We start from the raw sequence: 56245 nt of genomic DNA on the forward strand, positions 1-56245 counted from the left end.
GCCGTGGCGTCGAGGGAGGTGCGCACTTCGGCGACTGTCGTGCCTGCGCGGGTGAGCAGCTCGTCGACCGAGGTGATGACGTCGATGGTGCGGCGCTCGAGCGCGAGGGGCGAGGTCACGCTCGTGTCGAAGGCCGCGCCGATCGCTCCGGACGGACTCGCATCGCTCGTGAGCCCGGGCTGGACCGCGAGGTCGAACGACGGCACGGCGAAGTCGCCGACGTCGGCCACCAGACGGAGCGTCGCGGTGGCGCCCCCTGTCGGTGGCGTGAGCAGGGCGGCCCACTGCACCACAGCGTCGCCCGTGTCGTCGCGGCTGAGCACGCCGTTGGTCGCCGCACCGGTCTCGGCCTGCGTCACGACGTGGCTGGGAGCGACACCGTGCAGAGAGGTCGAGGCGACGATCGTGAGTGGCGCGCCGACCAGGGCGGCCCGACTGGCCGCGCGCCCCGCGACATCGAACGTCAGCTCCTCGGGGTGCACGGTGAGGTTCTCGACCACGATCTCGATTTCGACGCGACCCGAGCGCCCGGCGAGATCGGCGAGGTCGCTCCCGGAGGCGTCGCCCGCGCGGTAGGAGGTGCGCACGCGCACCGGGAGGTCGCCCGCGACCTTGGCCGGGTCGTAGCTCGTGCTCGCCGTGCTGATCTGCGTCGGGTCGGCCCCGACTCCCACGGCCGTGCCGTCGATCCGCACCACGGACCCGTCCGTGCCGGCCACGACCGCCACCGATTGCAGCACTCGGGCGGCGTGGCCGAGGTCGGGAGGCTGGGGCGTGCAGCCCGCGAGAAGGATCGCGGCGACCGCGACTCCGAGTGCCGGTCGGTGGCCGCCACGCCTCTGCGGGCCAGGTGCTGTCGAGCGCTGCATGCCGCTTTCCCCTCTCGTCGCGGCATGCCCCGAAGGCCGCTCTCTCAATATGAGAGATGCTCGCATAAAGCGGGAGGTTGCGACGTCTACTGGCGTAGGACGTCGCCTCGGAGAGGGAGACGAGAAAGGAGGAGCGGGCGCGCGCCCGCACGCTCAGAGCAGCGCGAGCTTCTTGCGGAGCGCCTGCACGTGGCCCGTGGCGCGCACGCCGTATTGCGCGAACTCGAGCACACCCTCCTGCCCGACCACGAAGGTCGAGCGCAGCACGCCCACGACCGCCTTGCCGTAGAGGTTCTTCTCGCCCCACACGCCGTAGGCGCGGTGTGCGGCCATGTCGGGGTCGCTGAGCAGCGGGTAGGCGATGCCCTGCGCATCCGCCCAGCGACGCAGCGCCTCCGGGGTATCGCGCGAAAGACCGAGGATCTCGTAGCCCGAGTCGCGCAGCGACGCGGCATTGTCACGGAAGTCACACGCCTCGGTCGTGCAGCCCGGGGTGTCGGCCTCCGGGTAGAAGAAGAGGATCACGCGCCGCCCGCGGTACTCCTCGAGCGAGACGGGCCGGCCGTCCTGGTCGGGGAGGGTGAACGCGGGGGCGGTGTCGCCCGCGGCGAGCCGCTCGTCGGCGGGGATCGGGGGGAGGGTGCTGCCGGTCATCGTCTGCTTCCGTCGGTCGTGGCGAAGGTGGTCAAGAGTCGCTGGAGGGAGTCGAGCCGCTCGGGGCCGCTCGCGCCGAGGCGCCCCTCCTCGACCGCCTCGACGATGGCGCAGTCGGGGGAGTCGGGGAGGTGCGTGCAGCCGCGGGGGCAGTCCTCGGCGATCTCGGCGAGGGTCGTGAAGGCGCCGAGGATGTTGTCGGTGTTCACGTGGCCGAGCCCGAACGAGCGCACGCCGGGCGTGTCGATCACCCAGCCGTGCCGGTTTCCGCGCTCGACGCGGAGCGAAACGGTGGAGGAGGAGGTGTGGCGACCGCGGCCGGTGACGGTGTTGACGTGTCCGGTGGCGCGATGCGCGTCCGGGACGAGCTTGTTGACCAGCGTCGACTTGCCGACACCCGAGTGCCCGACGACCACGGTCTCGTGGCCGAGCAGCGCCTCGGCGATCTCCTCGACCGGGGGCTCGTCCTGGCTCGAGAGGAACACGCGCAGGTCCAGGCCCTCGAAATTGCGCAGGAACGGGACAGGGTCGGCGAGGTCCGTCTTGGTGATGCAGAGCATCGGTGTGATCCCCGCGTCGAACGCGGCGACGAGGTAGCGGTCGACGAGTCGTGTGCGCGGCTCGGGGTCGGCCGCCGCGACGACGCAGAGCATCTGGTCGGCATTGGCGACGATCACGCGCTCGATCGCGTCGGTGTCGTCGGCGCTCCGGCGGAGGAGGGTCGTGCGCTCGCGGATCCGAACGATCCGCGCAAGCGTGCCGTCGTCGCCGCTGGAGTCTCCGACCACATCGACGCGGTCTCCGGCGACGATCGCCTGGCGACGCAGCTCTCGCGCCCGCGCAGCGGTGAACTCGTGCTCTTCGGGAGTGCCGTCGCCGCTCATCACCGTGTAGCGGCCGCGGTCGACGCCGAGCACCATCGCGATCTCGGCGTCCTCGTAGGCGGGCCGGTTCTTGGTGCGCGGCTTGGTGCCCTTCGGGTTCGGCCGCACGCGCGCATCCGACTCGTCGTAGCCGTCGAAGTCGTCGAGGGCGCCCTCGGCGTCGAGTCCGCTGTCGGTCCACCACGACACGGCTCAGACCGATCCCGCGAGGGTCGTCCAGAGGTCGGGGAACTGCGGGAGGGTCTTAGAGGTCGTGGCGATGTCCTCGATCACGACTCCGGGGACCACGAGGCCGATCAGCGCCCCGGCGTGGGCCATCCGGTGGTCGGAGTAGGTGCGCCACGGTCCGCCGTGGAGCGCGGCCGGCTCGATGCGCAAGCCGTCGTCGAGCTCGGTCACAGCGCCGCCGAGGCCGTTGATCTCGGTCGCGAGCGCGGCGAGGCGATCGGTCTCGTGGTGGCGGATGTGCCCGATCCCCGTGAGGGTGCTCGGCGTGCTCGCGAGGGCGGCGAGGGCGGCGAGGGCCGGCGCGAGCTCGCCTCCCTCCGAGAGGTCGAGCTCGACGCCGAGGATCTCGTCGCCCCCGGTGACGACGAGGGTGTCGCCGTCGTGAGAGACCCGAGCGCCGAACAGCGGCAGGATGCGCTCGAGGTGCGCTCCCACCTGTGTCGTCGCGGCGGGCCAGCGGCGCATGCGCACGGTGCCTCCCGTGACGAGGGCGGCGGCGAGGAACGGCGCCGCGTTGGAGAGGTCGGGCTCGATCAGGACCTCCAGGCCTCGGATGGGCTGCGGCGCGACGGTCCATTCGCCCGCCGCCGGGGTGCCGACCTCCACGCCGCGTGCCGCGAGTGCCGCGGTGGTCATCTCGATGTGCGGCTGGCTCGGCAGCGGCCCGCCCTCGTGCCGCAAGTGCAGGCCCTCGTCGAAGCGGGCGCCCGCGAGCAGCAGCGCCGAGACGAACTGGCTCGACCGCGAGGCGTCGACCACGGCGTCGCCTCCGCGGATCGCACCGGAGCCGTGCACGGTGAAGGGCAGGGAGCCGCGGCCGTCGTCGGCGACGTCGACGCCGAGCGAGCGGAGGGAGGTGATAGTGGCGCCCATCGGGCGCTGGTAGGCGTAGGCGTCGCCGTCGAACGTCGTGGGCCCGAGCGCGAGGCCCGCCAGCGGGGGCACGAAACGCATCACGGTCCCGGCGAGGCCGCAGTCGATCGTGGTCGAGCCCAGCAGCTCTGCCGCGGGCTCGACGACGAGATCGGGTCCGAAGTCGCCTGTGGCGCCCGACTCGCGCACCGTTGTGCCGAGCGATCGCAGTGCCTCGATCATCAGGGCGCTGTCGCGCGAGTGCAGCGGGGCTCGGAGGGTCGAGGGCTCCTCGGCGAGGGCGGCAAGCACGAGCTCGCGATTCGTCAGCGACTTCGAGCCGGGCAGCCCGATCTCGGCGTCGAGGGCTCCGGCGGCGAGGGGTGCGGGCCAGGCGTCGTCGCCGGGGAGCGCACGGGCGTCGCCGTACGGATCGAACTCGGGAGCGGAATACCGTGAGAAGACCATCGGTTGTCAGAATAGTCGGCCCACACGGGGCGGACGGGAGAGAAGGAGACGGAGCATGACGGCAGCCGCCGCGACGATCCCGCGACCGACCCGGCCCGTCTCTCGGAGGCGCCCGCTGACCCCGATGGCGGCGTCCGGCGCCTCCCGCCCGGCCCCCGTGGTGCCCGCCGTCCTAGAATCTCTCGTGATGACTCGCGACGACGTACCCCGCACGACCCCCGCCGCCGAGATGCCGGCGCCCGCCGACGCGGAGCAGACGATCGAGGAGTCGCTCGACGACGTCGCTCCCGCGGCACCCGCCGACCTGCGCTCCCTGTTCGAGCAGCAGGCTCTGCCCTTCATCGACCAGCTGTACGCCGCCGGTCTGCGGATGACGAAGAACCCCTCTGATGCGCAGGATCTCGTGCAGGAGACGTTTGCCAAGGCGTTCGGCGCCTTCCGGCAGTTCGAGCAGGGCACGAACCTCAAGGCGTGGCTCTACCGCATCCTCACGAACACCTTCATCAACTCGTACCGCAAGAAGCAGCGCGAGCCCTACCAGTCCGCGATCGACGAGCTCGAGGACTGGCAGCTGGGCGGAGCCGAGTCGACCACCGCCACCGCGAGCCGCTCGGCCGAGGCCGAGGCCATCGACCACCTCCCCGACACCGCCGTCAAGGAGGCGCTCCAGGCGATTCCGGAGGACTTCCGACTCGCCGTCTATTTCGCCGATGTCGAAGGGTTCTCGTACCAGGAGATCGCCGACATCATGAAGACCCCCGTCGGGACCGTGATGAGCCGGCTGCACCGCGGTCGCCGCATGCTGCGCGAACGACTCACCGACTACGCACGCGAGCGCGGGTTCCGCGTCGCCTCCACCTCCGGGAGTAAGAAATGACCGACTGCGGCTGCACGAAGGCGAAGGCAGAACTCGAGGAATACCTCCACAACGAGCTGTGCAAAGAAGACGCCGCCGACATCCGCGAGCACATGGCCGGCTGCGTCGATTGTGCCGGTGAGGCCAAGGTCGGTGTCATGCTGACGGTCGCCGTGCAGCGTGCCTGCACGGAGACGGCGCCGGAGGATCTCCGCGCACAGGTGCTCGGGATGCTCCGAGACGCGCAGGCCTCGCACACGTCGAGCTCCGCTTCCGTAGGCGCCTAAGGCCCGACGAGAGCGGCCCCGCTCGTCGGCGCCCGCTCCGCGGGACGACCCGCGCGCACACGTTCGGCTCGTCAAGGCCGAGGGCCCTGACGAGCCGAACGCGTGCGCCGCTTAGCGGGTGAGGGCCCGCGCGAGCAGATCCGCCTGCTCGGAGGCGTGGCGCTTGGCGGAGCCGGCGGCCGGTGAGGCCGCGGCCCGGCGCGAGACGACCCGGACGGGGCGGCCGAGCTGCGGAGCCACCTCCAGCGCGATGAACGGCCACGCGCCCTGGTTCTCGGGCTCGTCCTGTACCCAGACGAACTCCGCGTCGGGGTAGCGGTCGGCGATCGAGCGCAGCTCCGACACGGGAGCCGGGTAGTACTGCTCGACCCGGACGAGCGCGATGCCCGCGTCAGGCTTCTTCTCGAGCTCTGCCTTGAGGTCGTAGTGCACCTTGCCGGCGTGCAGCAGCACGCGCTTCACGGCCGACGCATCCTGAATGCGCGCATCGTCGAGCACGGGCTCGAAGCGACCCGAGGTGAAGTCCTCGACGGGGCTCGAGGCGCCTCGGAGGCGCAGCATCGCCTTCGGCGTGAAGACGACGAGCGGGCGGCGCGGCCTCGAGTACGCCTGGCGGCGCAGCAGGTGGAAGTACGACGCCGGGGTGGACGGGCGCGCGACGGTCATGTTGCGCTCAGCGCACAGCTGCAGATAGCGCTCGATGCGGGCCGAGGAGTGGTCGGGGCCCTGACCCTCGTAGCCGTGGGGGAGGAGGAGGACGAGCGACGAACGCTGGCCCCACTTCTGCTCGGCCGAGGAGATGAACTCGTCGATCACGATCTGCGCGCCGTTCGCGAAGTCGCCGAATTGCGCCTCCCACAGCACGAGCGAGTCGGGCCGCTCGACCGAGTAGCCGTACTCGAACGCCATCGCCGCGTACTCCGAGAGCAGCGAGTCGTAGATCCAGAGCCGTGCCTGCTGCTCGGACAGGTTCATCAGCGGCAGCCACTCCTGGCCGTTCTCGCGGTCGTGCAGCACGGCGTGGCGCTGGACGAAGGTGCCCCTGCGGGTGTCCTGTCCGACGAGGCGCACCGGGGTGTCCTCGAGCAGGAGCGAGCCGAGCGCCAGCAGTTCGCCGAACGCCCAGTCGATCGAGCCCGAGCGACTCATCTCCTGGCGCTTGGTCAGCAGCTGCTGGAGCTTGGGGTGCACGGTGAAGCCCTCGGGCGGCGAAGTGAACGCGTCGCCGATCCGGGTGATGACCTCGCGCTTCACGCCGGTGACCTCGGGCTCGCCCGGGTAGTCCTCTCCGCGCTGGGCGTCGGGCAGCTCGAGGTCGGCCACGGAGTCGCCGTCGGCCGTGATCACCGGGATCGCGCCGGTCTGCGCGGCGTGCGTCTCCGCGAAGGCGCGCTCGAGACGCTCCTGGAAGTCCTGGTGGGCGCGGTCGTACTCCTCCTCGGTGATGTCGCCGCGACCGACGAGCGCCTCGGTGTAGAGCTTGCGCACCGAGCGCTTGGCCTCGATCAGGCTGTACATCAGCGGCTGCGTCATCGAGGGGTCGTCGCCCTCGTTGTGCCCGCGGCGGCGGTAGCAGATCAGGTCGATCACGACGTCGCGGTGGAACTGCTGGCGGTACTCGAACGCGAGCTGGGCGACGTGCACGACGGCCTCGGGATCGTCGCCGTTCACGTGGAAGATCGGCGCCTGGATCGTCTTCGCGCCGTCGGTCGAGTAGATCGACGTGCGAGCCTCGTGCGGCGGAGTCGTGAAGCCGACCTGGTTGTTGATGTTCACGTGGATCGTGCCGCCGGTGCGGTACGCGCGCAACTGCGACATCTGCAGCGTCTCGACGACCACGCCCTGACCGGCCATCGCCGCGTCTCCGTGGACGAGGATCGGGAGGGTCGTGAAGGTGCCGATGGGCTTGCGGTCCTGCTTCGCCCGCACGATGCCCTCGAGTACCCCGTTGACGGCCTCGAGGTGGGAGGGGTTCGCGGCGAGGTACACCGGGATCTCCTCCCCGCCGGCACCGCGGAAGGTGCCCTCGGTGCCGAGGTGGTACTTGACGTCTCCCGAGCCCTGCACGGTCCGCGGGTCCTGCGTGCCCTCGAACTCGCGGAAGATCTGGCCATAGGTCTTGCCGGCGATGTTGGTCAAGACGTTGAGGCGGCCGCGGTGGGCCATGCCGATCGCGACCTCGTCGAGCTGCGCGTCGGCCGCGCCCTGCAGCACGGCGTCCAGGAGGGCGATGAGCGACTCCCCGCCCTCGAGCGAGAAGCGCTTCTGACCCACGTACTTGGTCTGCAGGAAGGTCTCGAACGCCTCCGCCTCGTTGAGCTTGCCGAGGATCCGCAGCTGCTCGTCGTGCCCGGGCTTCTCGTAGCCGCGCTCGAGCTTGGCCTGCATCCAGGCGCGCTGCTCCGGGTCTTGGATGTGCATGTACTCGACGCCGACCGTGCGGCAGTACGAGTCGCGCAGGATCCCGAGGATCTCGCGGAGCTTCAACTGGCGCTTGCCGCCGAAGCCGTCCGTCACGAACTCGCGGTCGAGGTCCCAGAAGGTCAGGCCGTGGCTCTCGATCGCCAGGTCGGGGTGCGAGCGCTGCACGTACTCGAGCGGGTCCACATCGGCCATGAGGTGACCGCGCACCCGGAACGAGTTGATCAGCTCCTGCACGCGGGCCGTCTTCGAGACCCGCTCGGCGAGGTCGACGGCGATATCGGTGGACCAGTGGATGGGGTCGTAGGGGATGCGCAACGCCGCGAAGATGTCCTCGTAGAAGGCGCGCTTGCCGAGCAGCAGCTCGTGCACGATCTTGAGGAACTCGCCCGAGCCGGCGCCCTGGATGACGCGGTGGTCGTAGGTCGAGGTCAGCGTGATGGTCTTGCCGATGCCCAGCTCGACGAGCGTCTTCTCGGAGGCGCCCTGGAACTCGGCCGGGTACTCGAGCGCGCCGGCGCCGATGATGCACCCCTGGCCCTTCATCAGCCGCGGAACGGAATGGACCGTGCCGATGCCTCCGGGGTTCGTGAGCGAGAGGGTGGTGCCGGCGAAGTCGCCGGCGACGAGCTTGTTGCCGCGAGCGCGCTTCACGAGGTCTTCGTAGGCGGCGAGGTACGCCGTGAAGCTCAGGGTGTCGGCCCGCTTGATGCTCGGCACGAGCAGCGCCCGGGTACCGTCGGGCTTGGGCATGTCGATGGCGATACCGAGGTTGACGTGCGCCGGTGCGACGACCGAGGGCTTGCCGTCGACCTCGTCGTAGTAGACGTTCTGGCTGGGGAAGTCGTGCAGCGCCCGGATGAGGGCCCAGCCGATGAGGTGCGTGAACGACACCTTGCCGCCACGGGTGCGGCGCAGGTGGTTGTTGATGACGATGCGGTTGTCGATCATCAGCTTCGCCGGGATCGTGCGCACGCTCGTCGCGGTCGGGATGCTCAGGCTCGCGTCCATGTTGGTCGCGAGGCTCTTCGCCATCCCGCGCAGGGGGCTGACCTGGTCGTCTTCGACCGTCGCGGCCTGCTCGGTGGAGGGCTTGCTCACCGGGGCGTCAGCGGGGATCGGCTGCGCCTTCGGCTGCTTCGAGGTCGTGCGGGACGCGGCGGGCGCGGCGACGGGATGGGTCACGGCACCTCCTCCGCTCGTCGAGATGCGCTCGCCGGCCGGAGGCGACGCGGTCTTCTCGGCGGCGACGGTCGCGGTCTTCTCGGCGGCGGGAGCAGCCTGCACCGAGAGCTGGGCGCCATAGCGCTCCAGGATCGGCCACCAGGACTCGTCCACCGAAGAACGGTCGGCGCGGTACTGCTCGTAGAGTTCCTCCACGAGCCACTCGTTGGCCCCGAAATCCTCCGCGCCCTGCTCGGTTCCCACTCCGGTCAATTGGCTCGACACAGCCGATCGCCCACTCTCTCCGTTGATTCGTTTCGCCGCTGATTCGGTCTCGGTCATCCGGACGGGCCCGTCGCATCCCTCGGTGCCGCACCGCACACTCGAGGAGGTCCTCCTCGGCCACGCGGATCATCACCGTCGCCTGGTCCGTCCCGGTCGTCAAGCCTAGCCCGGATTGGGGGTCAGCTGGCCCGATGCCGGGCCGGAGTAGCGTTCTCGGCATGCGTTTCTACGGCGGAACCCCCTCGGGCGACCTCACCTACTCCGATGTCTTCCTCGTCCCCGGCCGCTCCTCGGTCACGAGCCGCCTCGACGTGTCCCTCGCCCCCGGCGACGGCACGGGCGCGACCCTCCCGATCGTGTCGTCGAACATGAACTCGGTGACCGGCCGGCGTCTCGCCGCCGCCCTCGCCCGCCGGGGCGGCCTCGGCGTGCTGCCGCAGGACATGCCGTTGCAGGCACTCGACGCGGCGATCCGCTGGGTGAAGGCCCAGCCGGTCGCGTTCTCCGGCGCGCTGACCGCCGCCCCTGACACGAGCGTCGACGAGGCGCTCTCGATCCTCCCCGCCGTCGCCGGCCACGGCTTCGTGGTGCAGGAGGCGGACGGCGCGATCCTCGGCTGCGTCCCCGCCTCGCGTCTCGCGACCGCGTTGCCGGACGCACGCCTGGGCGATCTCGTGCACGGCGCCTCCCCCTCGATCGATGCCGACGATGTGTCGACGGCGCGCGCGGCGTTCGATCTGATGGTCGCCGCCGACCTCGACTTCGCTCCGGTGCTGCACCACGGCGTGCTGGTCGGCACCCTCTCGCGCACCGGAGCGTTGCGCGGGACCCTCTACGACCCGGCGCTCGACGCTGACGGACGTCTCCGGGTCGCCGCGGCCGTCGGGATCAACGGCGACGTCGAGGCCAAGGCGCGTGCGCTCGTCGCCGCGGGAGTCGACGTCCTCGTCCTCGACACCGCTCACGGGCACCAGGAGGCGATGCTGCGCGCCCTCCGGACCGTCTCGGCCCTGCGGCTCGGGGTGCCGATCGCCGCCGGCAACATCGTCACGGCCGACGCCGTGCACGACCTCGTCGACGCGGGCGCCGACATCCTCAAGGTGGGCGTGGGGCCCGGCGCGATGTGCACGACCCGCATGATGACGGCGGTCGGCCGGCCCCAGTTCTCGGCGGTGCTCGAGACGGCCGAGCGGGCCCGGGAACTCGGAGCCCACGTCTGGGCCGACGGCGGCGTGCGCTACCCGCGTGACGTCGCCCTTGCGCTCGCGGCGGGCGCCTCCTCGGTGATGATCGGCTCGTGGTTCGCCGGCACCGTCGAGGCGCCGGGCGAGCTGCGCCGGGACGAGACCGGCCGGGTCTACAAGGAGAGCTGGGGCATGGCCTCTGCCAAGGCCGTGCAGGAGCGCTTCGATCGCCTCGACGCCTACGAGCTCGCGCGCAAGCGCCTCTTCGCCGAGGGCATCTCGTCGTCGACCATCTACCTCGATCCCCTCCGCCCCTCGGTCGAGGACCTGCTCGACATGATCACCTCGGGGGTGCGCTCGTCCTTCACCTACGCGGGGGCGCGGAGCGTCGCCGAGTTCCACGAGCGTGCACTCGTGGGACTCCAGTCGGCGGCCGGCTACGAGGAGGGCAAGGCCCTGCCGGTCAGTTGGTGAGCGGGCCGCGCGTGCTAGAACCGAGCGCATGACCATCGTCGACAATGCCGTGTACGTCGGCGGCCACCGCATCCGCAACCCGGACTCGCTCGAGGACACCTTCGAGCTGATGCGGGACGAGCACGGGATGGCCTGGATCGGGCTGTACCGGCCGAGCCGCGAGGAGGTCGAGGAGGTCGCGGCGGAGTTCGGCCTGCATCCCCTCGCCATCGAGGACGCCCTGAGCGGGCACCAGCGCGCCAAGCTCGAGCGCTACGACGATGGCCGCTTCGTGGTGCTGCGCCCCGCGCGCTATGTCGACTCCGCCGAGACCGTGGTGTTCGGCGAGCTGCACGTGTTCGTCGGCCCCGACTTCGTTGTGACCATCCGGCACGCCGACTCCCCAGACCTCGCCCGCGTGCGGCGGCGACTCGAAGGCGACCCGGCGTTGCTCGCGCGCGGGCCGGAGGCGGTGCTGTACGCGATCCTCGACCAGGTCGTCGACGAGTACGCGCCGGTCGTCGCGGGGGTTCAGGGCGATGTCGACGAGATCGAGGACCAGCTGTTCGGCTCGGCCCCCGACGACGGCCTCTCGGAGCGCATCTACCGCCTCTCGCGCGAGGTCATCCAGTTCCAGCGCTCGGTGCAGCCGCTCACTGTGCTGCTGCACGAACTGCTCGAGCAGCGGAGCGCGGGCTCCGGAGAGCCGACCGCCGAACAGGTCGAGCTGCGCCGCTCGCTCCGCGACGTCCTCGACCACACCATCCGCGTGACGGACGCGGTCGACGCGCTCCGCGCCATCCTCGACAAGGCGCTGACGGTGCACGCGACCGTGGTCGCGCGGCGCCAGACCGAGACCGGACTCGCCCAGAACGACGTCGTGCGCAAGATCTCGTCGTGGGCCGCGATCCTCTTCGCCCCCACGCTGGTCGCGGGCATCTACGGCATGAACTTCGACGACATGCCCGAGCTGCACTGGCGGCTCGGCTATCCGTGGGCGCTCGCACTGATGCTGGCGTTCGGCTTCGTGCTCTACGCGGTGTTCAAGCGCAAGAAGTGGCTCTGAAGGTCGTGACCGGTCGAAGGAGCGACGCGCTCGCCCTCGTCCCCGCGTCGACGGGCAGCCGGTAGACTCGGCGCCACAATGGACGACCCTCCTCCTGCCCATCTGCGCTCGGACCGGCTCTCGCCCCACCTCCTCGCGTTCTGCTCCCGTACGACGTCGGCCGTGGCGAACGAGGGGGCCACCCGTGGGGACTGAGTGGCTCCTCCTGGGCGTCGGCCTGCTGCTGACCCTGGGCACCGGCGTCTTCGTCGCGAGTGAGTTCGCGCTCGTCAACCTCGACCGCGCCGATCTCGAGGCGCGCCGCGATCGAGGCGAGACCCGCCTCGGCCTGACGATCGCGGCCCTCCGCGTCACCTCGACGCACCTGTCGAGCGCGCAGCTCGGGATCACGCTCACGACGCTGCTCACCGGCTACACGATGGAGCCCGCCCTCTCGACGCTGCTCCAGGAGCCCTTCAGCGGCCTGGGCATCCCCGAGGAGGCGCTCGCGCCGGTGATGACGGTCGTCGCGATCGTCATCGCGACCCTCCTCTCGATGATCCTCGGCGAACTCGTGCCCAAGAATTTCGCGCTCGCCCTGCCGCGGGCGACGGTGAAGCTCGTCGTGCCCCTGCAGACAGCCTTCACGACCGTGTTCCGCCCCGCCGTCGCACTGCTCAACGGCAGTGCCAACGCCCTGCTGCGCCTCGTGGGCATCGAGCCGAAGGAGGAGCTCTCGGGCGCGCGGAGCGCCGAAGAGCTCTCGAGCCTCGTGCGCCACTCCGCGAGCGCAGGACTGCTCGAGGAGGACACGGCCGACCTGCTCGGGCGCACCCTCCGCTTCTCCGCCCTGACGGCGGGCGACGTGATGACACCGCGCCTGCGTCTCTCGACCCTCGAGCGCACCAGCACCGCGCAAGACGTGCTCGAGCTCGCCCGGGCCACAGGCCTCTCGCGCTTCCCCGTCACCGACGACGACATCGACGACATCATCGGAGTCGTCCACGTCAAGCAAGCGGTCGCCGTGCCGCGGGGCAAGCGCTCCGACGTGCCGGTGACCGCGCTGCGATCGGAGCCGCTCCGCGTGCCCGAGACGATGAAGCTCGACGTGCTGCTCACGGAGCTGCGCGGGCGCGGGTTCCAGCTGGCGGTGGTCGTCGACGAGTACGGCGGCACCGCGGGCGTCGCCACGCTCGAAGACCTCGTGGAGGAGCTCGTGGGCGAGGTGGCCGACGAGCACGACCGTTCGCGCGCCGACGTGGTCAAGCTTCCCGGCTCCACGACCTTCCCCGGCATGCTCCGTCCCGACGAGGTGCGCGACCGCGCGGGAGTGCACATCCCGGAGGAGGGCCCGTACGAGACGGTCGCGGGCTTCGTGATGAGCGAGCTCGGTCGCCTCCCCGCCGTCGGGGACGAGGTGCCCGTCGCCGGTGGTGCGCTGCGTGTCGAGCGTCTCGACGGACGACGCATCGACCGCATCCGCTTCACCCCCGACTCCGACGCCTACGGCGGCATCCCCGACCCGATCGCGGGCACCACGCCCGCGAGTCGCTCGCACAAGGAGGCCGGCGATGAGTGACTGGGCAGGGATCGCCTGGCTCGTGGTGCTGCTCGCCGCGAACGCGTTCTTCGTCGGCGCCGAGTTCGCCGTGATCTCGGCCCGCCGCTCGCAGATCGAGCCGCTCGCCGAGAGCGGGAAGCGCAGTGCCATCATCGCGCTCGCCGCGATGGAGCACGCCACCCTGATGCTCGCGACGACTCAGCTGGGCATCACGGTGTGCTCGCTGCTGATCCTCAACGTCAGCGAACCGGCCATCCACCACCTCCTGGAGGTGCCGCTGCACGCGGTCGGCATCCCAGACGAGTTCTCGGGGACCGTCGCGTTCGTCGTCACCCTATTGATCGTGTCGTTCCTGCACGTCGTGCTCGGCGAGATGGTGCCGAAGAACATCTCGTTCTCGATGCCGGATCGCGCGGTGCTGCTGCTCGCGCCTCCGCTCGTCGCCGTCGCCCGCGTGCTGCGGCCCCTCATCGTGGCGCTCAACGCCGTCTCGAACGGGGTCTTGCGGCTGTTCCGCGTCGAGCCCAAGGACGAGGCGAACAGCACCTTCACTCTCGAGGAGGTGCAGACGATCGTCGACCAGTCGACCCGGGAGGGGACGCTGCGCGACTCCACGGGCACTCTCCTCGCGGCGTTCGAGTTCACCGAGAAGAAGGTGCGCGACGTGGCTCTGCCGCTCGACGGCATCGTCAGCCTCCCGAGCGGAGCGACTCCCGCCGACGTCGAGCGCGCCGTCGCGAAGCACGGCTTCTCGCGGTATGTCGTCCTCGGCGAGGACGGCTCTCCCGAGGGGTACGTCCACCTCAAGGACGTGCTCGACCTCGACGGCGACACCGAGGGTGCCAAGTTCCGGCTCCCGGTTCCCGCCAAGCGCATCCGCCAGCTCGCCTCGATCTTCGAGGCGACCGACCTCGAGGACGCGCTGGCGACGATGCGCCGCACGGGAGCGCACCTCGCGCGAGCGTTCGACGAGCAAGGGCGGGCGACGGGCGTGCTGTTCCTCGAGGACATCATCGAGGAGCTGGTCGGCGAGGTCGACGACGCCACCCGTCGCTGAACCGCCGCGCGTAGGGTGGCCGGTGTGACGGGCGACTATAGGCGGTTCGGTGTGAGGGAGGCGGCGCGCGTCGTGCGCGTGCCGCGTGCGGAGGACGACAAGTACAGCCGCGGCGTCGTCGGCATCGCCACGGGCTCGGAGCGGTACCCGGGAGCCGCCGTGCTGGGCGTGGAGGCGGCGGTGCGCACGGGAGTCGGCATGGTCCGCTATCTCGGGTCGGAACGACCCTCGTCGCTGGTGCTCGCCCGGCGCCCCGAGGTGGTGACGGCGCTGGGCCGCGTCCAGGCGTGGGTGGTCGGCTCCGGCACGAGCGCCGAGGACCGCACCGAGGAGGAGCGGCGAACCCTTCTCGAGCAGCTGCACTCGGGCGTGCCCGTCGTGCTCGATGCGGGGGCGCTCGACCTCGTCGGCGAGGTCGCCGGTCCCGTCGTCGTGACTCCGCACGCCAGGGAGTTGGCCGGGATGTTCGCGAGAGACGGCCACGAGGTCGAGCCGCGTGAGATCTCGGGCGACGCCGGCGCGTGGGCGCGGCGGGCCGCCGAGCACTTCGGAGTCTGCGTCCTGCTCAAGGGCAGCACGACGCACGTGGTGTCGGGAGGCGTGGCCTTCACGGTCAGCGGCTCCACCCCCTGGCTCGCGACGGCCGGGAGCGGCGACGTCCTGGCCGGAGTGCTGGGCGCGCTGCTCGCGGGCCGCGCGGTCGACGCGGAGAGCGCGGGCGCCTCCCTGGACGACGACGACCTCGCCGCGGTGGCGGCCGCCGCGGCGGTGCTGCACGCGCAGGCGGGGAGCGTCGCCTCCAGGGGCGGCCCTCTCGCGGCGCTCGACATCGCCGAGCAGCTGCCGGGGGTCGTCGCGCGCTTGCTGAGCTGACGCCGTCCGATGTCCGTCCCCGCGCGTTCGTCCGGGGTCGTCGGCAGTCTCCGGATCAGAACAAGACCACTGAACCGATCGGCGCGGCACCCCGTTGTCCAGGAAGAGGCGGCCGTACCCCGGCATCGGGACCGCACAGCCGCCTCTTCGCATGCTCGAAGAGAGCGCCCCTACTGTCGGATCCGCCGCGTCCGCTCGATCAGGAGAACAGACATGACCGCGAAGACCACGACTTCCGTCCGCTACGCCCTCACCCTTCTCGCCGGAGCCGGCACCCTCGCCGCCCTCTCGGCCTGCTCCAGCACCACGACCGCGGGGAGCGCGGACGCCATGAGCACCGCCGACTCGGCGAGCTCCGCTCCCACCGCGAGCTCCGCCCCTGCGGCGACCGGCTCCGCCTCGTCGACCGGCAGCTACGCCGACGGCACCTACCAGGCCGAGGGCTCGTACACCTCACCCGGGGGCACCGAGAAGATCGGCGTCTCGCTCACCCTGGCCGGCGACGTCGTGACGGCCGTCACCGTCACGCCCGAGTCCGAGAACCCCACCGGCGACCAGTATCAGGATCGTTTCGCCGGCGGCATCGCGGGGGAGGTCGTGGGCAAGAAGCTCGACGATCTGAAGGTCTCGAAGGTGTCGGGCTCGTCCCTCACCTCCGGCGGGTTCAACCAGGCCGTCGACGCGATCAAGGCCGATGCCAAGGCCTGAGCCTTTGAGCGTGCTCGAGCATGTCTGGCGGTTCGACGCGATCGGCACCGCCTGGGAGATCGACTCGGTCGACCCGCTCGGCATCGAGCAGCGCGATCGGGTCGAGGCCCGGATCGAGGAGTACGACCGCACGTGGTCGCGTTTCCGCTCCGATTCGGCCGTCTCGTTGTTGCGGTCCCAGCCGGGGGAGCACGTGTTCCCCCCTGAGGCCGACGCGCTGTTCGCCCTCTACGACACCCTCGCCGAGCTGACCGGCGGGTCCGTGACCCCGTTCGTCGGCGATGCGCTCGAGACGCTGGGCTACGACGCCGACTACTCGCTCGTGCCGCGAGGCCCGGCCGCTCCCGCACCCTCGTGGCGGGCGGCACGGCTCCACGGAGGCGTCGCCGTGCACACCGAGGCGGGCGTCGTCCTCGACGTCGGGGCCGCGGGCAAGGGGCACCTCGTGGACCTCGTGCTCGAGGAGCTCGGTGCCGCCGGTCCGATCGTCGTCGACGCGAGCGGCGACCTCCGTGCGCGAGGCGTCCGTGAGCTGACCGTGGCGCTCGAGCACCCCTACGACCCGACGCGAGCGATCGGAGTGGCGACGCCCGGAGAACGCGCGCTGTGCGCCTCCGCGAGCAACCGTCGCGTCTGGGGCGAGGGCCTGCACCACGTGCTCGACGGTCTCACGGGGCGTCCTGTCGAGACCGTCGTGGCGACCTGGGCCGTGGCCGAGAGCGCGCTCGTCGCCGACGGCCTCGCCACCGCCCTTTTCGTCTGCTCGCCCGACGTGCTCGCCGAGCGCTTCGAGTTCGACTTCGTCCGCGTCTTCAGCGACGGCACCCTGCACTCGTCACCTCATTTCCCTGGAGAGGTCTTCCGATGATCGGCACTCTCGATCGCGCGCTCGGCCGCATCACCACCTACCGTCTGGTCTGGATGACGCTCACGGCGCTCCTCCTGCTCGCGGTCGTCTACGCGGCCGCGGGGCTGATCTTCTCGACGCCGTACGAACTGATCGTGAGCACGGCCGTTGCGGTTGGCTCGACCGTCGTCGTGAGCATCCTGCTGGCCCGACTCGTCGGCAGGCGCGCGCACCTCGAGTCCTCCCTGGTGACCGGGCTGCTGATCGCGTGCCTGCTGTTCCCGACGGCCGATCCACAGGGGCTGGCGATCATCGCCCTCGTCGGAGCGATCGCCGCGGCCTCCAAGTTCGTCCTCGCCTGGCGCGGCAGGCACCTCTTCAACCCGGCAGCTGTCGCGGTCCTCATCATCGGCATCACCCAGCTCAACGCGGGAGTGTGGTGGATCGCCTCCGGGGCGCTGTGGCCGTGGGTCCTGCTCGGCTCGCTCCTCGTCGTCGCACGGGTACGACGGTGGGCGGTGTTCGTCGTCTTCGTCGCGGTCGCCGGAGGCATCTCGGTGTGGCAGTCGGTGCAGAGCGGACAGGAGCTCCCTGCCGCGCTGACGCTCGTGCTCACGGCCTATCCTTTCGTCTTCGCGGGCGCCTTCATGCTGACCGAGCCGCTCACGCTCGCGCCGCGGCGCTGGCAGCAGCTCGTCGTCGCGGTGGTCGCGGCGCTCCTGGCGAGTGTGCCGTTCCGTTTCGGCATCTTCTACGCGAGTCCCGAGCTGGGGCTCGTCGTCGGGAACGCGATCGCGTTCGCCTTCGCGTTCCGCCAGCGCCGCCGGCTGGCGCTCGAGCTGATCGGGTCGAGCCCCCTCGCGCCGGGGATCACCGAGTTCCGATTCCGCCCGAGCGCCCCGCTGCCCTTCGAGGCCGGGCAATGGCTCGAGCTCGACCTGCCGCACCGCGCCGACGGGCGAGGGAGCAGGCGGACGTTCTCGATCGCCTCCGCGCCCACGGGCGGCGAGATCGCGGTGGCCATGCGCGTGCCCGAGAGGTCGAGCAGCTTCAAGCGTGCGCTCGCCGCGCTCGAGCCAGGTGGCATCGTCCGGGCGACGAGCGTCGGAGGCGACTTCGTGCTACCCGGCGATGCTTCGGTCCCGCTCCTCCTCGTCGCCGGTGGAATCGGGATCACTCCCTTCGCGAGCCAGCTCGCGGCCCTCTCTGACGCACCCGGACGCGACATCGTCGTGGTGTACGCGGCACCGCGGATCGAAGAAGTCGCCTACCGTGACCTCCTGCTCGCGAGTGGGGCGCGGGTGGTCGTCGTCTCGCGGGAGGCTCCGGGAGTCCTCCCCGAGGGCTGGACCCACGTCTCGGGGCGCCTGACGGCCGAGCGTCTGACGGAGGCGGTCCCGGACGCGCGGCATCGTGTCGGCTACGTCTCGGGTTCGCCCTCGTTCGTCGACTCGGTGCGCGGCGCGCTCCGTGGCGCCGGAGCGCGGCACATCAGGACGGATGCCTTCGCGGGCTATTGATCGCCCACGCCGGCGTCCAGGCGCCGCTCGAATGCGCCGTCTACACTGACGCGGTGCCGACCTCTCCGCCTGCCCGCGTTCGCCTCCTCGCGTGGCTGCGCGAGAACCGCGACTCGGCCTCCCTGCTGTGGAGCGGCTTCGCCCTCGTGCACGTCGTGCTCTCGCTGCTCGCGCTGTACGCTCCCGGCCTGCCCATGGGCGACGTCAGCTATGTCTACAAGGAGTGGATGCGCACGGCGGTCGAGGGCGGAGGCATCGCCGGCATCGACTCCGGCTGGGTCTACCCCATCCTCGCGTGGGCGCCGATCGCCGCCTCCTGGCTGTTCGGGGCTGCCGGCTACGACGTGATGTGGCTCCTCCTCGTCGCGCTGGCCGATGCCGCGGCCTTCGCGCTGCTGCTGCGCGGTCGCGTGCCCCTCCGACTCGCCGCCGCACGCTGGTGGCTGCTCTTCCTGGTGCTGCTCGGCCCGATCGCGATCGGGCGCATCGACGCGTTCACCGCGCCTCCCGCCATCGCCGGGATGCTCTGGATGGCGACTCGGCCCGCAGTCGCCTCACTGCTGCTCACCGTGGGCACCTGGATCAAGGTGTGGCCGGCCGCGATCCTCGCGGGCGCGGTGCTCGTGCTGCGGGGCCGGGTGCGCATGGTCGTCGTGGCGGCGATCGCCTCCGCCGTCCTGGTGCTCGCGGTCGTGCTGGCCGGAGGGGGCGCCCACGTCTTCAGCTTCGTCACCGATCAGACGTCCCGAGGCCTGCAGATCGAGGCGGTCGTCAGCACGCCGTGGATGTGGCTGTCGATCCTGCCGCGCTCGGCGAGCTTCGTCTGGTACGCCGCCGACATCAACACCTTCGAGATGCATGGGCCGTTCACGACCGAGGCTGCAGCGCTGATGACTCCGCTGTTGGCGGTGGCGATGCTGGGAGTCGCTCTGCTCGGGTTGCGCGCGTTGCGGGCCGGAGTCGCCGCGACCCGGCTCTTCCCGCTGCTCGCGCTGACCCTCGTGGTGGTGTTCATCGACACCAACAAGGTCCTCTCTCCGCAGTACATCGTCTGGTTGGCGCCTCCGGTGATCGCGGGCCTCGTCGCCCACCGCGACGGAGCCTTCGCGACTCCGGCGAAGCTGACGCTCGTGATCGCCGCGCTCACGCAGGTCATCTATCCCTATCTCTACCTCTTCCTCCTCTACTCGCACTGGTACATGGTGCTCGTGCTCACCGTCCGCAACGTCTTGCTCGTGGTGCTGCTCGGCTGGCTCGTCCGTGAGCTCTGGCGCGTCGGGTCGACCCGCCCCTTCGAGGGCTCCCTCGAACTGCCCACCTCCACGTTCGCTGGCGCCGCGCGCTCGGCGTGAGCCTCCCCGGCTCGTAGGCTCGGAGGCGGTGGCCGAGACGCGGCCACCCCGCCAGCCAGGAGGCTCCCATGCTCGTCGCATTCTCGGTCGCACCCTCCGGAGGAGAGGGCCCTGACGCTTCGGTGCACGACGCCGTCGCGGCTGCCGTCCGCATCGTCCGTGCCTCGGGGCTGCCCCATCGCACCAGCTCGATGTTCACCGAGATCGAGGGGGAGTGGGACGAGGTGTTCGACGTGGTCAAGCGCGCCACGGAGGCGGTCGGCGCGTTCGGGACGCGCGTCTCGCTCGTGCTCAAGGCCGACATCCGCCCGGGCTATACGGGGGAGATCGACGCGAAGCTCGAGCGGCTCGAGCGGGCGCTGGAGGAGTAGTCGGCGGCGCCTCCCGCTCGCTCGGAGACGCGTCGCGAGCGCGGTTATCGAATCGATTCGACAGGGGGCGTATTCTCGGTAGCCTGGAGGGGTGACCCTCTCGCCGGCCCGCACCCGCCTCGCCCTGCTCGCCCTCGCGATGGGCGGCTTCGGCATCGGCTCGACCGAGTTCGTGGCGATGGGCCTGCTGCCGCAACTGGCCGCCGACCTGCTCCCGGGCGTGTACTCGAGCGACTCCGAGCTCGCGATCTCCCAGGCCGGGATGCTGATCTCGGCCTATGCGCTCGGCGTCGTCGTCGGCGCGCCGACCATCGCGGCGGCCGCGGCGCGCTGGCCGCGCAAACGCCTCCTCCTGACCCTGCTCGTCGCCTTCACCGTGGGCACCGTCGCCTCGGCGCTGCTCCCGAGCTTCCCGCTCGTGCTCGCCGCCCGCTTCGTGGCGGCGCTGCCGCACGGGGCGTACTTCGGCATCGCCTCCCTCGTCGCCGCCGATCTGATGGGGCCCGGCAAACGGGGCAAGGGCGTCGCCTTCGTGCTCTCGGGACTCACGATCGCCAACGTGCTCGGAGTGCCCGCGATCACGTGGGTGGGGCAGACGGCCGGCTGGCGCAGCGCGTATCTCGTGGTCGCCGCCCTGTTCGCCCTGACGGTGGTCGCCGTGTGGTTGCTCGTGCCGCACCAGCCCGGCGATCCCTCGGCCACGGTCCGCAACGAGCTGCGCGCCTTCGGCCAGCTGCAGGTGTGGATGACGTTGCTGGTGGGCGCGATCGGCTTCGGCGGCCTCTTCGCGATGTACAGCTACATCTCGCCGCTGTCGACGGAGGTGACGGGGCTGCCGCCGGGCGCGGTGCCGGGGATCCTGGTCGTGATCGGCCTGGGCATGACCGTGGGGAACCTCGTCGGCGGCTGGGCCGCCGACAGGAACGTGCGCCGCTCCCTCGTCGTCTTCTTCGTCGGCGTCGGCGTCTCGCTGGTCGGATTGGCGCTCACGGCCGAGACCGTCGCGGGGCTCGTCGTCTTCACCTTCCTCGCGGCCGGATGCTCGGCGGCCGCCTCGCCGGCGATCCAGACCCGGCTGATGGACGTGGCCCGCGACAGCCAGACCATCGCGGCGGCGCTCAACCACTCCGCCCTCAACATCGGCAACTCCCTCGGCGCGGCCCTCGGCGGGCTGACGATCGCCGCGGGCCTCGGCTACCTCTCGCCGATCTGGGTGGGGGTCGGCCTCACCGCGGCGGGCATTGCGCTCGCGCTCGGGAGCATCGCCATCGACCGCGCCCGCGGCACCGTCTACCCCACGCAGCGCGCGCCTGTCACCGAGGACTCAGGGGGTGTCCCGGTGGACGCGCTCTGAGCGGCGCGTTCCGTCGCTCGTGCGGGGCGGGTCCGCGGGACTGTGGCAGTATCCCGGGATGCGCGCGATCCAGTACGACCGGTTCGGGGCGACACCGACCGTCGTCGATGTCCCTCGTCCCTCGTGTCCGGCCGACGGCGTCGTCGTCCGCGTCCGCGCGACCGGCGTGTGCCGCAGTGATTGGCATGCGTGGAAGGGCCACGACGACTCCGTCGTGCTCCCGCAGATCCCCGGTCACGAGTTCGCCGGAACGGTCGAGGAGGTCGGCGAGGCGGTCGCCCGTTTCGCGGTCGGCGATCGCGTCACCGCGCCCTTCGTCTTCGCCTGCGGCGCATGCGAGCAGTGCGTCGCAGGGGCGACCCAGGTCTGCCTCCGCCAGCGGCAGCCCGGGTTCACCCTGCCGGGCTCCTACGCGGAGGCGCTGGTCGTCCCCCACGCCGACCTCAACCTCGTGTCCCTCCCCGACGAGATCGGCTTCATCGAGGCGGCGGGCCTCGGTTGCCGTTTCGGCACCGCCTACCACGCACTGCATGCGCGAGGTCGCGTCGCGGGGGGAGAGTGGGTCGCGGTCATCGGCTGTGGTGGGGTCGGCCTCTCTGCCATTCTCGTCGCGCGTGCGGCGGGCGCCCGGGTGGTCGCCTCCGACGTCTCCGAGGCGGCACTCGCGCAGGCGGAGCGGCTCGGAGCCGTGGCGGTGCCCTCCGGCGCGGACACGGTCGCCACGATCCGCCGGGTGACGGAGGGCGGCGCGCACGTCTCCGTCGACGCCTACGGGAGCCGTGCGACGTCAGTGACCGCCGTCGCCTCCCTGCGCCCCCGAGGCCGCCACGTGCAGGTGGGGCTGCTTCTCGACGCGGAGGCGGCGCCGGCCATCGCGCTCGGGCGCGTCATCGCCGAAGAGCTCGAGCTGCTCGGCAGCCACGGCATCGCCGTCGGCGAGTACGCCGCGATGCTCGAGGACATCGTCGCGGGGCGACTCGGCCTCGACGGTGTCGTCGGCCGCACCGTGTCGTTCGACGAGCTGCCCGCCATCCTCGCGGAGATGGACCGTCCCTCCGCCTCGGCGGGCATGACGGTGGCCGTGCTCTGAGGGTCGCGATCCGGCGGTCGCGGCTCAGTCCGTCTCGATCAGGATCCCGTCGTGGATGGCGCGCTTGCGCAGCGCCACCTTGGTGCCGACGTCGATGCCCACGACCCGGTACTTCTCGCGGATCCGCTTGAGGTACGACTTCGCCGTCTCCTCCGAGATGCCCAGCTCGAAGGCGACCGACTTCACGGGCTCGCCGCCCCCGTAGAGCGCCATCACCCGGCGCTCCTGAGCACTGAGCTTGGGTGCGCCGTCGGAGTCGCCGGTCGAGAGGGCCATGTCGAGCTCATGCGAGATGTAGGAGTGGCCGTCCTTCGCCGCACGGATCGCCTCCACGATCATGTCGGCGTCCTCGGTCTTCACGAGGTAGCCCAGCGCTCCGGAGGCGAGCGCCTCGCGCACGACCGCCGGCTCGGAGTAGGTGCTCATCAGCACCGTCTTCACGCCCGTGGTCTTGAGGGTCGAGAGCTTGACCGAGATCGGGATGTTGTCCTTGAGGTCGAGGTCGAGCAGGACGACGTCGACGGGGAACTCGGGATGCGTGAGCAGCTCGGGCCAGGAGGCGACGGCGGCGACGAGCTGGATGTCGGACGCTGCCCCGCGGATCCACTCCGTGAGGGCGCCGAGAAGCATCTTGTGGTCGTCGACGACGGCGAGGGTGATCTTCGCATCGGTGGCGGGGTGGGTCATCGGTGTCCTTCTCGTCTAGTCGTCTGGGGTTTCGATGCTGCTCAGCGATCGGCGGGATTCTCGACGAGACACTCGATCTCTATGCGCAGTTCTCCGTCGCGGGACAGGTCGCGGTAGCTGCCGACCTCAGCGATAGCTTCCCACGTCGCGGGATCGACTCCCCGCAGCGGCGCTCCCTCCGAGCGGAGGACGAGCGGGACGAGGAGCGTCCGCGGGGGAGTGCCGAGCGGTGGCGTGGTCGGGATGCCGGCCTCGATGTGGAGCTCCAGACCCAGCCCGGTCGCCCCGTCGGCGATCAGCCAGACGGCCGAGAGCAGTCCGTCGCGTTGCCGGTGGCTGAGCAGTCCGGCACTGCCGTCGGGGTCGTCGAGCTCGACGAGGGGCGCGAGCACCTCGGACTCGAGGACCGCGTGGTGTAGCCAGGTCTCGCGGCGTCCTTCGATGAGGTGCAGCCGCAGTTGCGTCGCGAGGGAGGCGGCGTGAGCGGCCCGCTGCGGGTCGAGGGGCACGTCCACGGAGCCGTCGCCGACCTCGGCGAGGAGGCGTTCCGCTGCGAGGTCCAGGCGCGCGAGCTCCTCCGACGCGAGCATCCCGACGGTGTATCGCGGGCCCAGGGTCGTGCTCTGCACGAGCGCGCGATCCGTCTCGAGCTGCACCATGCGGTTCAGCCCGCGCATCATGACCACCACGACCACAGCGGGGACGATGGTGACGATGAGCGCACCGATACGCACCGAGAAGCCGGCCGCGCCTCCGCTGTCCATCACGCTGAACGCGGCGATGTCGGCCGCCCCGATGAGGATGGCCACAGCGAGTACCTCGCTCGGCCGCCGGTGCACGATCAGCGCGCCGTGCGCGACGGCGACCGCCGCCGCCGCCGTCGGGACGGTGGCGGCAGAGCCCGGCTGCGTCACCGCGACGAGGTCGAGGACGACGGCTGCGGCACCGATGACCAGGAACGCGGCGTACACGCCTCCGGGGAGCCGCTGTCGTGCCATGCGCGTCGCGGCGGCCGTGCCCAGGAAGGCGATGCCGACGAGGACCCATGCTGCGCCCGTGAGCTCGGGGTGAGAGTAGCGAGCGATGGTGGTCAGGAAGACGAGCAGCTCGTAGACCAGGAGCACAGCGGCGACCCAGGCGAGCCGGCTGCCGAGGTAGGCGACGCCCAGCCCCTCCTGCTGTCGACGGGCGGCTCGGGAGGCGTGGCCACGCCTCGGCGCTCCTCCGCTGAGCAGGGGGGCGACGGCCTCCGCGCCGGAGGTCGAGGAGCCTCCGGTCGCCTCGCTCACTTGGGCACCTCCAGCACCACGGTCGTCCCCGAGCCGGGTGAGCTGAAGAGCCGCGTGCGTCCGCCGACATCGGCCAGTCGGGCCACCACCGACTCCTTGTAGCCGAGCTTCGACGAGGGCACCGCGCCGACGTCGAAGCCCGCGCCGGCGTCGGTGATCATCGCTCGCACCGTGTCCGGATCCTCCGTGATCGTGACATCGGCGGAGTTCACGCCGGAGTGCCGACGGACGTTCTCGAGGCACTCGGAGAGCGCGAGGAGGAACGACTCGAGGGCGGCCCCGCTGAGCACGACCTGTCCGCTGCCGTGCCAGATGACGTCGAGCCCCATCCGGCCGAAGCGGCTCTTCACGCTCTCGAGGGTGTTCGCGGCGGGGGCCGTCGTCACGCTCGTCAGCTGGTACGAACCTGAGGCGCTCGGCGTCGGCGTGGCTCCGAGACGCAACTGCCGTAACAGCCGGGCGTCCTGGGCCGCCTGCTCGCGGAGGGCGTCGACCGACACTCCGCGGCCGGAGTGGGCGAGGAGGGTCAGGGTGGCGAGCACCGTATCGTGCAGGAGCCGCGCGCCCTGGCGGCGGCGCGCCTCCGTCTCGCTCGCCTGTCGTTCGACGCGGTGGGCGTTGCCGATGCTGTCGATACGGCGCACGACCCGGGGGACGGCGGCGCTGATCCAGAGGGCGAACGCACTGAGGGTCACCCACGGCACGATGCTCTGGGCGATGACGCTCACGGGTGCGATGGAGCTCGCCACCAGGACGGAGGGGATCACGCTCGGGATCATCACGGGCAGGAGCAGAGGGAGTCGGCGGGCCGAGGTCGTGACGATGACGGCGGCGATGCTCGCGGTCACGGCGTTCGCGGAGCTCACCAGGACGAAGCCGGCGAAGCCGCTCCCCGGCGCGAGGCCGACGGCCAAGCCGCCGCCGAGCACGATGCCGCCCGCGGAGGCGAGGACGACTCCGGCCCGGGTGCCGCGGCGGGAGAGGAGGAAGTGCACGACGGCGAGCCCGAGCACCAGAAGCACGGCGAACGGCACAGCCTCGGACCGGAGCACTCCCGGGACGAGGGCCATCGCGAGCAGCGCGGCGTCGAGAGGCAGAGCGATCGCGCACGCGCACTGGCGCAAGAGGCGGTCGCGCGCGCGGGCGCTGCGCATCAGCGGCACGGGTAGCCCTCCTCCGGTTTGCCTCGCGCGGCGGTACGCGGCGCCCGCCCATCGTGCACCACTCTCACCTGAGTGCTCTCATCGGAGTGTGCGCCTCACTCGGCGGGATGCGCGAGCAGGCGGGCCAGATGCGCGCCGACCGCGTCGTCCTCGATGAGGAACCCGTCGTGGCCGAACGTCGACCCGATCACCGCCACCTCGGGCCCGTCGAGCGCACCGGGGGCGTGAGCGGCGATGATCGCCTGGCCCTCCACGGGGAACAGGCGGTCGCTGTCGATGCCGAGCACGAGGGTCGGGCTCGTGATCCGCGCGAGGGCCGTCTCCACGCCGCCGCGACCGCGTCCCACGTCGTGCGAGTTCATCGCCTCGACGAGCGTGATGTAGCTGTTCGCGTCGAAGCGTCGGGTGAATTTGTTGCCGTGGAAGTCGAGGTACGACTCGACCGCGAACCGGCCACCGCCTCCGAGGGGGCTGAGGCCCGACTGCCAGCTGCGTTCGAAGCGCTCATTGAGCTCTGACGGGCTGCGGTAGTTGAGCAGCGCCATGCGGCGGGCGAGCGCGAGGCCGTGGTACGGACCCTGGCCGTCCCCCGCGTCGTAGTAGGCGCCTCCGGCGAACGCCGCATCGTTGCGGATCGCCTCCAGCTGAACGAAGTTGAGGGCGATCTGATCGGCCGTGACCCGCGGAGGAGCGGCGAGCACGGCCAGGCGGGCGACCCGCTCCGGGTGTTCGATACCCCACTCCAACGCCTGCATGCCGCCCATGGAGCCGCCGATCACGGTGTGCCAGCGCTCGATTCCGAGGCGGTCCGAGAAGAGCGTCTGCGCGCGCACCTGATCGCGGATGCTCGTGTAGGGGAAGCGGCCCCCCCACTCCCGGCCGTCTGGCGCGAGCGATGCGGGCCCGGTCGATCCCTGGCAGCCGCCGAGCATGTTGGGTGCGACGACGAAGTACCGCTCGGTGTCGATGACGAGCCTTGGGCCGACGAGCCCCGACCACCAGCCGTCGGTCGCGTGGCCGGGGTCGCCGCGGCCGATGAGGTGGGAGTCGCCGGTCAGCGCGTGCAGGACGAGCACCGCGTTGTCCCGCTCGGGCGAGAGCGCGCCCCACGTCTCGTAGGCGATTCGTGCCTGGGGGAGGTGGCCGCCGGACTCGAAGTCGAACGGGCCGAGATCGACGAAGCGGCGTCCGCCCGGGGGGTCGCCATCGCGCCAAGCGCCCGTGGCCGGCGGCTTGCCGATCACCGAGAGCAGCTGGCGCTCGGTCACGAACGCCGACGGGACGGTGTCCTCGAGTGTCTGCTGCCAGTCCATAGCGGTGTCTATCGTGGCACGCGGCGCACTGCCGCCTCGCCTGTGTTACGTCCGTCGTTGTCGCCGTCTCCGCGACCGGTCGCGAGGTGCCCCCGATGTGCTCTGTGCACGACGCACCCGCCGGAGCAGGGGACCTCGTGCACAGAGCACACCGTCGGGCGAGTGACGCGGCTAGGCGTTCGCGCGGGACGCCTCCACGACCGCTCGGGCCGCCTGCAGTGCCTGCGCGAGGTCGGCGCGCAGGTCGGCGATGTTCTCGAGGCCGACCGAGAGGCGCACGAGCCCGGGAGTCACGCCCGCGGTCAGCTGCTGCTCGGGAGTGAGCTGCGAGTGCGTGGTCGAGGCCGGGTGGATCACCAGAGAGCGCACGTCGCCGATGTTCGCCAGGTGAGAGAAGAGCGTCAGCGAGTCGACGAAAGCACGGCCCGCGTCCACGCCGCCCTTGAGCTCGAACGAGAGCACGGCGCCGACGCCCTTCGGCGCGTAGCGGTTCGCTGCGGCGTACCACGGCGAGGTCGGCAGTCCCGAATAGTTCACCGAGGCGATGTCCGCGTGGTTCTCGAGGTACTCCGCGATCTCTTGAGCGTTCTGCACGTGGCGCTCGATGCGCAGCGACAACGTCTCGATGCCTTGGATGAGCTGCCAGGCGCTCGCCGGGGCGATGGAGGCTCCGAGGTCGCGCAGCAGCTGCACGCGCGCCTTGATGATGTAGGCGAGCGAGTCGCCGACCGCCGCCGTGTACACGGCTCCGTGGTACGACTCATCCGGAGTCGTGAGGCCCGGGAAGCGCTCGGCGTTCGCGGTCCAGGGGAACCGGCCGCCGTCGACGATCGCGCCGCCGATGACCGTGCCGTGGCCGCCGAGGAACTTCGTCGCCGAGTGCACGATGATGTCCGCGCCGTGCTCGAACGGACGGATCAGGTAGGGCGTCGCGATCGTGTTGTCGACGATCAGGGGGACCCCGGCGTCGTGGGCGACGTCGGCGACCGAGCGGATGTCGAGGATGTTGATCTTGGGGTTGCCGACGGTTTCGGCGAAGAACAGCTTCGTGTTCGGACGCACCGCGCGGCGCCACTCCTCCTGGTCGTCCTGGTTCTCGACGAAGGTCGTCTCGATGCCCAGCTTCGCGAGGGTGTACTTGAAGAGGTTGTAGGTGCCGCCGTAGATCGAGGAGGAGGAGACGATGTGGTCTCCGGCCTGCGCGATGTTGAGGACGGCGGCGGTCTCCGCCGCCTGGCCCGACGCGAGCAGCAGGGCTCCCGATCCGCCCTCGAGAGCGGTGAGTCGTTCCTCGACGACCGCCTGGGTCGGGTTCTGGATGCGCGTGTAGATGTTGCCGAACTCGGCGAGCGCGAAGAGGTTCTGCGCGTGCTCCGAGTTGTCGAACACGTAGGAGGTCGTCTGGTAGATCGGAGTCGCGCGAGCCTTCGTCACCGGATCCGGCGCTGCCCCGGAGTGGATCTGCTTGGTCTCGAACTGCCACTGCTCGGGGTCGGTCATCATGCATCCCATCGGGTCGGAAGAGGTCAGAGGGACGGAGGCCTTTCTCCGCCGCGTCGAGCCTAGGCGCGCTCCTCTCGAGGGGCGAGGCGTCCCGACACACGGGGTAACGCCGAGACGGGCGGCGTCTGGTCGGCGGCCGCGCGCGGCCGCACTACCGTGGAGGCGGTGGCGCCCGACGGGGGCCGACGGACGAAGGGGACGGGCGTGGAGCGACGGGTCGTGGTGACGGGAGCGAGCTCGGGGATCGGTGCGGCGACGGTCCGGCTGTTTCGAGAGCGCGGATGGCAGGTCGTCGCGGTCGCCCGTCGACGGGATCGTCTGGAGGCGCTCGCTGCCGAGGCCGGTGCTGAGTTCGTCGTGGCCGACCTGACCGACGAGCAGCAGGTCGCCTCCCTACGCGAGCACCTCGCCGCCTCCGGACCCGTGCACGCTCTGGTGAACAATGCCGGAGGAGCGCTCGGGCTGGACACGGTCGAGGGCTCCGACGCCGCCGACTGGCGCCGGATGTTCGAGATCAACGTGCTGTCGGTCAAGCTCGTCACGAGTGCCCTGCTGCCGTTGCTGCGTGCGGGCGCCGCCGAGGGCGATTCCGCCGACATCGTGACCGTCACCTCGATCGCCGGCCACGTCGCCTACGAGGGAGGAGGCGGCTACAACGCCGCGAAGTTCGCCGCGCACGCGCTCGTGGCCGTCCTGCGGCTCGAGCTCGCCGGTGAGCCGATCCGCGTCATCGAGATCGCGCCGGGCATGGTGCACACCGACGAGTTCTCGCTCGTGCGCTTCGGCGGCGACCAGGCGCGAGCCGACGCCGTCTACCGCGACGTGCCGGGGCCGCTCCTCGCCCAGGACGTCGCTCAGGCGATCGTCTCCTCCGTCGAGCTGCCGGCGCACGTCAACCTCGATCTCGTGACGATCAAGCCTCTCGCCCAGGCGGCACCCCACAAGGTGATCAAGCGCGCGCTCTCGCCGAAGGCCTGAACGCTCTTCAGGCGCGATGTGACGCGGAGGCGCGCGACGCCCTAGCCTGTCCCTCATGGTTTCCGACGCCGACGACTCCGCTGCCCTCCTCGCCGCCACGGAGAAGGAGGTCCTCGGCTGGCTCGAGTTCGGCGACGCGGCGCGCCACCTCGCCGACGACGTGGTCGCCTCGGGGTTCCGCCCCGAGCTGGTCGTCGCGATCGCGCGCGGCGGGCTCCTCCTCGCCGGGGCCGTCGCCTACGCGCTCGGCATCAAGAGCTGCGGCGCTCTGAACGTCGAGTTCTACACCGGGGTCGAGGCCCGGCTCGCCGAGCCGGTCGTGCTCCCGCCCCTGCTCGACGAGGCGTCGGTGCAGGGCAAGCGCATCCTCCTCGTCGACGACGTGTCCGACTCGGGCCACACCTTGGCCCTCTCTGTCTCGCTCTTGAGCGCCATGGGCGCCGAGGTGCGCACGGTCACCCTGTACACCAAGCCGCGGACGGTCCTCGAGCCCGACTTCTTCTGGCGGCGCACCCCACGGTGGATCGTCTTCCCGTGGTCGGCCCTGCCCCCGGTGGACGGAGCCCTCGCGGAGGACGACGAGTGAGCGTCCACCTGATCGGCGGCGGAGGCGGCGTCGAGCACGACCAGCAGCTGTACTCCGCCTTCTTGGCGGAGGCGCGCGACCACGCGGTCGACGTCGGCCGCATCGAGGGCCCGCGCGTCGCGATCGTCGTCGTGCACGACGGGCTCGGGCCGGAGGCGTACGCCGGCTACGCCGCGCTCCTCGCCTCTGTCGCGCCCCTCGACCCCTTCCCGGTCATGAAGCCCGAGGGTGGCCGGATCGACCCCGCGGTCTTCGACGACGTCGACGGGGTCTTCGTCGGTGGCGGACTCACTCCCGCCTACCGCGATGCCCTCGAGTCGTGCTTCGCCCGTCTGCGCGAGCTCGTCTCCTCCGGCGTGCCCTATGCGGGCTTTTCGGCGGGGGCGGCCGTCGCGGCCGACCGTGCCATCGTCGGCGGACACCGCATCGGTGGGGTGGCCGTGGCCCCGGAGGCTGCGGCCGAGGAGCTCGACGAGGTCACGGTCCTCGAGGGCATCGGCCTCGTCGACGTCTCCGTCGACGTCCATGCTGCCCAGTGGGGCACCCTTGGTCGCCTCGTCGCGGCCGTCGAGGCGGGGCTCGTCGACGGTGGCGTCGCACTCGACGAGTCGACGCTTCTCACTGTCGGCACCGGTGCGTTGCAGGTGGGGGGCGCAGGCTCGGTCTGGCGGGTCGTCGGCGGCGCGTCCGGCGTGCAGGTCTCGACCCTCGCCGCGAGCTGAGCCCATGAATCTGAGAGAGCTCGCGGAGGCGGGACTCATCGATGCCGGCTGGGCCCGTGCCCTCGAGCCCGTGGGCGCCGACATCGCCGCGATGGGCGACTTCCTGCGCGCCGAGGTCGCTGCGGGGCGCTCCTACCTGCCAGCCGGCCGCGACGTGCTGCGTGCCTTCGCGGCCCCGCTCGAGCAGGTGCGGGTGCTCGTCGTCGGGCAGGATCCCTATCCGACGCCCGGGCACCCGATCGGGCTGTCCTTCGCGGTCGAGCGGCACGTCCGACCGGTGCCGCGGAGCCTCCAGAACATCTACCGCGAGCTGCGTGACGATCTCGGCGTGACGCCTCCCGAGCACGGCGACCTCAGCGGGTGGACGTCGAGCGGCGTCATGCTGCTCAACCGGGTGCTGACCGTCGCCCCGGGCGCTCCCGCCTCCCACCGCGGCAAGGGCTGGGAACGGGTGACCGAGCACGCCATCCGCACCCTCGCTGCGCGACAGCAGCCCCTCGTCGCCCTCCTCTGGGGCCGCGACGCCGCGAGCCTGCGCCCTCTGCTGGGCGACGCGGGTGTGATCGAGAGCGCGCATCCCAGCCCGCTGTCGGCGTCGCGCGGCTTCTTCGGCTCTCGCCCGTTCAGCCGCGCCAACGCGCTGCTCGCCGAACGCGGCGCCGAGCCGGTCGACTGGGGAAACCTGCCCTGAGCGGGTCGGGTCGGCTCTGCGGTCGCGCGCGGATACTGTTGCCGGGGTCGACCATCGTCAGAGGGGAGTCAGATGCTTGAGGAAGAGTACGAGACGCGGCGGGTCCTCCCTCCGCACCTGCGCAAGGCGCCGCCGCCCGAGACCGAGTTCTCGTTCGAGATCCGGGAGGCGCGGGAGGCCGATCTGCCGGACATCCGCGAGATCTACAACCATTACGTGCGCAACACGGTGGTCACCTTCGACGAGGACGATTCGACGTTGAAGGAGTGGCGCACCAAGTTCACTCGCGGCCAGAAGCTCGGTCTTCCCTTCATCGTCGCGACGTCGCCGTCTGGTCAGATCCTGGGCTACGCGATGGTCTCGCCCTGGTCGTCCAAACGCGCCTACCGGTTCACCGTCGAGAACTCGATCTATCTGCGCGCAGCCTCCACCGGCAAAGGCCTCGGCAAGGCGCTCATGATCGAGCTCCTCGACCGCTCGAAGGCGGTCGGCATCCGGCAGATCATGGCCGTCATCGCCGACAAGGGCGCGGAGGCGTCGCTCGCCATGCACGCGCAGTTCGGCTTCGTCGAGGTCGGCCGCATGGGGCGCGTCGGCTTCAAGTTCGACCGCTGGTTGAGCACGGTCCTGCTGCAGAAGACGCTGAAGTAGCCGGGCCGAGGCGATGCCTCTGCCCTGCGGGGCGACTCTGCGAATGCGCCGCACCGCAGCGGAGCCCCAGCACCGGACTCCTACACTTGTTGCATGGAATGGCTCGTCCCGCTCGTCATCGTCGTGGTCCTCGTCGTCGTCCTCGGGATCTACCTGTGGGTGACGTACAACTCGTTGGTGACGCTCGCTGTCCGGGTCGACGAGGCCTGGAGCGACATCACGGTGCAGCTCAAGCGACGCGCCGACCTCATCCCGAACGTGATCGACTCGGTCAAGGGCTACGCCTCCCATGAGCGGCAGGTGTTCGAGTCGGTGACGCAAGCGCGCGCCGAGACGCTGCAGGCCCAGGGGCCGGCCGAAGCCTCGGTCGCCGAAGACCACATGCAGAAGGCGCTCAAGTCGATCTTCGCGGTGGCGGAGGCGTACCCGCAGTTGCAGGCGAGCCAGAACTTCCTTCAGCTCCAGGGAGAACTGGTCGACACCGAGGACAAGATCCAGGCAGCCCGTCGCTTCTACAACGGCGGCGTGCGCGAGATGAACACCAAGGTGAAGGTGTTCCCCAACACCCTCTTCGCGCGCCGACTCGGCTTCTCGGAGCGCGAGTTCTTCGAGGTCGGCGACCTCGCCGCGATCTCGGAGCCTCCGCGCGTGCAGTTCTAGGATCGCGAGCCATGTACAGCGCCATCGCGCGGAACAAGCGCAATACGGTGATCATCCTCGTGCTGTTCCTCGCCATCATCGGCGGCCTCGGCGCGCTCGCCTCCGCGATCTACCACAACACCGCCATCGTCGTGATCGTGCTGGTCGTGGCGGCGGCCTACGCGCTCTTCCAGTATTTCTTCGCGGCGGGCCAGGCGGTGGCGCTCAGCGGAGGCATCCCGATCGACAAGGCCGACGAGCCGCGCCTCTACCGCATCGTCGAGAACCTCTCGATCGCCACCGGGACCCCGATGCCGCGCGTCTACCTGATCGACGATCCGGCGCCGAACGCCTTCGCAACCGGACGCGACCCCGAACACGCCGTCGTGGCCGCGACGACCGGGCTGCTCGCCATCATGGATGACGCCGAGCTCGAAGGAGTGATGGCGCACGAGCTCGGTCACGTGCGCAACTACGACATCCGCGTCTCGATGATCGTGTTCGGCCTGGTCGTCGCGGTCGGTTTCCTCTCCGACGCGTTCCTGCGTCTCACGTTCTTCGGAGGCGGTCGCGGCAACAACAACAACGGTGGAGGCAACAACCCCGTCCTCCTCGTCGTGGGGCTCGTCGCGATGGTGCTCGCCCCTCTCGTCGCGACGGTCGTCCAGCTCTCGATCTCACGCCAACGCGAGTACCTCGCCGACGCGACGAGCGCCCTGACGACCCGTCACCCCGATGCGCTTGCGAGCGCGCTGCTCAAGCTCGAGTCGACGGGCCGCCCGATGCGCAGGCAGAACACGTCGATGGCGCACCTGTGGATCGCGAACCCGTCCACGCCCGGCGTCGTCGCGCGCCTCTTCGCGACGCACCCTCCCATCGCCGATCGTGTCGCCCGCCTGACCGAGATGGGTTCCCGCTTCTAACTCGCCCGCCTGCGCTCCGGCCGGCCAGCAGCCTGAGCACCTACACGGGCGCACCCTGCGCGGCCAGCGGGCCGCCGTCGAGGGTCGAGAGGTACTCCTCGAAGACGGGCGCCGGGTCGATCCCCTCGGACGCCGCGTCGACCAGCGCCCGGCGAACGAGCGCGAGGACCACGGTCGCGAGCACAGCCGCTCGCGGTGACGAGGGCTGGTCGAGGCCCATACGCCGGGCGATGAAGGGCGTCAATGCCGCCTCGCCGTCGTGCAGCGCCTGCGCCCACACGGCTCGCATGGCCGGCGTCTCGGTGAGCAGGGGCAGCAGCCGGAGGGTTCGCGCGAGGTGCGGTCCGGACGCGGCAGCCGCGAAGGCGCGGGCGAGCGCCCTGTTGAGGGGCTCTTCGGCCGGCCGGGCGAGCAGGGCGCTCCCCATCGCCGAGATCGCGGCGGCGAGCACGGGGCGCACGCAGTCCTCACGGCTGCCGAGGTACCGATGGAAGGTGCGCGGTGAGACTCCCGCCGCGTGGGCGAGCTCTGCGGTGGTGACTCCGATGATCGTGCCCCGTTCGAGCAGGAGGGCGACGCAGCGCTCCGAGAGCGCCAGCGCGAGCCTCCCCCCGCGCGGTCCGTCGGCGCTCACGCCAACGCCTCGGGATGATGGGTCGAGAGGGCCGCGAGCAGCGCGGGGGCGAGCGTCCCGGCGCCGACGATCTCGATGGCGTCGAGGCCCTGCCACTGCGCCGCCTCGACCAGGAGCGTCGCGAGGCGCTCGGCCGTGTCGGCGGGGGCGCCGGGTTCGAGCCACGCGGCCTGCACGAGGAGCACGCGACGCCTCCGCTCGCTCTTGAGGTCGACGCGGGCCGCGATCGTGTCGTCGAGGAGGACGGGGAGCACGTAGTAGCCGTGCACCCGCTGCTCGGCCGGCGTGTAGATCTCGATGCGGTAGTGGAAGTCGAAGAACAGCTCGGCACGGGGCCGGTGCCACACCACCGGATCGAACGGCGACAGCAGCGCATCGGCGCGGAGCGATCGCGGGCGGCGCGAGTCGACGTGCCGCCACAGGGGGAGGGGCCGCCCGCCGCGTTCCCAGCCGCGCACCTCGACGGGCTCGAGTTCGCCCGCTTCGACGAGCTCGAGCACCGCCGCCCGAGTGGGGGCCTGGAGGAGGCGGTGGTAGTCGGCGAGGTCGCCGAGCGTCGCGACGCCCAACGCTCGGGAGGCGCGTCGCACGAGTTCGCGCATCGCCTCGGCCGCGGGAATCTCGACGTCGAGCACGTCGCGGGGGACCAGCTGCGCGGCGAGACCGTAGGACCGCTCGAAGCGGACGCGCCCCGCGGTGACGACCTCGCCCCACCGGAACAGGACCTCGAGCCCGCGCTTGATGTCGGACCACCCCCACCACGGCCCGGTGCGGGTGTTGGCCTCGTGCTCGATCTCGGAGGCCCGCAGCGGCCCGTCGGCGAGCGCCGCGCGCAGCCAGTCGAGCGTGGCGCGGTTCTCGGCCGCCCACCCTTCGTGCTCGGGAAGGCGGACGCGGCGGTACTGCTCCATCCGCCATCGGTACAGCGGCAGGTCTTCGCGGCGGATCAGGGCGGCCTCGTGCGCCCAATACTCGAGGAAGGGACCGCTCGGGCTGAAGGCGGCGGCGTCGAGGAGGGAGCGCTCGTAGGGGCCGAGCCGGGCGAGCAGCGGCAGATAGTGACTCCGCTCGAAGACGTTGACCGAGTCGAGCTGCAACGGCCGAAGGCGATCGACCGCGGCGACCACCTGGCGCGCGCCGACTCTCGCAGGGCGCGGGACGCCGAAGCCCTGCGCGGCGAGGGCGATGCGGCGCGCGAGGGCGGGGGAGAGCTGCTCGGTCATGGTGCGACCACGCTAGCGAAGACCACCGACATCGCTGTCGACGATCGTCGTCGGGGGAGGCGGGGGATTCCGCCGGCCGCCCTTCCTGCCGGTTCGCCCGGTGCGCATCGAGATACCGCGCACGGAATGCGCCGGGGCCTAGTCTGGGCAGATGAGACTCGGCAGGTCCCGCCGCACCTCCGGCCCGCGCGCCGACCGGCCCGCACTCCCCGCTCCCTCCCCGCCCGCCGCCGCGGATTCCGCCTTCGTGAGTGACGGGATGCGCATCGCCGGCGCCTGGGCCTGGCGCATCCTCGTGGTCGTCGCCGCTCTCGCCGTCGTGGCGCTGCTCGTCATCGAGCTGCGGCTGATTGTCATCCCGCTGCTGCTCGCGATCGTCATCGCGGCCCTCCTCGTGCCGTTCTCCACGTTCCTCCAGCGGCACCACTGGCCCAAGTGGCTCGCGATCGTCGTGTCCGAGCTCGGCATCATCCTCGTGATCGGGGGCCTCGTGTTCCTGGTCGTCACGCAGGTGACGGCCGGGTTCGGCGACCTCAGCAGGCAGACCGTTCAGTCGTACGACCAGTTCAAGGACTGGCTGCTCCAGTCGCCGCTGCACCTGACGGAGAGCGACATCAACCGGTATGCGCAGCAGGCGCTCGCCGCGGTCCAGCAGGACTCGGGAATGCTCGTCAGCGGTGCCGTCAGCGTCGGCTCGACCGTGGGCCACGTGCTCACCGGCGTGCTGCTGACCCTCTTCTCGACCCTCTTCATCCTCATCGATGGCCCGAACATCTGGACGTGGGTCGTTCGGCTGTTCCCCCGGCGCGCTCGCCCCGCCGTCGACGGAGCCGGTCGTGCCGGCTGGATCACCCTCACCAACTTCGTCAAGGTCCAGATCCTGGTGGCGTTCGTCGACGCCGTCGGCATCGGCCTCGGTGCGTTCGTCCTCGGGGTGCCGCTGGCCATCCCGATCGGTGTTCTGGTGTTCCTCGGCTCCTTCGTGCCCGTCATCGGCGCGGTCGTCACGGGGGCGCTCGCCGTCTTCATCGCACTCGTGTACAACGGGCCCTTCATCGCCCTCATCCTGCTGATCGTGGTGCTCGGCGTGCAGCAGCTCGAGGGGCACATCCTCCAGCCGCTCATCATGGGCTCCGCAGTGAAGGTGCACCCGCTCGCGGTCGTGCTCGCCGTCGCTGGAGGCTCCATCGTCGCGGGCATCGCGGGCGCGTTCTTCGCGGTGCCCTTCGTCGCGACCCTCAACGTCATGGTCAATTACGTCGCGAGCGGAGCCTGGCGCTCGCCGATCCGCTCTCCCGAGAAAGTTGCCGAAGAGCATGCAGACTAGCCGCGTTGCCGGACCCTCACTCCACGAGTTCGAGGCGGCCCGTGCTGTCATCGCGCCGGTCATCGCCTCGACACCGATGGAGACGAGCACCTTCCTCGCCCAGGTGCTGGGCGCGCCCGTGTTCCTCAAGTGCGAGAACCTGCAGCGCACCGGCTCCTACAAGATCCGCGGCGCGGTCTTCCGGCTCTCGCGGCTGACCTCCGAGGAGCGGGCACGAGGAGTCGTCGCCGCCTCCGCGGGCAATCACGCTCAGGGTGTCGCCTTCGCCGCGCGCGAGCTCGGCATCAAGGCGACCATCTTCATGCCCATCGGAGTCGCACTGCCCAAGCTCGCGGCGACCCGCGATTACGGCGCCGACGTGGTGCTCAGCGGTCACATCTTCAACGAGGCGCTGGCGGCGGCGGCCGAGTTCGCGGAGCGTACGGGGGCGGTGTTCGTGCCTCCGTACGACCACCCGGACGTCATCACAGGACAGGGCACGATCGGTCTGGAGATCCTCGAGCAGGCTCCGGGCGTCGAGACGATCGTCGTCCCGATCGGCGGTGGCGGTCTCATCGCGGGCGTCGCCTCGGCGGCGAAGCAGAAGGCCGCGGAGGAGGGGCGCACGCTGCGCATCATCGGCGTCCAGGCCGCGAACGCCGCGCCGTACCCGCTCTCGCTCGCGAGCGGAGAGCCGACGGCGATCACGATCACTCCGACGATCGCCGACGGCATCGCCGTGGCGAAACCCGGGCAGCTGAACTTCGAGATCATCCGCGAGATCGTCGACGAGGTCGTCACCGTCGAGGATGACGACATCGCGCGCGCGATACTGGTGCTGCTCGAGCGGGCGAAGCTCGTAGTCGAGCCAGCCGGGGCTGTGGGGGTCGCCGCGCTGCTCACCGGCAAGGTCCGCGACGCGGGGCCGACGGCCGTGATCCTCTCGGGCGGCAACATCGACCCGCTCATGATGGAGCGGGTGATCAGCCGCGGGCTCGCCGCGTCCGAGCGCTACCTCAAGATGAGCATCGGGCTGCCCGATCGTCCGGGCCAGCTCGCGCGCATCGCCGACCTCATCTCGGAAGCAAACGCGAACGTGGTCGAGGTGCTGCATACTCGGCATGGACGTGGCTTGCAGATCAGCGAGGTCGAGATCGAGATCAGCGTCGAGACACGGGGGCCGGAGCATGCCGATCGCGTCCTGCAGACGCTGGTCGACGCCGGCTACGCGCCCCGGATCGCCCGCAACTGAGCTGTTCGCCGTCGGCGCGATGCCCTCGAGGAGGGCGACACATCGAGGGCGGTGCCCCGAAACGGCCTCTCGCCGGCGTCCGCGCCGGAGGCGTCAGTGGCCGTTCCAGGTCTCGACGTTCGCGACGCGGACCTCGATCTCGCGGCCGTTGGGCGCCGTGAAGCGTGTGGCGTCGCCGACGCTGAGGCCCATGATCGCCGAGCCGAGAGGGCTCTGCGGGCTGTAGACGTCGAGGTCGCTCTCGCCTGCCATCTCGCGGTTGCCCAGGAGGAAACGCGACTCGTCGCCGGCGATCTCGGCGGTGATGATCGTGCCCGCCTCGACGACGCCGTGGCTCTCGGGAGGCGTGCCGATCTCGGCCTCGCGCAACAGCGCCGTCAGCTGGCGGATGCGCGCCTCGATCTTGCCCTGCTCGTCCTTCGCCGCGTGATAGCCGCCGTTCTCCTTGAGGTCGCCCTCTTCGCGCGCGACCTCGATGCGCTTCGCGATCTCCTCCCGTCCGGCGGTGGACAGCTCGGTGAGCTCCGCCTGGAGGCGGTCGTACGACTCCTGGGTCATCCAGGTGACCTGGGACTGGTCGGCCATGATGGGCTCCTCACATGAGGGTCGGGCCCCCGACGTCCGATGGCGGAAGATCCGCGGCGATCGGGACGGCCGGCGCCCGGCGGCGGTCGAGAAAACAACAAGGCCCCGACGAGTCCGTCAGGGCACCCGGCAACCCTACGGGAGCCAGCAGGAGGAGATCAAACCTGTGTTCGCGAGCTCCGTGGTGCGCACGGTCTCGGTGAAGGAGCGGAACCGCTCCGTCGAGGCCGGGTAGACCACCACGCGCCAGCCGACCACGGCGGACTGCTCGTTGAGTGCCTGCACCGCGCACGCGACCTCGCGGCCCGGCGGCGCGGTGAGATCGAACGACACGTCGACCGCACGGTCGTCGACGATGAGGTGAGCGGTGTCCTGAGCGTCCACGCCGTCGTGCGTGCCATCGAGACCCGCCCACACCACCCACGCGGCGAACACGGCGACGAACGCCAGAGCCACGCCTCCGAAGAGCCACCGGCTGCCGCGGCGGCTGCGGCGCGATCGGCCGTAGCGGGAGGCGAGCGGGCCGGCCGAGCGCAGCTCGTCGGCCTCGAGCGGCTCGTCGCCGAGCCCGGCTTCACTCTCGGACGTGCGCGCGGCCACGGAACTCCCTTGGTGATGCGTCTACTCTGGTCGGGTGACGCGCACCCGTTCGTGGACGCCGCATCCGTCCCATTAAACCCCGAGGAATCGAGCGATCGTGTCCCAGGCCGCCGACGTCTCCGTCGATTCGGAGGTGCGCGAGGTCCCGCGTCTCCTCTCCGTGCACGCCCACCCCGACGACGAGTCGAGCAAAGGCGCGTCGACGCTCGCCTCCTACGCCGATCGCGGCGCCCAGGTGATGGTCGTCTCGTGCACGGGGGGCGAGGCGGGCTCGATCCTCAACGAGGCGTTGGAGGCGCGCGCGCACGCCGAGCGCGACATCGCGGGCCTGCGCCGCAGCGAGATGGCCGCGGCGCAGGAAGTGCTCCGCGTGGAGCACACCTGGCTGGGCTTCGTCGACTCCGGGATGCCCGAGGACGGCGCGGTGGACGCCTCCTCGTTCGCGGGCCTGCCGCTCGCGACCGCCGCCGCGCCGCTCGTGCGACTGGTACGCCGATTCCGTCCGCACGTGATCGTCAGCTATGACGAGAACGGCGGCTACCCCCACCCCGACCACATCCGCGCCCATCAGGTCGCCGTCGAGGCGTTCCGCGCCGCCGGGTCGAGCGAGGAGTATCCCGGCCTCGGCGAGCCATGGAGCGTCTCGAAGCTCTACTACGACCGCGTGTTCAGCTCGCAAAAACTGCGCGCGATCGCCGACTATCTGCGCTCGCGCGATCCGGAGGACCCGCTGCTGGCGACCTTCGAGGAGATGCGGCGCTGGAACGACGACACTCCGTACCTCGCTACCACGCGCATCGTCATCTCGGGCTTCCACGACCGTCGTGATGCGGCCCTGAGGGCGCATGCGAGCCAGGTCGCGCCGGACAGTGCCTTCTTCTTCCTCCCGCACGAGGCCATCGACGCGGCCTGGCCGACCGACGACTTTCAGCTCGTCGAGAGCCGCGTGGAGGCGCCGATCCCCGAGACCGAGCTGTTCGCGGGCATTCCGGTCGCCGAGCTCGCCCCCGCTCCCGTGGTCCCGCTGATCCCTGCCGAACCCGCGCGCCCGACCGGAGCGTCCGCGTGATCGCGCTCCTGGTCGACGGCGCCCGCGCAGCCGCGATGCACGCCGCCACCTCCGTGCCGGCCCCGGGGCCCGACTTCAACGAGGACACGGTGACACCGGGCCTGTTCGGCTTCGTCACGATGCTCGTCATCGCCGTCGCCGTCGTCCTGCTGGCCGTCGACATGGTGCGACGGGTCCGCCGCACCACGTACCGTGCGCAAGTGACCGAGCGTCTCGACGCTGAGGAGGCCCAGCGAGCCGAGGAGCAGCGGGCCGAGGAACAGGGTCGGACTCAGCCTCCGTTGTAGGAGGGGTGGAGGCAGACGAGCAGCGCGGCCGTCCAGTGGCAGAGGAACGCGACGGCCGTGAGCGCGTGGAAGATCTCGTGGAAGCCGAAGACCCCCGGAACCGGGTTCGGCTTCTTGATCCCGTAGATCACGGCTCCCGCGGTGTAGCAGAGTCCACCGACGATGACGAGCACCATCATCGCCGCGCTCGCCTCGAACAGCGGGCCGAGGTACATCACCGCGGCCCAGCCCAGCAGAAGGTAGAGGGGCACGTAGAGCCAGCGCGGCGCCGAGATCCAGAAGACGCGGAACCCGATCCCGAGCAGCGCACCCGCCCAGACCAGGACGAGGAGCAACGTGCCCTGTGCCGGAGGCAGGGCGAGGACGGCGAGAGGGGTGTAGGTCCCCGCGATCAACAGGAAGATGTTGGCGTGATCGATCCGCTTGAGGACAAGCTTCGTCCGCGGAGTCCACGTGAAGCGGTGGTAGAGCGCGGAGTTGCCGAACAGCAGCAGCGATGACGTCGCGAAAACGGCCGCCGCCGCCTTCGCGGGAGCTCCGTCGGCCAAGACGATCAGCACGACGCCAGCGATGAGCGCGAACGGGAAAAGGCCGGCGTGGATCCAGCCGCGCCAGGTCGGCGGGGCCTCGGCGGCGGGACCGTGCTCGATCTCGTCCTCGAGCAGCGGGAGACTCGGCAGCGCCTCCGTCGCGCCGCGCTCCGCCTCGGCTTCGGCGGAGGGGTCGGAGGAGGAGGGAGTGGGCCGGGCGCTCATGCGCCACAGACTACGGCCCGCGGCTCGACGCGCGGAGTGGGGGATCGCCGCGCTCCGGCGCGCTCGCGCCGTCGGCTAGCGTGTATCCGTGCCCAGACCCAGACTGCCCGCGGGGACGGACCTCCTGTACGGCGTCTACAAGAAACGCCTCCGCGCGAGTCTCGCGCCGGAGAGCCTTCCCCATCACGTCGCGATGATCATCGACGGAAACCGGCGCTGGGCGCGGCAGCGCGCGCTCGAGACCGCGGCCCACGGGCACCGGGCGGGTGCCGCGAAAGTGCACGAGTTCCTCCAGTGGTGCGATGAGCTCGGCGTGAGGCATGTGACGCTCTACCTGCTCTCGCAGGACAACCTCGTCGGTCGCGAGAGCTCCGAGCTGAGCGAGCTCGTCGCGATCATCGCGGACCTCGCCGAGGAGGTCGCGCAGCAGCCCGAGTGGCGTGTGCAGCACGTGGGCTCCGACGAAGGACTGCCCGCCGCGCTCGTGGCGGCGCTCGACGCGGCAGAGGAACGCACCGCCTCCCACACCGGCTTGCATGTCAACCTCGCGGTCGGATACGGCGGCCGACACGAGATCGCGCAGGCCGTGCGCAGCATCCTCGACGAGCACGGCAAGCGCGGCTCCTCGATCGAGGACGTCGCCGAACTGCTCACGCCCGAGCTGATCGGCGAGCATCTCTATACGAGCGGGCAACCGGATCCCGATCTGGTGATCCGCACCTCGGGAGAGCAGCGACTCTCGGACTTCATGCTCTGGCAGAGCGCACACAGCGAGTTCTACTTCATGGAGGCGCTCGGGCCGGACATCCGCGAGGTCGACTTCCTCCGGGCGCTCCGTGACTACGCAAGCCGCCACCGCCGCTTCGGCAGCTGACCCCGCGGCCCGTGCCGCGCCACCCCTCCGAGAGGCCGCAATGAGCTCGATCGATGCGTCCACGCCGACTCCCGCGGGAGAGGCCGCGTTCCTCTCGACGTTCGGCGAGGAGCTGGGCTACCTCGACTACGGCCGGGTAGGGCCGATGTCGACGAGCGTCGCCGCCGAGCAGGAGTCGGCGACCCGACTCCTCCAGCGCGCGCGGGCCGCGACCCTTGACGAGCTGTTCCGTCAGGACGAACGGGTCCGGGAGGCGGTTGCCGCTCTGGCCCGCGTCCCCGCCGATCAGGTCGTCTTTCAGCCCACCACCTCGACAGGGCTGATGCACGTGCTCTTCGGGCTCTCGGGAGGAGTCCTGGTGTCGCCGGGCGAGTTCCCGAGCCTCCCGTTCGCGGTCGTCCGTGCCGCGCAGGCCAGGAGTGCGGTCGAGCCGCTGTGGCTGCGTGCCGAGCAGGGGCGGGTGACGCCGGAGGCGGTCCGCGCGCAGCTCACTCGGGAGGTGGCGGCCGTCGCCGTCAGTCTCGTCGACTCCCGAACCGGCTACCTGGTCGACGTCGCCGCGATCCGCGACGTGATCGGCGATCGGCTGCTCATCCTCGACGCCATCCAGGGTTTCGGAGTCGTCGATGCGCCGTACGAGCTCGCGGACGTCGTCGTTTCTGGCGGTCAGAAATGGGTACGCGCGGGCTGGGGGACCGGATTCCTGACGCTCAGCGAGCGCGGCCTCGCCCGCGTGTCGCCGGTGCTGTCGGGGTGGAGCGGAGCGGCGGACGCCGAGCCCTGGGACGCGGTGCCGCCTCCTCGGGGCGACGCGCAGGCCTTGAGCCTCAGCAAGCCCGACCCGATCGCGCAGGCGCGACTCGCCACCGCTCTCGAGGACATCGCGGCGGTCGGAGTCCCGACGATCGCCGCCCTCGTCGCGGAGCGTGTGGGCGCGATCATCGATCTCGCCGACGAGTTCGGTCTCGCCGTGGTCGGCTCGCGCGACGAGCGCGAGCGCGCGGGGCTGGTGGCGGTGGAGCCCGCGCCGGAGGAGCTCGCGCCCCTGGCCGCCTCCCTCGCCGCGCATGGAGTCACCGCTCGCCTGCGCCCGGGGACCGTGCGCTTCAGCGCGCACGCGGGCACGACCGCGGAGACGCTCGCGCTCCTCCGCGCGGCCCTCACCTCGGCGGCCACGAGCGTCGCGTACTGAACCTCGAGCGGTCGGGGCACCCGCCGTTCACACGTTGGTTACACGTTCGTAGCGGTCGGAAGCACACGGATGTCATTCGTGGGGTTAGGTTCGAGTCATCAGGTACAGCGCCTGGTCGAGACGGCCACACACGTACGGCTCGATATCGCGCAGACCACCGAAGGGAACTGCGCGGTGCGGCGACGCACCGATGGGGCCGGCTCGCAGCACGAGCCGGGGGCCTCCGCCCCCGGGATGTGGAGAGTCGACGTGAGCGTTCCCCAGAGCATGGATCCGCAGACCGGCGCCCAGGGCGGTGTGCACCGCCGGGTCCAGCACGGATCCTCGCAGTCCGCCGATCAAGTGCAGCGCACCTACGTCCTCGACACGTCGGTACTCCTGTCCGACCCGTCCTCGATGTTCCGCTTCGCGGAGCACGCCGTCGTCCTGCCGATCGTCGTGATCAGCGAACTCGAGGGCAAGCGCAACGATCCCGAGATCGGCTACTTCGCCCGTCAGGCGCTCCGCCATCTGGACGAGTTGCGGGTGCAGCACGAGCGTCTCGACTTCCCGATCACGGTGGGGCGCGGCGGGACCCTGCGGGTCGAGCTGAACCACTCGAACATGTCGATCCTCCCGAGCGGGCTGCAGATGGGCGACAACGACGCGCGGATCCTCGCGGTCGCGCTCAACCTGCAGAGCGAAGGCGCGGCCGTCACCGTCGTCTCCAAGGACATGCCGATGCGAGTGAAGGCCGCCTCCATCGGGCTCGCAGCCGAGGAGTACCTGGCCGAGCTTGCTCCCGAGTCGGGCTGGACGGGCATGGACGCGATCACGCTCTCGGGCGAGTCGATGAGCGAGCTCTACGACCGCGAGCGTTTGTTCACCGACGAGGTCGCGGCGATCCCCGTGAACACGGGCCTGGTCGTGCACTCCGATCGCGGCTCTGCGCTCGCCCGCGTCACGGGCAAGCGCCAGATCTCGCTCGTGCGGGGCGATAGGGACGTGTTCGGCCTGCATGGTCGATCGGCGGAGCAGCGCCTTGCGATCGACCTGCTCCTCGATCAGGAGGTGGGCATCGTCTCGCTCGGCGGTCGGGCCGGCACCGGCAAGTCGGCGCTCGCGCTGTGCGCGGGCTTGGAGGCAGTGCTCGAGAAGCGCCAGCACAAGAAGATCATGGTCTTCCGTCCGCTCTATGCGGTCGGCGGCCAAGACCTGGGCTTCCTGCCCGGCGACGCGGCCGAGAAGATGAATCCGTGGGCGCAAGCGGTGTTCGACACCCTCGGAGCGCTGGTCTCGCAGAACGTGCTCGACGAGGTGATCGAGCGCGGGATGCTCGAGGTGCTGCCGCTCACCCACATCCGGGGCCGTTCCCTCCACGACGCCTTCGTGATCGTCGACGAGGCGCAATCGCTCGAGCGCAACGTCCTGCTCACCGTGCTCTCGCGGGTCGGCCAGAACTCGCGTGTGGTGCTCACACACGACGTGGCGCAGCGCGACAACCTGCGTGTCGGTCGCCACGACGGAGTCGCCTCCGTCATCGAGACGCTCAAGGGACATCCCCTGTTCGCGCACGTGACGCTCACTCGCTCCGAGCGTTCGGCGATCGCTGCGCTCGTGACCGAGATGCTCGAGTCGAACGAGCTGGCGTAGGCGCTCCTCCGATCGCGCTCGGCTCGCGGGGACCGTCGATCCCCGCGAGCCGAGGGCCGGACGCGGTCTCGCGACTCGGGCGGCGTAACGTGGGCGCGGTGAGCATCCTCGACGACGCGCTCCTGGAGCGCTTCCGCACCCGCGCGGCCGACTACGACGAGCGCAACGCGTTCTTCACCGGAGACCTAGAGGAGCTGCGCTCGATCGGCTACCTGGCCCTCTTCGTCCCAGAGCGTCTCGGCGGCCCGGGTCTCGGACTCGAGCAGGTCGCCGCCGAGCTGACTCGTCTCGCGACTGCGGCTCCAGCCACGGCGCTCGGGATCACCATGCACCTCGTGTGGACCGGAGTGGCACGAGCGCTGCTCGAACGCGGTGACGCCTCCCTCGAGCACGTGCTCGCCGACGCGGCGGCCGGCCACGTGTTCGCGTTCGGCAACAGCGAGCCGGGAAACGACCTCGTGCTCGCCGATTCGCTGACGCGCGCCGAACCGCTGCCCGGAGGCGGCTACCGCTTCACCGGCGTCAAGATCTCGACGTCGCTCGCTCCGGCCTGGACCAGGCTGGGAGTCTTCGGCCGAGACGACAGTGGGCCCGAGCCCCGCCTCGTCCATGGCTTCATCGATCGCGAGACGCCGGAGTCCCCCGTGGCGGGGCTGAGCGTCCGCGACGACTGGGACGCGCTCGGGATGCGGGCGACACAGAGCCGCACCACGGTGCTCGACGGGGTCGAGATCCCGGCCGAACGGATGTTCCGCGATCTGCCCGTCGGCCCTACGGCGGACCCGCTCGTGTTCGCGATCTTCGCCTGCTTCGAGCTGCTGATCTCCTCCGTCTACCTCGGCGTCGCCCAGCGCGCGCTGTCGCTCGCGGTGGAGGCGGCGCACCGGCGGACCTCGCGGCGCGCGGGCGGTCGGCCGCTCGCGGAGGACCCCGATGTGCGCCGCCGGATCGCCGAGGCGGGCATCCTCCTCGACGGACTCGACGCGCCGCTGCGCGCCGCCGCAGCCGACGTCGACGCGCTCGTCGACCGAGGCGCGCGGTGGTTCCCCTTGCTCGTCGGCGTCAAGATCCGCACGACGGAGGCCGCGGTGCGCATCGTCGAGAGCGCCCTCCGGGTCGCGGGCGGCTCCGCCTATGCGCGCTCGTCAGAATTGGCCCGGCTCGCACGCGACGTGCTCGCGGGGCCGTTCCATCCCTCCGACGACGTGTCGGCGCATGCGAATGTCGCCGCGTCGCTCCTCGGGCCGCTGCCGCCCCGCGACTGAGCGTCTGATCCGGCGGGCGACCGAGACCGCTGTCCTGCGGCGGCCGGTGTCCTGTGGACAACTTCTGCGCGCGGCCTCCCGCTCGGTCTAGGGTCGCCGAATGCCTCCTGTGTCCTGGCCCGACCGCGTCGCTATCGGCGGCGGCGGCGCGGCCCTCGCCGCCGTGGTCGTCGCGCGGCCGGTTCCGGGTCCGGCGGCGATCCTCGCCCTCCTCGTGGCCGTGGTGACCGTCCCGCTCGTGCTGGCCGACGTGCGCGAGCGGCGCCTCCCGAACGCCCTCACCGGGGCGCTGCTCGTCGGAGCGGTCGCCGAGGCTCTCGGCTCGTTCGCGGCAGGGCGCCCGCCCAGCGGTGTCGTCGCGACGGTGGGAACGGCGCTCGCGCTCGGCGTGCTGCACGTGGCGGGGGGCCTGGGCTTGGGCGATGTGAAGCTCGGTGCGGCACTCGCGTGTCCGCTCGGGCTCGTGGATCCGCTCGGCGCGGCGTTCGCTCCGGCGTGTGCCTTCGTGCTCGCCGGATGCTGGGCGGTGCCCCTGCTGGTGCGCCGAGACCGGGGACGCGTGGCGTTCGGCCCCTTCCAGCTCGCGGCGTTCTGGATCGTCCTGCTCCTGTGATCGGCGAACGCTGTGGCCCTCGAGGCACCGACGGTGTAGAACCGGAGGCGCGCAGGCCGAACGGCCGCGGAGAGGTCGGGAGCGATGAGACCACCCGAACGCACCACCTGCGTGATCGTCGGCGGCGGCCCCGCCGGGCTTGTACTCGGCCTGCTCCTCGCCCGTGGTGGGGTCGCGGTGACCGTGCTCGAGAAGCACGCCGACTTCCTCCGTGACTTCCGAGGTGACACCGTCCACCCGACGACGCTCGGCCTGCTCGAGGACCTCGGCCTCGTCGAACGTCTCGACGCGATCCCGCACTCGAGGATCACCCAGGTCGTCGTTCCGGACCGCGACGGCACCGGCGTCGTCATGGCCGACTTCGGCCGGCTCCCGGTACGCCACCCCTACGTCGCGATGGTTCCGCAGTGGGACCTACTCGAGCTGCTGGCCGACGCGGCCTCCCGGGAGCCCGGCTTCACGCTCCTGACCGAGCACGAGGTCGTCGGAGTCGTCCGCGAGGAAGGACGCGTGGTCGGCGTCGACTATCGCTCGCCGGAGGAGGAGGAGGGGCGGCTGCTCGCCGACCTCACCGTCGCTTGCGACGGGCGCTGGTCGGTCGTGCGACGAGCCGTGGGGCTGACGGCGCGCAGCATCCCGGTCGGCTTCGACGTGTGGTGGTACCGCGTCCCGACGCGTCGCCGAGCGGGCGAGTCGCTCCTCCCTCGACTGGGCGCGGGCACGGCCGCCATCGCGATTCCCCGCGAAGGCTATGTCCAGGTCGCGAGGCTGGGTCCCAAGGGCACAGACGCCGCGCTCCGCGCACGCGGCGTCGAGGCGTTCCGGGCGGAGGCGGCGGCGCTGCTCCCCGAGCTCGCCGAGGACCTCGACGCGGTCACGTCGATGGACGAGGTGAAGCACCTCGACGTGCGCGTCGACCGGCTCGAGCGCTGGCACCGGCCGGGCGTGCTCTGCCTCGGCGACGCCGCGCACGCGATGTCACCGGTCGGCGGAGTCGGGATCAACCTGGCCGTGCAGGACGCCGTCGCGGCGGGACGGCTGCTCGCGGGTCCTCTCCGCCGTGGCGTGCTCGCCGAGCCCGAGGGCGAACGCCTCCTCGCCCGGGTTCAGCGTCGGCGCGCGCTTCCCGCCACCCTCGTGCAGACGGCGCAGCGCGCGATGCACGCGCGGCTCATCATGCCGGCGCTGGCCGGCACCCTGGCGGGGCCGCCCGCAGGGATCGTCGCACTGATGCGCCGCCTCCCGGTGCTCACCCTGATCCCGGCGCTCGTCATCGGCATCGGGCCGCGGCCCGAGCGGGCGCCCGTGTGGGCGCGACGCTGACGGCGTCGTCGGAGCCTGCCCCGTCCGAGAGACGCTCGGATCAGCGGGGCTGCGTCATCGACATGACGTCGAGGGCGCTGTCGAGCTGCTCCTCGGTCACCTCGCCTCGCTCGACGAAGCCGAGGTCGATCACCGACTCGCGCACGGTGATGCCCCGAGCGACCGAGTTCTTCGCGACCTTCGCGGCGGCCTCGTAGCCGATCACCTTGTTGAGCGGAGTCACGATCGACGGCGAGGACTCGGCGAGGGCTCGCGCGCGCTCGAGATTCGCCTCGAGTCCGTCGATCGTCTTATCGGCGAGGAGGGTCGCGGAGTTCGCGAGCAGCCGGATCGACTCCAGGAGCGCGGTGCCCATGACGGGGATCGCGACGTTGAGCTCGAAGGCGCCCGAGGCACCCGCCCAGGCGATGGTCGCGTCGTTGCCGATGACGCGCGCGCAGACCATGAGCACCGCCTCGGGGATCACCGGGTTGACCTTGCCGGGCATGATCGAGGAGCCGGGCTGGAGGTCGGGGATGTGCAGCTCGCCGAGCCCCGTGTTGGGGCCCGAGCCCATCCAGCGCAGATCGTTGTTGATCTTCGTGAGGCTCACCGCGAGCACGCGCAGCGCGCCGGAGGCCTCGACGAGCGCGTCGCGGGCGCCCTGCGCCTCGAAGTGGTTGCGTGCCTCCGTGACCGGCAGACCCGTCTCGTCGGCGAGCCGAGCGATCACCTTCTGCGGGAAGCCGGCCGGGGTGTTGATGCCGGTGCCGACGGCCGTGCCGCCGAGCGGGACCTCGGCGACCCGGGGCAGGGCGGAGCGAACGCGTTCGATGCCCAAGCGGATCTGCATCGCGTACCCGCCGAATTCCTGGCCCAGCGTGACGGGGGTGGCGTCCATGAGGTGGGTGCGGCCGGCCTTGACGGCGCCGCTCCACAGCTCGGCCTTCGTCTCGAGGGCTTCCGCGAGATGCTCGAGCGAGGGGATGAGGCTCTCGAGCAGAGCGCCGGTAACGGCGACGTGCACGGAGGTGGGGAACACGTCGTTCGACGACTGGGAGGCGTTCACGTGGTCGTTCGGGTGCACGGTACGGCCGAGGGCCGTGGTGGCGAGGGTGCCGAGCACCTCGTTCATGTTCATGTTCGACGATGTGCCCGAGCCCGTCTGGTAGACGTCGATCGGGAAGTGCTCGTCGTAGCCGCCCGCGACGACGAGGTCGGCGGCGTCGGCGATCGCCCCGGCGATCTCGGTGTCGAGGACCCCCAGCTCTGCGTTGACGAGGGCCGCTGCCTTCTTGATCCGCGCGAGCGCTGCGATCTGGGCGGACTCGAGGCCGGCGCCCGAGATCGGGAAGTTCTCGACGGCGCGCTGCGTCTGCGCGGCGTACAGGGCCGTGCGCGGAACCCGCACCTCGCCCATCGTGTCGTGCTCGATCCGGAAGTCGCCGGAGTCGGTCGGAGAGTGATCCACCACGCTGTGTTCGTCCTTGTCTGATCGGTTGGTGCGGTGCTGTTCGGTCCCGGTCATGCCGGGACCGATCCCGTCGCGCGCGTCGGCGCGAAGGAGAGGTCGGAGTCGGAGGTTCGCTCGTGCTCCGACACGTACGGCGTGAGCTCCGGCGGCTCGATGCCGAGGATCACGTCGGGCCTCACGGTGCCGTCGGTCAGGCGGTAGTTGGCTCCGACGACGGCGAGCTCGCCCGAGGCGACGGCGTCGGCGATGAGGGGCGAGCGTTGCAGCAGCTCGGCGACGGTGTCGCGCAAGTGCTCACGGCCTACCGCGAGGGCGTCGGTCGTCGAGGGGTCGACCAGGACCCTGCCGTCGGGCTGTACGCCGACATGCCTGCGTACAGCGGGGATGATCGGCTCGATCAGGTGCTCGATGTGCGGGGGGAGGCGCTCGGCGCCCGGTGCCTGCGAGCTGATCGCTGCCTTCACCGCGCCGCACTCGTCGTGCCCGAGCACGAGGATCAGCTTCACTCCGAGCACGGCGACGCCGTACTCGAGCGAGCCCACGATCGAGTCGGCGATGACCTGTCCGGCGTTGCGGACGACGAAGAGGTCGCCGAGGCCCAGGTCGAAGATGATCTCGGCGGCGAGGCGGGAGTCGCTGCACCCGAAGAGGGCCGCGAGCGGTCGCTGTTCGGCGGCGAGCTCGGCGCGCCGCTCGACGTCCTGCCGCGGATGCCGTGGCTCTCCGGCGACGAAGCGCTGGTTGCCGCGCAGCATCTCCTTCCACACCCACGCGGGCGGGCGTGACTCGCGCGGGACGGTGGTGCTCGCGCTCGGATCGTGGCTCATCGGGACTCCTCCTGGCCGATCTGCGGACTGATGGCGTCGACGACCTGGCGGATCTCGTCGACGTCGGCGGTGCCGTAGACGAGGTAGGTGCTCGAGCCCGCTGCCGTCTCGAGGGCGTAGGGCGTGTTGCCGGCGGCGGCTCCGGAGTCGCGGCGGTCGTAGACCGTCCACTGGCGACCGTCGATCTCTTCGACGCCGGTGGCGGCGACGCGATCGAGCTGGGAGGCGACCCAGGCGTCGTCGGCGTCGAAGCCCTGACTGAGGCCCACGTACCCGGCCCGAGGCGTGAGCAGGCCCACATACCAGTAGGCGACGCCGCCGTCTTCGCGCTGCTCGGCGGCATTCGCCGACCAGCCTGCGGGCATCAGGGGTACCGCGAGCGTCTGCGCGCGGCCGAGCTGCACCTGGGAGGCGACGAGCGGCACGTCGACCGCGACCCGCTGCGGCCCGTCGCCCCGCGGAACCAGCAAGACGATGATCGCGACCAGGCCGACCGTCGCGAGGAGCGAGAACACCAGGTTGTTGACGGTCTTGCGCTGACGGTAGAGCCTCGAGTTCTCGGCCTTGCGGGCCGCGGCCTCGGCGGGAGTCTCGGGCCGGCCGAGCTCTGCGACGACGCGGGGAGGCGTGCTGCGGCTCATCCGGCGTTCGCTCCGTTCGAGGAGCCGGAGCGCGCGGCATCGAGCCGCGCGCGCGCGCCGATCAGCCACTCCTCGCATCGCGCTGCGAGCGCCTCGCCGCGCTCCCACAGGGCGAGCGAGCGTTCGAGCGTTGAGCTGCCCTGCTCGAGCTCGCCGACCACGCGGACGAGTTCGTCGCGCGCCTGCTCGTAGGAGAACCCGGAGACGTCGGGCTCCTCCGTGGCGGAGGAGTCGGTGCGGGCGTCGGCCATGAGGATGATCCTATCGATCGGTGCTGGAGAGTCGCGGTGCCGGGTGGTCAGGATCGGCCGGCGGGATCGACGGCCGGGCCGAGAGCGCGCGCCGCGAGGGCACCCTCGGCGAGGGTCACGACGAGGTCGTCCCCCGATGGCGCATCGCTCGGGGCGCGGACGACATGGCCCGCGCCGTCCTGCACGATCGCGTAGCCGCGGTCGAGAGTGTGCTGCGGTGAGAGGGCGCGGAGGTGACCGTGCAGCCGCTCGACCTCGAGGTGAGCGCGCTCGAGGCGCCGCTCGACGAGCTCGGCGCCACGCGCGACCCACCGGGTGAGCTCCTCCGACCGCCGATCGACGAGCACGCTCGGCTGGGCGAGCACCGGCCGAGAGCGCAGCTGCGAGATCCGATCGATCTCGTGCGAGAGCATGCCGCTCACTCGCGTCGAGATCCGCAGCCGGGCCTGCTGCACCCGCAGTAACTCGTCGGACACGTCGGGCACGACGCGCTTCGCGGCGTCGGTCGGCGTGGAGGCGCGGAGGTCGGCGACCTCGTCGAGCAGGGGTCGGTCGGCCTCGTGGCCGATCGCGCTGACGACAGGGGTCGAGCACGCCGCGACCGCTCGCACCAGGGACTCGTCGCTGAACCCGAGCAGGTTCTGGAAGTCGCCTCCGCCTCGCGCGATGACGATCACGTCGATGCTCTCGTCCGCGTCGAGGAGGCGCAGGGCCGACGTCACCTCGGCGACCGTCCGCTCGCCCTGCACCGCGGCGTGGACGATGCGGAAGCGCACCGCGGGCCAGCGCAACTGAGCGTTCCGCACGACGTCCTTCTCGGCGTCCGAGTCTGCGCCGGTGATGAGGCCGACACCGTGAGGGAGGAACGGCAGCGGCTTCTTGCGCGACGCCTCGAAGAGGCCCTCTGCGGCGAGCTGGCGGCGGAGGCCCTCGAGTCTCTCGAGCAGGTCGCCGAGGCCCACGTGGCGCATCTCGAACACCTGCATCGAGAGCGTCCCGCCCTTGAGCCAGTAGTTGGGCTTGACGAGCGCGATCACCCGATCGCCCTGCGCGAGGTCGGCGGGGAGACGCGCGCGCACCGAGGACCACACGGTGAATCCGACGGTCGCGTCTCCCGAGAGGTCTTTGAGCTTGCCGTAGACGTTGCCACCCGAGACGCCCCACTGCGTGATCTCGCCCTCGACCCACGCCGTGCCGAGTCGCTCGATCCAGCCCTTGATCTTGCTCGCGAGCAGACCGACCGACCAGGGCGCATCGGCGGTGGGAGGGGCGTCAGTCATCTCTGCCTTCGCTCGGCGGGACACGGAAGCGGGAGTCCCTCCCGCGACGACCACGCTACGGGATGCCTCCGACACCGCCGCCGTCGCTGCGCGCGATGCGGCGTCCCCTTCGCGTCCCCGGCCCTGGTCTGGCGACCAGCACGTAGAATCGTGTGGTGAGTGAAGCCCTGATCAGTCTGCCCATGCCGCGTATGCCCCGCGCCACGGGGCGCCTGCGCGACGAGCCCGTGGACGGACCGAAGCGCGTGCTCCTCGCCGCTCCCCGCGGCTATTGCGCCGGTGTCGACCGTGCGGTCGTCGCGGTCGAGAAGGCCATCGAGCACTATGGCGCTCCCGTCTACGTGCGCAAGCAGATCGTGCACAACGTGCATGTCGTCTCGACGCTCGAGAGCCAGGGCGCGATCTTCGTCGACGAGGTCGACGAAGTGCCCGAGGGTTCGCACGTCGTCTTCAGTGCGCACGGAGTCTCGCCCGCGGTCGTGCAGGGCGCGGCCGACCGCAAGCTCCAGGCCATCGACGCGACCTGCCCGCTCGTCACGAAGGTGCACCGCGAGGCCGTGCGGTTTGCCCGCGACGACTTCGAGATCCTCCTGATCGGCCATGAGGGCCACGAGGAGGTCGAGGGCACCGCAGGCGAGGCACCCGATCACGTCACTCTCGTCAACAGCCCCGACGATGTGCCGAATCTCGTCGTGAAGGATCCCGAGAAGGTCGTCTGGCTCTCGCAGACGACGCTCTCGGTCGACGAGACGATGGAGACGGTCCGCCGCCTCCGCGAACGCTTCCCTCATCTCCAGGACCCGCCCAGCGACGACATCTGCTACGCGACGCAGAACCGCCAGGTCGCCATCAAGAAGGTCGCCGCCGACGCCGAACTCGTGATCGTGGTCGGCTCGGCCAACTCCTCCAACTCGGTCCGTCTTGTCGAGGTAGCCCTCGAGTACGGCGCGAAGGCCGCCTACCGCATCGACTACGCGAGCGAAATCAGGCAGGAGTGGCTCGACGGCATCCGCACCGTCGGAGTCACGAGCGGCGCCTCGGTGCCCGAGGTGCTCGTCCGCGAGGTGCTCGACGACCTCGCCGCCGCCGGCTACGGCGACGTCGAGGAGGTCAAGACGGCGGAGGAGGACCTGATGTTCTCGCTCCCGAAGGAGCTGCGCAAGGACGTCGCCGGCAAACGGGACGCCCGCGCGGTCGGCGGCCGGATCAGCGCCGGAGCGTAGAGCTCCCGGCCCCGAGCCGTGCGATCGAGGCAGTACGGCGAAGAGGCAGTACGGGCGAAGAGGCCGCCCCCTGCGGGGGAGCGGCCTCTTCGCCCGTACGGGCACGGCTCAGATCGCGCCGGTGCCGCTCGGAGTGGGGACGACTCCAGATGTGGACATGCGTGACACGTAGTCGGCGAAGGTCGGATCGCCGAGGATGGCGATCGCCGCGATGACGAGCGAGAGCACGACCGTCGCGACGATGCCGAGCAGAGGCACCAGCACGGCGCGCTTGCCCGCGCGGATGCGACGGATCGCGATCCACACCGAGAACGCGACGATGAGCGATTGCGCGAGCGCCACTACGACCCCGAGCACGCGCGCGAGCTCGGGGGAGCCGTAGGTGCCGATGCCCTGTCGCGTGTAGAGCTCCTCGAGCGTGCTCGCGAAGCTCGACGGATCGAGCAGCGTCGGCACGGCGAAGAACACGCCGAGCGCCAGCAAGACGAGGGTCAGCATCCGATCGACGGGATGCGCCGCCGCGGGTCTCGCCGGCGCGGAGGCGGGGCGCGGATCGGATTCCGCACCGCGCGGATCCGGAACGACCACCGCCTCCTCAGGGGGCTGCCACGACCAGCCGGGCGGCGCATACTCGCCGTACTGCGGCGCCGGCCGCTCCGAGCCGGGTCGTTCAGGACTCGGATGCTCCGCGCCTGTCCGCTCCGCTCCCGATCGCTCGTGCGCCTCGGTCACAGACCGGCGCCCGCCCCGGCCGACTTGCCGGCGGAGCCGAGCTGACGTGTCGCCTCGGCGACTCGAGACGCCATGGCGGTCTCGGCGATCTTGCCCCAGGCGCGCGGGTCGTAGATCTTCTTGTTGCCGACCTCGCCGTCGACCTTGAGGAAGCCGTCGTAGTTCTTCAGCACCGTGTCGGCGATGGAGCGGCTGAACGCGTACTGGGTGTCGGTGTCGATGTTCATCTTGACGACGCCGTTGCGGACCGCCTCGGCGATCTCCTCGTCGGTCGAGCCGGAGCCGCCGTGGAACACGAGGTCGAGCGGGAGGGCGTCGGTGCCGTACTTGGCCTGGAGTCCGTCCTGGATCTCGCGGAGGAGCTCGGGACGTAGACGTACGTTGCCCGGCTTATAGACGCCGTGCACGTTGCCGAAGGTGAGAGCGGCCATGTAGCGGCCCTGCTCGCCGAAGCCGAGCGCTTCGACGGTCGCGATCGCGTCGTCGAGCGTGGTGTACAGGTGCTCGTTGATGTCGTGCGAGACGCCGTCTTCCTCGCCACCGACGACGCCGATCTCGACCTCGAGGATCGCATTGATGTTCTTGACGCGGGGGAGGATCTCCTTCGCGATGCGCAGGTTCTCTTCGAGGGGCACGGCAGAGCCGTCCCACATATGCGACTGGAAGAGCGGCTCACGGCCGGCCTTGACCTCCTCTTCGGAGGCGGCGATCAGCGGGTAGACGAAGCCGTCGAGCGCGTTCTGCGGGCAGTGGTCGGTGTGCAGCGCGACGGTGACGGGGTAGTTCTTGGCGACCTCGGTCGCGAACTTCGCGAAGGCGATGGCCCCGGCCGCACGGTTCTTGACGGTGTGGCCGGCGAAGTAGTCGGCGCCTCCGGTCGTGACCTGGATGATGCCCTCCGAGCCCGCCTCGGTGAGTCCCTGCAGGACCGCGTTGATGGTCTGCGACGAGGAGACGTTGAAGGCTGGGTAGGCGAATCCGCCCGCCTTGGCCTTGTCGAGCATCTCTGCGTACTGGTCCGGGGTAGCGACGGGCATGGCATCTCCTTTGACGGATGAACGGGAGGGATTCGGGCGGGGCCCGCGTCGGGCACGAGTCTAGCGACGCGGCCTTGCCCTCTTCTCCGAGCACCCCCGACCCTCGGAGGCCGCTGGGCTAGGCTTCCGAGCGGGATGGGGACCCGCTCCGCGGGTCCTGCGACGACGTGCACGAACTCGACCGCGAAGGACTCCGCGCAGTGACCGACAACGACTCGCTCTACCTCCACCCTGATCGCAATCTCGGCATGGAACTCGTCCGTGCCACGGAAGCGGCTGCCATCCGCGCCGTCCCCTTCATCGGCAAGGGCGACAAGAACGCCGCCGACGGCGCCGCGGTCGATGCGATGCGCACGTTCCTCGGCACGGTCAACTTCGACGGCGTCGTCGTGATCGGCGAGGGCGAGAAGGACAACGCGCCGATGCTCTACAACGGCGAACACGTGGGCAACGGCTCCGGTCCTGCGGCCGACATCGCTGTCGACCCGATCGACGGCACCTCGCTCACGGCCGCCGGTCGTCAGAACGCGCTCTCGATGATCGCGGTGGCAGACCGCGGCGCGATGTTCGACCCCTCGGCAGTCTTTTATATGGAGAAGATCGTCACCGGCCCCGAGGGTGTGGGCATCATCGACATCGAGCGGCCGATCGGCGAGAACATCA

General features: G+C 70.9%; 55 protein-coding genes (2 of these 55 only partly in view). 33 read left to right on the forward strand and 22 right to left on the reverse strand.

Annotation, left to right across the window (positions count from 1 at the left end):
* The 4 genes from ITJ45_RS12715 to aroA all read right to left on the reverse strand — a co-directional run.
* A protein-coding gene (locus ITJ45_RS12715) for a hypothetical protein (protein ID WP_194610742.1) crosses the window boundary here: on the reverse strand, positions 1-869 show its 5' end (the start). Its footprint begins 1879 nt before the window's first position; only the first 869 of its 2748 coding nucleotides appear in the window; it begins with the start codon at positions 867-869; the stop codon falls past the left edge of the window.
* Positions 870-1022: 153 nt separating this feature from the next.
* Positions 1023-1523, reverse strand: a complete 501-nt coding sequence (gene bcp / locus ITJ45_RS12720) for a thioredoxin-dependent thiol peroxidase (protein ID WP_194610741.1) — start codon at positions 1521-1523, stop codon at positions 1023-1025.
* Positions 1520-2596 carry a ribosome small subunit-dependent GTPase A gene (rsgA, locus tag ITJ45_RS12725; protein WP_194610740.1) on the reverse strand — a complete coding sequence of 359 codons (1077 nt, stop codon included), beginning with the start codon at positions 2594-2596 and terminating at the stop codon, positions 1520-1522. The genes bcp and rsgA overlap by 4 nt, the downstream gene beginning before the upstream one ends.
* A 3-nt stretch (positions 2597-2599) precedes the next feature.
* Positions 2600-3955, reverse strand: coding sequence for a 3-phosphoshikimate 1-carboxyvinyltransferase (gene aroA / locus ITJ45_RS12730; RefSeq protein ID WP_194610739.1), 1356 nt, complete (start codon positions 3953-3955; stop codon positions 2600-2602).
* A 187-nt stretch (positions 3956-4142) separates the two neighbouring features.
* Here aroA and ITJ45_RS12735 point away from each other — a divergent pair, with 187 nt between their 5' ends.
* On the forward strand, positions 4143-4832 hold the full coding sequence (locus ITJ45_RS12735) for a sigma-70 family RNA polymerase sigma factor (RefSeq protein ID WP_416365303.1): 690 nt from the start codon (positions 4143-4145) through the stop codon (positions 4830-4832).
* On the forward strand, positions 4829-5098 hold the full coding sequence (locus tag ITJ45_RS12740; RefSeq protein WP_194610738.1) for a zf-HC2 domain-containing protein: 270 nt from the start codon (positions 4829-4831) through the stop codon (positions 5096-5098). The genes ITJ45_RS12735 and ITJ45_RS12740 overlap by 4 nt, the downstream gene beginning before the upstream one ends.
* Positions 5099-5209: 111 nt before the next feature.
* On the opposite strand, the gene ITJ45_RS12745 is transcribed toward ITJ45_RS12740, so the two are convergent.
* Positions 5210-8968: a multifunctional oxoglutarate decarboxylase/oxoglutarate dehydrogenase thiamine pyrophosphate-binding subunit/dihydrolipoyllysine-residue succinyltransferase subunit gene (locus ITJ45_RS12745; protein ID WP_194610737.1), complete on the reverse strand. Its 3759-nt coding sequence runs from the start codon at positions 8966-8968 to the stop codon at positions 5210-5212.
* 218 nt (positions 8969-9186) lie between these two features.
* Between ITJ45_RS12745 and ITJ45_RS12750 the strand changes: the two genes are divergently transcribed.
* From ITJ45_RS12750 to ITJ45_RS12805, 12 genes are all read left to right on the forward strand, one after another.
* On the forward strand, positions 9187-10626 hold the full coding sequence (locus ITJ45_RS12750) for a GuaB1 family IMP dehydrogenase-related protein (protein ID WP_194610736.1): 1440 nt from the start codon (positions 9187-9189) through the stop codon (positions 10624-10626).
* A 28-nt stretch (positions 10627-10654) separates the two neighbouring features.
* Positions 10655-11671, forward strand: a complete 1017-nt coding sequence (corA, locus tag ITJ45_RS12755; protein ID WP_194610735.1) for a magnesium/cobalt transporter CorA — start codon at positions 10655-10657, stop codon at positions 11669-11671.
* A 184-nt stretch (positions 11672-11855) separates the two neighbouring features.
* Positions 11856-13229 (forward strand): hemolysin family protein, encoded by a 1374-nt coding sequence (locus ITJ45_RS12760; RefSeq protein WP_194610733.1) that lies wholly within the window; start codon positions 11856-11858, stop codon positions 13227-13229.
* Complete coding sequence (locus tag ITJ45_RS12765; RefSeq protein WP_194610731.1) at positions 13222-14268, forward strand: hemolysin family protein; 1047 nt, start codon at positions 13222-13224, stop codon at positions 14266-14268. Before ITJ45_RS12760 ends, ITJ45_RS12765 begins: the two co-directional genes overlap by 8 nt.
* A 24-nt stretch (positions 14269-14292) precedes the next feature.
* Positions 14293-15141, forward strand: a complete 849-nt coding sequence (locus ITJ45_RS12770) for an ADP-dependent NAD(P)H-hydrate dehydratase (RefSeq protein WP_194610730.1) — start codon at positions 14293-14295, stop codon at positions 15139-15141.
* A gap of 213 nt (positions 15142-15354) precedes the next feature.
* On the forward strand, positions 15355-15849 hold the full coding sequence (locus ITJ45_RS12775; protein WP_194610728.1) for an FMN-binding protein: 495 nt from the start codon (positions 15355-15357) through the stop codon (positions 15847-15849).
* A gap of 10 nt (positions 15850-15859) precedes the next feature.
* Positions 15860-16717, forward strand: coding sequence for an FAD:protein FMN transferase (locus ITJ45_RS12780; protein ID WP_323743047.1), 858 nt, complete (start codon positions 15860-15862; stop codon positions 16715-16717).
* Positions 16714-18216 (forward strand): FAD-dependent oxidoreductase, encoded by a 1503-nt coding sequence (locus ITJ45_RS12785; RefSeq protein WP_194610724.1) that lies wholly within the window; start codon positions 16714-16716, stop codon positions 18214-18216. Before ITJ45_RS12780 ends, ITJ45_RS12785 begins: the two co-directional genes overlap by 4 nt.
* A gap of 53 nt (positions 18217-18269) precedes the next feature.
* Entirely contained in the window at positions 18270-19568 is a 1299-nt protein-coding gene (locus tag ITJ45_RS12790; protein ID WP_194610722.1) for a glycosyltransferase 87 family protein, read from the forward strand.
* A gap of 68 nt (positions 19569-19636) precedes the next feature.
* Positions 19637-19939 (forward strand): thiamine-binding protein, encoded by a 303-nt coding sequence (locus ITJ45_RS12795; RefSeq protein WP_194610720.1) that lies wholly within the window; start codon positions 19637-19639, stop codon positions 19937-19939.
* Positions 19940-20078: 139 nt separating this feature from the next.
* Positions 20079-21293: an MFS transporter gene (locus ITJ45_RS12800; RefSeq protein WP_194610851.1), complete on the forward strand. Its 1215-nt coding sequence runs from the start codon at positions 20079-20081 to the stop codon at positions 21291-21293.
* 58 nt (positions 21294-21351) lie between these two features.
* Positions 21352-22383: an alcohol dehydrogenase catalytic domain-containing protein gene (locus ITJ45_RS12805; protein ID WP_194610718.1), complete on the forward strand. Its 1032-nt coding sequence runs from the start codon at positions 21352-21354 to the stop codon at positions 22381-22383.
* 24 nt (positions 22384-22407) lie between these two features.
* On the opposite strand, the gene ITJ45_RS12810 is transcribed toward ITJ45_RS12805, so the two are convergent.
* The 5 genes from ITJ45_RS12810 to ITJ45_RS12830 form a co-directional block, all read right to left on the reverse strand.
* Positions 22408-23070 carry a response regulator gene (locus ITJ45_RS12810; RefSeq protein WP_194610716.1) on the reverse strand — a complete coding sequence of 221 codons (663 nt, stop codon included), beginning with the start codon at positions 23068-23070 and terminating at the stop codon, positions 22408-22410.
* Positions 23071-23111: 41 nt separating this feature from the next.
* Positions 23112-24359: a hypothetical protein gene (locus ITJ45_RS12815; RefSeq protein WP_194610715.1), complete on the reverse strand. Its 1248-nt coding sequence runs from the start codon at positions 24357-24359 to the stop codon at positions 23112-23114.
* Complete coding sequence (locus tag ITJ45_RS12820; RefSeq protein ID WP_228493980.1) at positions 24356-25513, reverse strand: sensor histidine kinase; 1158 nt, start codon at positions 25511-25513, stop codon at positions 24356-24358. The genes ITJ45_RS12815 and ITJ45_RS12820 overlap by 4 nt, the downstream gene beginning before the upstream one ends.
* A 104-nt stretch (positions 25514-25617) precedes the next feature.
* Entirely contained in the window at positions 25618-26835 is a 1218-nt protein-coding gene (gene metX, locus ITJ45_RS12825; RefSeq protein WP_194610714.1) for a homoserine O-acetyltransferase MetX, read from the reverse strand.
* 171 nt (positions 26836-27006) lie between these two features.
* Positions 27007-28335, reverse strand: coding sequence for a bifunctional o-acetylhomoserine/o-acetylserine sulfhydrylase (locus tag ITJ45_RS12830; RefSeq protein WP_194610847.1), 1329 nt, complete (start codon positions 28333-28335; stop codon positions 27007-27009).
* Positions 28336-28542: 207 nt separating this feature from the next.
* Here ITJ45_RS12830 and ITJ45_RS12835 point away from each other — a divergent pair, with 207 nt between their 5' ends.
* From ITJ45_RS12835 to ITJ45_RS12865, 7 genes are all read left to right on the forward strand, one after another.
* A complete protein-coding gene (locus tag ITJ45_RS12835; RefSeq protein ID WP_323743046.1) occupies positions 28543-29316 on the forward strand; it encodes an SDR family oxidoreductase in 774 nt (257 codons plus the stop codon).
* A 55-nt stretch (positions 29317-29371) separates the two neighbouring features.
* Positions 29372-29902 (forward strand): phosphoribosyltransferase, encoded by a 531-nt coding sequence (locus tag ITJ45_RS12840; RefSeq protein WP_194610713.1) that lies wholly within the window; start codon positions 29372-29374, stop codon positions 29900-29902.
* Positions 29899-30624, forward strand: a complete 726-nt coding sequence (locus tag ITJ45_RS12845; RefSeq protein WP_194610712.1) for a Type 1 glutamine amidotransferase-like domain-containing protein — start codon at positions 29899-29901, stop codon at positions 30622-30624. The genes ITJ45_RS12840 and ITJ45_RS12845 overlap by 4 nt, the downstream gene beginning before the upstream one ends.
* A 4-nt stretch (positions 30625-30628) precedes the next feature.
* Positions 30629-31315: a uracil-DNA glycosylase gene (locus ITJ45_RS12850; protein ID WP_194610711.1), complete on the forward strand. Its 687-nt coding sequence runs from the start codon at positions 30629-30631 to the stop codon at positions 31313-31315.
* A 72-nt stretch (positions 31316-31387) separates the two neighbouring features.
* Positions 31388-31966, forward strand: coding sequence for a GNAT family N-acetyltransferase (locus tag ITJ45_RS12855; RefSeq protein WP_194610710.1), 579 nt, complete (start codon positions 31388-31390; stop codon positions 31964-31966).
* Between the two features lie 93 nt (positions 31967-32059).
* Positions 32060-32626: a LemA family protein gene (locus ITJ45_RS12860; protein WP_194610709.1), complete on the forward strand. Its 567-nt coding sequence runs from the start codon at positions 32060-32062 to the stop codon at positions 32624-32626.
* Positions 32627-32637: 11 nt separating this feature from the next.
* Entirely contained in the window at positions 32638-33528 is an 891-nt protein-coding gene (locus tag ITJ45_RS12865; RefSeq protein WP_194610708.1) for a M48 family metalloprotease, read from the forward strand.
* A 40-nt stretch (positions 33529-33568) separates the two neighbouring features.
* Here ITJ45_RS12865 and ITJ45_RS12870 read toward each other — a convergent pair whose 3' ends face one another.
* Positions 33569-34162 (reverse strand): TetR/AcrR family transcriptional regulator, encoded by a 594-nt coding sequence (locus tag ITJ45_RS12870; RefSeq protein ID WP_194610706.1) that lies wholly within the window; start codon positions 34160-34162, stop codon positions 33569-33571.
* Positions 34159-35385, reverse strand: a complete 1227-nt coding sequence (locus tag ITJ45_RS12875) for a winged helix-turn-helix domain-containing protein (RefSeq protein WP_194610704.1) — start codon at positions 35383-35385, stop codon at positions 34159-34161. Before ITJ45_RS12875 ends, ITJ45_RS12870 begins: the two co-directional genes overlap by 4 nt.
* Before the next feature lie 151 nt (positions 35386-35536).
* Between ITJ45_RS12875 and ITJ45_RS12880 the strand changes: the two genes are divergently transcribed.
* Entirely contained in the window at positions 35537-36712 is a 1176-nt protein-coding gene (locus ITJ45_RS12880) for an AI-2E family transporter (RefSeq protein ID WP_194610701.1), read from the forward strand.
* Positions 36702-37943 (forward strand): threonine ammonia-lyase, encoded by a 1242-nt coding sequence (ilvA, locus tag ITJ45_RS12885; RefSeq protein ID WP_194610699.1) that lies wholly within the window; start codon positions 36702-36704, stop codon positions 37941-37943. The genes ITJ45_RS12880 and ilvA overlap by 11 nt, the downstream gene beginning before the upstream one ends.
* Before the next feature lie 93 nt (positions 37944-38036).
* Here the strand turns inward: ilvA and greA are convergent, their stop codons facing one another.
* Both greA and ITJ45_RS12895 read right to left on the reverse strand, forming a co-directional pair.
* A complete protein-coding gene (gene greA, locus ITJ45_RS12890) occupies positions 38037-38528 on the reverse strand; it encodes a transcription elongation factor GreA (RefSeq protein ID WP_194610697.1) in 492 nt (163 codons plus the stop codon).
* A 135-nt stretch (positions 38529-38663) separates the two neighbouring features.
* Positions 38664-39128 carry a DUF4307 domain-containing protein gene (locus ITJ45_RS12895; RefSeq protein ID WP_323743045.1) on the reverse strand — a complete coding sequence of 155 codons (465 nt, stop codon included), beginning with the start codon at positions 39126-39128 and terminating at the stop codon, positions 38664-38666.
* Between the two features lie 97 nt (positions 39129-39225).
* On the opposite strand from ITJ45_RS12895, the gene mca reads away from it, so the two are divergent.
* Together mca and ITJ45_RS12905 are read left to right on the forward strand one after the other, a co-directional pair.
* A complete protein-coding gene (gene mca / locus ITJ45_RS12900) occupies positions 39226-40197 on the forward strand; it encodes a mycothiol conjugate amidase Mca (RefSeq protein ID WP_323743044.1) in 972 nt (323 codons plus the stop codon).
* On the forward strand, positions 40194-40484 hold the full coding sequence (locus ITJ45_RS12905) for a hypothetical protein (RefSeq protein ID WP_323743043.1): 291 nt from the start codon (positions 40194-40196) through the stop codon (positions 40482-40484). The genes mca and ITJ45_RS12905 overlap by 4 nt, the downstream gene beginning before the upstream one ends.
* Here the strand turns inward: ITJ45_RS12905 and trhA are convergent.
* Positions 40469-41239: a PAQR family membrane homeostasis protein TrhA gene (gene trhA, locus ITJ45_RS12910; RefSeq protein WP_194610695.1), complete on the reverse strand. Its 771-nt coding sequence runs from the start codon at positions 41237-41239 to the stop codon at positions 40469-40471. The two genes, ITJ45_RS12905 and trhA, sit on opposite strands and share 16 nt — an antisense overlap.
* A gap of 88 nt (positions 41240-41327) precedes the next feature.
* Between trhA and ITJ45_RS12915 the strand changes: the two genes are divergently transcribed.
* The 6 genes from ITJ45_RS12915 to ITJ45_RS12940 all read left to right on the forward strand — a co-directional run bounded on the left by ITJ45_RS12915 (position 41328) and on the right by ITJ45_RS12940 (position 48138).
* Positions 41328-42113 carry an isoprenyl transferase gene (locus ITJ45_RS12915; protein ID WP_323743042.1) on the forward strand — a complete coding sequence of 262 codons (786 nt, stop codon included), beginning with the start codon at positions 41328-41330 and terminating at the stop codon, positions 42111-42113.
* Positions 42114-42153: 40 nt separating this feature from the next.
* Positions 42154-43305 (forward strand): aminotransferase class V-fold PLP-dependent enzyme, encoded by a 1152-nt coding sequence (locus ITJ45_RS12920; protein ID WP_194610693.1) that lies wholly within the window; start codon positions 42154-42156, stop codon positions 43303-43305.
* A gap of 267 nt (positions 43306-43572) precedes the next feature.
* A complete protein-coding gene (locus tag ITJ45_RS12925) occupies positions 43573-44937 on the forward strand; it encodes a PhoH family protein (RefSeq protein ID WP_194610837.1) in 1365 nt (454 codons plus the stop codon).
* 89 nt (positions 44938-45026) lie between these two features.
* Complete coding sequence (locus ITJ45_RS12930) at positions 45027-46202, forward strand: acyl-CoA dehydrogenase family protein (protein WP_194610691.1); 1176 nt, start codon at positions 45027-45029, stop codon at positions 46200-46202.
* 100 nt (positions 46203-46302) lie between these two features.
* Entirely contained in the window at positions 46303-46815 is a 513-nt protein-coding gene (locus ITJ45_RS12935) for a prepilin peptidase (RefSeq protein WP_194610690.1), read from the forward strand.
* Positions 46816-46899: 84 nt separating this feature from the next.
* Positions 46900-48138 (forward strand): FAD-dependent oxidoreductase, encoded by a 1239-nt coding sequence (locus ITJ45_RS12940; RefSeq protein ID WP_194610689.1) that lies wholly within the window; start codon positions 46900-46902, stop codon positions 48136-48138.
* A gap of 40 nt (positions 48139-48178) precedes the next feature.
* Here the strand turns inward: ITJ45_RS12940 and ITJ45_RS12945 are convergent, their stop codons facing one another.
* From ITJ45_RS12945 to xseA, 5 genes are read right to left on the reverse strand one after another with little or no spacing between them, the layout of a single operon-like run.
* The gene (locus ITJ45_RS12945; protein ID WP_323743041.1) at positions 48179-49591 is read right to left on the reverse strand and encodes a class II fumarate hydratase; all 1413 of its coding nucleotides are present in this window, start codon (positions 49589-49591) and stop codon (positions 48179-48181) included.
* Between the two features lie 50 nt (positions 49592-49641).
* The gene (locus ITJ45_RS12950) at positions 49642-50418 is read right to left on the reverse strand and encodes a carbonic anhydrase (protein WP_323743040.1); all 777 of its coding nucleotides are present in this window, start codon (positions 50416-50418) and stop codon (positions 49642-49644) included.
* Complete coding sequence (locus ITJ45_RS12955) at positions 50415-51059, reverse strand: DUF4245 domain-containing protein (protein ID WP_194610687.1); 645 nt, start codon at positions 51057-51059, stop codon at positions 50415-50417. The genes ITJ45_RS12950 and ITJ45_RS12955 overlap by 4 nt, the downstream gene beginning before the upstream one ends.
* Positions 51056-51310 (reverse strand): exodeoxyribonuclease VII small subunit, encoded by a 255-nt coding sequence (locus tag ITJ45_RS12960; protein WP_194610686.1) that lies wholly within the window; start codon positions 51308-51310, stop codon positions 51056-51058. Before ITJ45_RS12960 ends, ITJ45_RS12955 begins: the two co-directional genes overlap by 4 nt.
* A gap of 47 nt (positions 51311-51357) precedes the next feature.
* Positions 51358-52590, reverse strand: coding sequence for an exodeoxyribonuclease VII large subunit (xseA, locus tag ITJ45_RS12965; protein ID WP_194610685.1), 1233 nt, complete (start codon positions 52588-52590; stop codon positions 51358-51360).
* Between the two features lie 182 nt (positions 52591-52772).
* On the opposite strand from xseA, the gene ITJ45_RS12970 reads away from it, so the two are divergent.
* Positions 52773-53813 carry a 4-hydroxy-3-methylbut-2-enyl diphosphate reductase gene (locus ITJ45_RS12970; RefSeq protein WP_194610835.1) on the forward strand — a complete coding sequence of 347 codons (1041 nt, stop codon included), beginning with the start codon at positions 52773-52775 and terminating at the stop codon, positions 53811-53813.
* Between the two features lie 108 nt (positions 53814-53921).
* Here the strand turns inward: ITJ45_RS12970 and ITJ45_RS12975 are convergent, their stop codons facing one another.
* Positions 53922-54545, reverse strand: a complete 624-nt coding sequence (locus ITJ45_RS12975) for a DUF6264 family protein (RefSeq protein WP_323743039.1) — start codon at positions 54543-54545, stop codon at positions 53922-53924.
* Positions 54542-55582 (reverse strand): class II fructose-bisphosphate aldolase, encoded by a 1041-nt coding sequence (fbaA, locus tag ITJ45_RS12980; RefSeq protein ID WP_194610683.1) that lies wholly within the window; start codon positions 55580-55582, stop codon positions 54542-54544. Before fbaA ends, ITJ45_RS12975 begins: the two co-directional genes overlap by 4 nt.
* Positions 55583-55830: 248 nt before the next feature.
* Between fbaA and glpX the strand changes: the two genes are divergently transcribed.
* Positions 55831-56245, forward strand: partial view of a class II fructose-bisphosphatase gene (gene glpX / locus ITJ45_RS12985; protein ID WP_194610834.1) — the start only. The gene runs 518 nt beyond the window's last position; the window shows 415 of its 933 coding nt (coding positions 1-415); the start codon lies at positions 55831-55833; the stop codon falls past the right edge of the window.

The sequence above is a fragment of the Rathayibacter sp. VKM Ac-2879 genome, assembly GCF_015351245.1.
In the GTDB taxonomy this organism is placed as follows: Bacteria; Actinomycetota; Actinomycetes; order Actinomycetales; family Microbacteriaceae; genus Rathayibacter.

Bases quoted from the DNA above. Each gene is read 5' to 3' on its own strand.
- bcp (WP_194610741.1), bottom strand. From the start codon at position 1,523: ATGACCGGCAGCACCCTCCCCCCGATCCCCGCCGACGAGCGGCTCGCC.
- aroA (WP_194610739.1), bottom strand. From the start codon at position 3,955: ATGGTCTTCTCACGGTATTCCGCTCCCGAGTTCGATCCGTACGGCGAC.
- ITJ45_RS12735 (WP_416365303.1), top strand. From the start codon at position 4,143: ATGACTCGCGACGACGTACCCCGCACGACCCCCGCCGCCGAGATGCCG.
- ITJ45_RS12740 (WP_194610738.1), top strand. From the start codon at position 4,829: ATGACCGACTGCGGCTGCACGAAGGCGAAGGCAGAACTCGAGGAATAC.
- ITJ45_RS12750 (WP_194610736.1), top strand. From the start codon at position 9,187: ATGCGTTTCTACGGCGGAACCCCCTCGGGCGACCTCACCTACTCCGAT.
- corA (WP_194610735.1), top strand. From the start codon at position 10,655: ATGACCATCGTCGACAATGCCGTGTACGTCGGCGGCCACCGCATCCGC.
- ITJ45_RS12765 (WP_194610731.1), top strand. From the start codon at position 13,222: ATGAGTGACTGGGCAGGGATCGCCTGGCTCGTGGTGCTGCTCGCCGCG.
- ITJ45_RS12775 (WP_194610728.1), top strand. From the start codon at position 15,355: ATGACCGCGAAGACCACGACTTCCGTCCGCTACGCCCTCACCCTTCTC.
- ITJ45_RS12785 (WP_194610724.1), top strand. From the start codon at position 16,714: ATGATCGGCACTCTCGATCGCGCGCTCGGCCGCATCACCACCTACCGT.
- ITJ45_RS12795 (WP_194610720.1), top strand. From the start codon at position 19,637: ATGCTCGTCGCATTCTCGGTCGCACCCTCCGGAGGAGAGGGCCCTGAC.
- ITJ45_RS12800 (WP_194610851.1), top strand. From the start codon at position 20,079: ATGGGCGGCTTCGGCATCGGCTCGACCGAGTTCGTGGCGATGGGCCTG.
- ITJ45_RS12805 (WP_194610718.1), top strand. From the start codon at position 21,352: ATGCGCGCGATCCAGTACGACCGGTTCGGGGCGACACCGACCGTCGTC.
- ITJ45_RS12810 (WP_194610716.1), bottom strand. From the start codon at position 23,070: ATGACCCACCCCGCCACCGATGCGAAGATCACCCTCGCCGTCGTCGAC.
- ITJ45_RS12820 (WP_228493980.1), bottom strand. From the start codon at position 25,513: ATGCGCAGCGCCCGCGCGCGCGACCGCCTCTTGCGCCAGTGCGCGTGC.
- metX (WP_194610714.1), bottom strand. From the start codon at position 26,835: ATGGACTGGCAGCAGACACTCGAGGACACCGTCCCGTCGGCGTTCGTG.
- ITJ45_RS12830 (WP_194610847.1), bottom strand. From the start codon at position 28,335: ATGACCGACCCCGAGCAGTGGCAGTTCGAGACCAAGCAGATCCACTCC.
- ITJ45_RS12840 (WP_194610713.1), top strand. From the start codon at position 29,372: ATGGTTTCCGACGCCGACGACTCCGCTGCCCTCCTCGCCGCCACGGAG.
- ITJ45_RS12850 (WP_194610711.1), top strand. From the start codon at position 30,629: ATGAATCTGAGAGAGCTCGCGGAGGCGGGACTCATCGATGCCGGCTGG.
- ITJ45_RS12855 (WP_194610710.1), top strand. From the start codon at position 31,388: ATGCTTGAGGAAGAGTACGAGACGCGGCGGGTCCTCCCTCCGCACCTG.
- ITJ45_RS12860 (WP_194610709.1), top strand. From the start codon at position 32,060: ATGGAATGGCTCGTCCCGCTCGTCATCGTCGTGGTCCTCGTCGTCGTC.
- ITJ45_RS12865 (WP_194610708.1), top strand. From the start codon at position 32,638: ATGTACAGCGCCATCGCGCGGAACAAGCGCAATACGGTGATCATCCTC.
- ITJ45_RS12875 (WP_194610704.1), bottom strand. From the start codon at position 35,385: ATGACCGAGCAGCTCTCCCCCGCCCTCGCGCGCCGCATCGCCCTCGCC.
- ITJ45_RS12880 (WP_194610701.1), top strand. From the start codon at position 35,537: ATGAGACTCGGCAGGTCCCGCCGCACCTCCGGCCCGCGCGCCGACCGG.
- ilvA (WP_194610699.1), top strand. From the start codon at position 36,702: ATGCAGACTAGCCGCGTTGCCGGACCCTCACTCCACGAGTTCGAGGCG.
- greA (WP_194610697.1), bottom strand. From the start codon at position 38,528: ATGGCCGACCAGTCCCAGGTCACCTGGATGACCCAGGAGTCGTACGAC.
- trhA (WP_194610695.1), bottom strand. From the start codon at position 41,239: ATGAGCGCCCGGCCCACTCCCTCCTCCTCCGACCCCTCCGCCGAAGCC.
- ITJ45_RS12920 (WP_194610693.1), top strand. From the start codon at position 42,154: ATGAGCTCGATCGATGCGTCCACGCCGACTCCCGCGGGAGAGGCCGCG.
- ITJ45_RS12925 (WP_194610837.1), top strand. From the start codon at position 43,573: ATGGATCCGCAGACCGGCGCCCAGGGCGGTGTGCACCGCCGGGTCCAG.
- ITJ45_RS12935 (WP_194610690.1), top strand. From the start codon at position 46,303: ATGCCTCCTGTGTCCTGGCCCGACCGCGTCGCTATCGGCGGCGGCGGC.
- ITJ45_RS12940 (WP_194610689.1), top strand. From the start codon at position 46,900: ATGAGACCACCCGAACGCACCACCTGCGTGATCGTCGGCGGCGGCCCC.
- ITJ45_RS12950 (WP_323743040.1), bottom strand. From the start codon at position 50,418: ATGAGCCACGATCCGAGCGCGAGCACCACCGTCCCGCGCGAGTCACGC.
- ITJ45_RS12955 (WP_194610687.1), bottom strand. From the start codon at position 51,059: ATGAGCCGCAGCACGCCTCCCCGCGTCGTCGCAGAGCTCGGCCGGCCC.
- ITJ45_RS12960 (WP_194610686.1), bottom strand. From the start codon at position 51,310: ATGGCCGACGCCCGCACCGACTCCTCCGCCACGGAGGAGCCCGACGTC.
- xseA (WP_194610685.1), bottom strand. From the start codon at position 52,590: ATGACTGACGCCCCTCCCACCGCCGATGCGCCCTGGTCGGTCGGTCTG.
- ITJ45_RS12970 (WP_194610835.1), top strand. From the start codon at position 52,773: ATGCCGCGTATGCCCCGCGCCACGGGGCGCCTGCGCGACGAGCCCGTG.
- fbaA (WP_194610683.1), bottom strand. From the start codon at position 55,582: ATGCCCGTCGCTACCCCGGACCAGTACGCAGAGATGCTCGACAAGGCC.